The organism is Thermomicrobiales bacterium (assembly GCA_037045155.1).
Classification (GTDB): Bacteria; Chloroflexota; Chloroflexia; order Thermomicrobiales; family CFX8; genus JAMLIA01.
Map to the genome: position 1 here is coordinate 519,043 of JBAOIG010000002.1, position 56,748 is coordinate 575,790.

The 56,748-nt window shown below is 64.9% G+C and carries 55 protein-coding genes and 1 pseudogene (2 of these 56 cut by a window edge); 30 read left to right on the plus strand and 26 right to left on the minus strand.

Going from position 1 to position 56,748, the window contains the following annotated elements:
• Positions 1-94, minus strand: the start of a protein-coding gene (locus V9F06_02595) for a Crp/Fnr family transcriptional regulator (protein MEI2616516.1). It extends 656 nt beyond the left edge of the window; 94 of the gene's 750 nt are visible here — the first part of the coding sequence; it begins with the start codon at positions 92-94; the stop codon falls past the left edge of the window.
• 105 nt (positions 95-199) lie between these two features.
• Here V9F06_02595 and V9F06_02600 point away from each other — a divergent pair, with 105 nt between their 5' ends.
• The 7 genes from V9F06_02600 to V9F06_02630 all read left to right on the plus strand — a co-directional run bounded on the left by V9F06_02600 (position 200) and on the right by V9F06_02630 (position 8,228).
• Entirely contained in the window at positions 200-619 is a 420-nt protein-coding gene (locus V9F06_02600) for a hypothetical protein (GenBank protein ID MEI2616517.1), read from the plus strand.
• Positions 620-629: 10 nt separating this feature from the next.
• Positions 630-2,834 carry an MMPL family transporter gene (locus V9F06_02605; GenBank protein ID MEI2616518.1) on the plus strand — a complete coding sequence of 735 codons (2,205 nt, stop codon included), beginning with the start codon at positions 630-632 and terminating at the stop codon, positions 2,832-2,834.
• A 1-nt stretch (position 2,835) separates the two neighbouring features.
• Positions 2,836-3,498 carry a TetR/AcrR family transcriptional regulator gene (locus tag V9F06_02610; protein MEI2616519.1) on the plus strand — a complete coding sequence of 221 codons (663 nt, stop codon included), beginning with the start codon at positions 2,836-2,838 and terminating at the stop codon, positions 3,496-3,498.
• Between the two features lie 475 nt (positions 3,499-3,973).
• A complete protein-coding gene (locus V9F06_02615; GenBank protein ID MEI2616520.1) occupies positions 3,974-5,233 on the plus strand; it encodes an ABC transporter substrate-binding protein in 1,260 nt (419 codons plus the stop codon).
• 25 nt (positions 5,234-5,258) lie between these two features.
• Positions 5,259-6,401, plus strand: a complete 1,143-nt coding sequence (locus V9F06_02620) for an ABC transporter ATP-binding protein (protein MEI2616521.1) — start codon at positions 5,259-5,261, stop codon at positions 6,399-6,401.
• A gap of 22 nt (positions 6,402-6,423) precedes the next feature.
• On the plus strand, positions 6,424-7,347 hold the full coding sequence (locus V9F06_02625; protein MEI2616522.1) for an ABC transporter permease: 924 nt from the start codon (positions 6,424-6,426) through the stop codon (positions 7,345-7,347).
• A gap of 59 nt (positions 7,348-7,406) precedes the next feature.
• Positions 7,407-8,228: an ABC transporter permease gene (locus V9F06_02630; protein MEI2616523.1), complete on the plus strand. Its 822-nt coding sequence runs from the start codon at positions 7,407-7,409 to the stop codon at positions 8,226-8,228.
• A 72-nt stretch (positions 8,229-8,300) separates the two neighbouring features.
• Here the strand turns inward: V9F06_02630 and V9F06_02635 are convergent, their stop codons facing one another.
• Positions 8,301-9,728 (minus strand): CUAEP/CCAEP-tail radical SAM protein, encoded by a 1,428-nt coding sequence (locus V9F06_02635; GenBank protein MEI2616524.1) that lies wholly within the window; start codon positions 9,726-9,728, stop codon positions 8,301-8,303.
• 149 nt (positions 9,729-9,877) lie between these two features.
• Entirely contained in the window at positions 9,878-10,588 is a 711-nt protein-coding gene (gene nfi, locus V9F06_02640; protein MEI2616525.1) for a deoxyribonuclease V, read from the minus strand.
• Positions 10,589-10,708: 120 nt separating this feature from the next.
• Between nfi and glgP the strand changes: the two genes are divergently transcribed.
• The 3 genes from glgP (at position 10,709) to V9F06_02655 (ending at position 16,605) form a co-directional block, all read left to right on the plus strand.
• Entirely contained in the window at positions 10,709-13,306 is a 2,598-nt protein-coding gene (glgP, locus tag V9F06_02645; protein MEI2616526.1) for an alpha-glucan family phosphorylase, read from the plus strand.
• Positions 13,307-13,363: 57 nt separating this feature from the next.
• Positions 13,364-15,643, plus strand: a complete 2,280-nt coding sequence (gene metE / locus V9F06_02650) for a 5-methyltetrahydropteroyltriglutamate--homocysteine S-methyltransferase (GenBank protein ID MEI2616527.1) — start codon at positions 13,364-13,366, stop codon at positions 15,641-15,643.
• An 83-nt stretch (positions 15,644-15,726) separates the two neighbouring features.
• Positions 15,727-16,605 carry a DinB family protein gene (locus V9F06_02655; protein MEI2616528.1) on the plus strand — a complete coding sequence of 293 codons (879 nt, stop codon included), beginning with the start codon at positions 15,727-15,729 and terminating at the stop codon, positions 16,603-16,605.
• Positions 16,606-16,642: 37 nt separating this feature from the next.
• Here the strand turns inward: V9F06_02655 and V9F06_02660 are convergent, their stop codons facing one another.
• The 3 genes from V9F06_02660 to V9F06_02670 all read right to left on the minus strand — a co-directional run bounded on the left by V9F06_02660 (position 16,643) and on the right by V9F06_02670 (position 18,376).
• On the minus strand, positions 16,643-17,263 hold the full coding sequence (locus V9F06_02660; GenBank protein MEI2616529.1) for a hypothetical protein: 621 nt from the start codon (positions 17,261-17,263) through the stop codon (positions 16,643-16,645).
• Between the two features lie 148 nt (positions 17,264-17,411).
• Positions 17,412-17,810, minus strand: coding sequence for a hypothetical protein (locus V9F06_02665; protein ID MEI2616530.1), 399 nt, complete (start codon positions 17,808-17,810; stop codon positions 17,412-17,414).
• Positions 17,807-18,376, minus strand: a complete 570-nt coding sequence (locus tag V9F06_02670) for a GNAT family protein (protein ID MEI2616531.1) — start codon at positions 18,374-18,376, stop codon at positions 17,807-17,809. Before V9F06_02670 ends, V9F06_02665 begins: the two co-directional genes overlap by 4 nt.
• A gap of 159 nt (positions 18,377-18,535) precedes the next feature.
• Between V9F06_02670 and V9F06_02675 the strand changes: the two genes are divergently transcribed.
• Entirely contained in the window at positions 18,536-18,841 is a 306-nt protein-coding gene (locus V9F06_02675; GenBank protein MEI2616532.1) for a hypothetical protein, read from the plus strand.
• Here the strand turns inward: V9F06_02675 and V9F06_02680 are convergent.
• From V9F06_02680 to V9F06_02710, 7 genes are all read right to left on the minus strand, one after another.
• A complete protein-coding gene (locus tag V9F06_02680) occupies positions 18,820-19,389 on the minus strand; it encodes a GAF domain-containing protein (GenBank protein MEI2616533.1) in 570 nt (189 codons plus the stop codon). The two genes, V9F06_02675 and V9F06_02680, sit on opposite strands and share 22 nt — an antisense overlap.
• Before the next feature lie 101 nt (positions 19,390-19,490).
• Positions 19,491-19,970 carry a hypothetical protein gene (locus V9F06_02685; protein MEI2616534.1) on the minus strand — a complete coding sequence of 160 codons (480 nt, stop codon included), beginning with the start codon at positions 19,968-19,970 and terminating at the stop codon, positions 19,491-19,493.
• A gap of 126 nt (positions 19,971-20,096) precedes the next feature.
• The gene (locus V9F06_02690) at positions 20,097-21,206 is read right to left on the minus strand and encodes a copper oxidase (GenBank protein MEI2616535.1); all 1,110 of its coding nucleotides are present in this window, start codon (positions 21,204-21,206) and stop codon (positions 20,097-20,099) included.
• A gap of 53 nt (positions 21,207-21,259) precedes the next feature.
• A complete protein-coding gene (locus V9F06_02695; GenBank protein MEI2616536.1) occupies positions 21,260-21,766 on the minus strand; it encodes a hypothetical protein in 507 nt (168 codons plus the stop codon).
• A gap of 133 nt (positions 21,767-21,899) precedes the next feature.
• A complete protein-coding gene (locus V9F06_02700; GenBank protein ID MEI2616537.1) occupies positions 21,900-22,559 on the minus strand; it encodes a response regulator transcription factor in 660 nt (219 codons plus the stop codon).
• Positions 22,560-22,626: 67 nt separating this feature from the next.
• Positions 22,627-23,364 carry a hypothetical protein gene (locus V9F06_02705; GenBank protein ID MEI2616538.1) on the minus strand — a complete coding sequence of 246 codons (738 nt, stop codon included), beginning with the start codon at positions 23,362-23,364 and terminating at the stop codon, positions 22,627-22,629.
• Positions 23,365-24,092: 728 nt separating this feature from the next.
• Complete coding sequence (locus V9F06_02710) at positions 24,093-25,433, minus strand: GAF domain-containing sensor histidine kinase (GenBank protein ID MEI2616539.1); 1,341 nt, start codon at positions 25,431-25,433, stop codon at positions 24,093-24,095.
• Between the two features lie 131 nt (positions 25,434-25,564).
• Between V9F06_02710 and V9F06_02715 the strand changes: the two genes are divergently transcribed.
• Both V9F06_02715 and V9F06_02720 read left to right on the plus strand, forming a co-directional pair.
• On the plus strand, positions 25,565-26,566 hold the full coding sequence (locus V9F06_02715) for a DMT family transporter (GenBank protein ID MEI2616540.1): 1,002 nt from the start codon (positions 25,565-25,567) through the stop codon (positions 26,564-26,566).
• Positions 26,567-26,596: 30 nt separating this feature from the next.
• Positions 26,597-27,982, plus strand: a complete 1,386-nt coding sequence (locus V9F06_02720) for a dipeptidase (protein ID MEI2616541.1) — start codon at positions 26,597-26,599, stop codon at positions 27,980-27,982.
• A 39-nt stretch (positions 27,983-28,021) separates the two neighbouring features.
• Here V9F06_02720 and V9F06_02725 read toward each other — a convergent pair whose 3' ends face one another.
• The 6 genes from V9F06_02725 to V9F06_02750 all read right to left on the minus strand — a co-directional run bounded on the left by V9F06_02725 (position 28,022) and on the right by V9F06_02750 (position 35,389).
• Positions 28,022-28,822: a class I SAM-dependent methyltransferase gene (locus V9F06_02725; protein MEI2616542.1), complete on the minus strand. Its 801-nt coding sequence runs from the start codon at positions 28,820-28,822 to the stop codon at positions 28,022-28,024.
• A gap of 121 nt (positions 28,823-28,943) precedes the next feature.
• Entirely contained in the window at positions 28,944-30,881 is a 1,938-nt protein-coding gene (locus tag V9F06_02730) for a peptide ABC transporter substrate-binding protein (protein ID MEI2616543.1), read from the minus strand.
• A 142-nt stretch (positions 30,882-31,023) separates the two neighbouring features.
• On the minus strand, positions 31,024-31,731 hold the full coding sequence (locus V9F06_02735; protein ID MEI2616544.1) for a DsbA family protein: 708 nt from the start codon (positions 31,729-31,731) through the stop codon (positions 31,024-31,026).
• 15 nt (positions 31,732-31,746) lie between these two features.
• Complete coding sequence (locus tag V9F06_02740; GenBank protein MEI2616545.1) at positions 31,747-32,169, minus strand: type II toxin-antitoxin system HicB family antitoxin; 423 nt, start codon at positions 32,167-32,169, stop codon at positions 31,747-31,749.
• Positions 32,170-32,311: 142 nt separating this feature from the next.
• Positions 32,312-32,917: a Uma2 family endonuclease gene (locus V9F06_02745; GenBank protein MEI2616546.1), complete on the minus strand. Its 606-nt coding sequence runs from the start codon at positions 32,915-32,917 to the stop codon at positions 32,312-32,314.
• Between the two features lie 39 nt (positions 32,918-32,956).
• Entirely contained in the window at positions 32,957-35,389 is a 2,433-nt protein-coding gene (locus V9F06_02750; GenBank protein MEI2616547.1) for a 1-deoxy-D-xylulose-5-phosphate synthase N-terminal domain-containing protein, read from the minus strand.
• A 182-nt stretch (positions 35,390-35,571) separates the two neighbouring features.
• Between V9F06_02750 and V9F06_02755 the strand changes: the two genes are divergently transcribed.
• Positions 35,572-36,387, plus strand: coding sequence for a hypothetical protein (locus V9F06_02755; protein MEI2616548.1), 816 nt, complete (start codon positions 35,572-35,574; stop codon positions 36,385-36,387).
• 90 nt (positions 36,388-36,477) lie between these two features.
• Complete coding sequence (locus tag V9F06_02760; protein ID MEI2616549.1) at positions 36,478-36,711, plus strand: type II toxin-antitoxin system HicB family antitoxin; 234 nt, start codon at positions 36,478-36,480, stop codon at positions 36,709-36,711.
• A gap of 5 nt (positions 36,712-36,716) precedes the next feature.
• Here V9F06_02760 and V9F06_02765 read toward each other — a convergent pair whose 3' ends face one another.
• Positions 36,717-37,595, minus strand: a complete 879-nt coding sequence (locus V9F06_02765; GenBank protein MEI2616550.1) for an aminoglycoside phosphotransferase family protein — start codon at positions 37,593-37,595, stop codon at positions 36,717-36,719.
• Between the two features lie 73 nt (positions 37,596-37,668).
• On the opposite strand from V9F06_02765, the gene V9F06_02770 reads away from it, so the two are divergent.
• The 4 genes from V9F06_02770 (at position 37,669) to V9F06_02785 (ending at position 41,158) form a co-directional block, all read left to right on the plus strand.
• Positions 37,669-39,750, plus strand: a complete 2,082-nt coding sequence (locus tag V9F06_02770; protein MEI2616551.1) for a hypothetical protein — start codon at positions 37,669-37,671, stop codon at positions 39,748-39,750.
• On the plus strand, positions 39,716-39,895 hold the full coding sequence (locus V9F06_02775) for a hypothetical protein (GenBank protein MEI2616552.1): 180 nt from the start codon (positions 39,716-39,718) through the stop codon (positions 39,893-39,895). The genes V9F06_02770 and V9F06_02775 overlap by 35 nt, the downstream gene beginning before the upstream one ends.
• A 158-nt stretch (positions 39,896-40,053) precedes the next feature.
• A complete protein-coding gene (locus V9F06_02780; GenBank protein MEI2616553.1) occupies positions 40,054-40,866 on the plus strand; it encodes a carbon-nitrogen hydrolase family protein in 813 nt (270 codons plus the stop codon).
• Entirely contained in the window at positions 40,841-41,158 is a 318-nt protein-coding gene (locus V9F06_02785; GenBank protein ID MEI2616554.1) for a hypothetical protein, read from the plus strand. The genes V9F06_02780 and V9F06_02785 overlap by 26 nt, the downstream gene beginning before the upstream one ends.
• A gap of 60 nt (positions 41,159-41,218) precedes the next feature.
• Here V9F06_02785 and V9F06_02790 read toward each other — a convergent pair.
• From V9F06_02790 to V9F06_02800, 3 genes and pseudogenes are all read right to left on the minus strand, one after another.
• A pseudogene (locus V9F06_02790) lies at positions 41,219-41,353 on the minus strand (IS5/IS1182 family transposase).
• A 519-nt stretch (positions 41,354-41,872) separates the two neighbouring features.
• On the minus strand, positions 41,873-42,373 hold the full coding sequence (locus V9F06_02795; protein ID MEI2616555.1) for an ArsA-related P-loop ATPase: 501 nt from the start codon (positions 42,371-42,373) through the stop codon (positions 41,873-41,875).
• 63 nt (positions 42,374-42,436) lie between these two features.
• Complete coding sequence (locus V9F06_02800; protein MEI2616556.1) at positions 42,437-42,787, minus strand: metalloregulator ArsR/SmtB family transcription factor; 351 nt, start codon at positions 42,785-42,787, stop codon at positions 42,437-42,439.
• Between the two features lie 143 nt (positions 42,788-42,930).
• On the opposite strand from V9F06_02800, the gene arsM reads away from it, so the two are divergent.
• From arsM to V9F06_02815, 3 genes are read left to right on the plus strand one after another with little or no spacing between them, the layout of a single operon-like run.
• On the plus strand, positions 42,931-43,743 hold the full coding sequence (gene arsM / locus V9F06_02805; GenBank protein MEI2616557.1) for an arsenite methyltransferase: 813 nt from the start codon (positions 42,931-42,933) through the stop codon (positions 43,741-43,743).
• Positions 43,744-43,801: 58 nt separating this feature from the next.
• The gene (locus tag V9F06_02810) at positions 43,802-44,161 is read left to right on the plus strand and encodes a hypothetical protein (GenBank protein MEI2616558.1); all 360 of its coding nucleotides are present in this window, start codon (positions 43,802-43,804) and stop codon (positions 44,159-44,161) included.
• Complete coding sequence (locus V9F06_02815) at positions 44,067-45,014, plus strand: MFS transporter (protein ID MEI2616559.1); 948 nt, start codon at positions 44,067-44,069, stop codon at positions 45,012-45,014. The genes V9F06_02810 and V9F06_02815 overlap by 95 nt, the downstream gene beginning before the upstream one ends.
• Before the next feature lie 59 nt (positions 45,015-45,073).
• On the opposite strand, the gene V9F06_02820 is transcribed toward V9F06_02815, so the two are convergent.
• The 3 genes from V9F06_02820 to V9F06_02830 all read right to left on the minus strand — a co-directional run bounded on the left by V9F06_02820 (position 45,074) and on the right by V9F06_02830 (position 47,639).
• Positions 45,074-45,985, minus strand: coding sequence for an aminoglycoside phosphotransferase family protein (locus V9F06_02820; protein ID MEI2616560.1), 912 nt, complete (start codon positions 45,983-45,985; stop codon positions 45,074-45,076).
• A gap of 80 nt (positions 45,986-46,065) precedes the next feature.
• Positions 46,066-47,373: a cystathionine gamma-synthase family protein gene (locus V9F06_02825; GenBank protein MEI2616561.1), complete on the minus strand. Its 1,308-nt coding sequence runs from the start codon at positions 47,371-47,373 to the stop codon at positions 46,066-46,068.
• A 77-nt stretch (positions 47,374-47,450) separates the two neighbouring features.
• Positions 47,451-47,639, minus strand: coding sequence for a YqaE/Pmp3 family membrane protein (locus V9F06_02830; protein ID MEI2616562.1), 189 nt, complete (start codon positions 47,637-47,639; stop codon positions 47,451-47,453).
• A 262-nt stretch (positions 47,640-47,901) separates the two neighbouring features.
• Here V9F06_02830 and V9F06_02835 point away from each other — a divergent pair, with 262 nt between their 5' ends.
• The 8 genes from V9F06_02835 to argC all read left to right on the plus strand — a co-directional run.
• Positions 47,902-50,871, plus strand: a complete 2,970-nt coding sequence (locus V9F06_02835; protein MEI2616563.1) for a helicase-related protein — start codon at positions 47,902-47,904, stop codon at positions 50,869-50,871.
• Positions 50,872-51,350: 479 nt separating this feature from the next.
• On the plus strand, positions 51,351-52,736 hold the full coding sequence (argH, locus tag V9F06_02840; GenBank protein ID MEI2616564.1) for an argininosuccinate lyase: 1,386 nt from the start codon (positions 51,351-51,353) through the stop codon (positions 52,734-52,736).
• 212 nt (positions 52,737-52,948) lie between these two features.
• Positions 52,949-53,113, plus strand: coding sequence for a lysine biosynthesis protein LysW (gene lysW, locus V9F06_02845; GenBank protein MEI2616565.1), 165 nt, complete (start codon positions 52,949-52,951; stop codon positions 53,111-53,113).
• A gap of 159 nt (positions 53,114-53,272) precedes the next feature.
• Complete coding sequence (locus V9F06_02850; protein MEI2616566.1) at positions 53,273-54,082, plus strand: hypothetical protein; 810 nt, start codon at positions 53,273-53,275, stop codon at positions 54,080-54,082.
• On the plus strand, positions 54,079-54,684 hold the full coding sequence (locus tag V9F06_02855; GenBank protein ID MEI2616567.1) for a M20/M25/M40 family metallo-hydrolase: 606 nt from the start codon (positions 54,079-54,081) through the stop codon (positions 54,682-54,684). Before V9F06_02850 ends, V9F06_02855 begins: the two co-directional genes overlap by 4 nt.
• Before the next feature lie 22 nt (positions 54,685-54,706).
• Positions 54,707-55,192: a M20/M25/M40 family metallo-hydrolase gene (locus tag V9F06_02860; protein MEI2616568.1), complete on the plus strand. Its 486-nt coding sequence runs from the start codon at positions 54,707-54,709 to the stop codon at positions 55,190-55,192.
• Positions 55,185-56,114 carry a lysine biosynthesis protein LysX gene (gene lysX, locus V9F06_02865; GenBank protein ID MEI2616569.1) on the plus strand — a complete coding sequence of 310 codons (930 nt, stop codon included), beginning with the start codon at positions 55,185-55,187 and terminating at the stop codon, positions 56,112-56,114. The genes V9F06_02860 and lysX overlap by 8 nt, the downstream gene beginning before the upstream one ends.
• A gap of 33 nt (positions 56,115-56,147) precedes the next feature.
• Positions 56,148-56,748, plus strand: partial view of an N-acetyl-gamma-glutamyl-phosphate reductase gene (argC, locus tag V9F06_02870; GenBank protein ID MEI2616570.1) — the 5' portion only. Its footprint extends 452 nt past the window's final position; only the first 601 of its 1,053 coding nucleotides appear in the window; it begins with the start codon at positions 56,148-56,150; the stop codon falls past the right edge of the window.

Genomic DNA, 56,748 nt, shown 5'->3' on the forward strand with positions numbered 1-56,748 from the left:
GCAGGCCGCGGAGCACCTCCAGCCGGTGATCCACCGTGCAGCTGGCCGGGCTGATGCTCTCGACAATCTGCGGAACGGACCGGCGGTTGGCCATCGCTTGTGCCCCTTCACTCACTCCGCTTGACAGCGCATCACGATGATACTACACTCACTTTACTAAATGGCGTTTACTATTCTCGACAGCCTGAAAGGAGTCGAAATGACCATGACGCAGCAGCGCTCGTCGCCCGCCTTACCATCGCTCGCGTGGGCGGGAGTTCTCCTGGCCTGGATGACCGGCGCGATCTACCTCCTCATCGGCGCTGGTATCGCGCCGGATGACCTCGCGTCCCCACCGCGAGGGGTGATGCTGGTCGCCGCCCTCGCTTACTTCGCCGGCGGATGGCTGATCCGCCGGCTCAACCGGCGGCTCGTGCTGGCTGGCGCGATCGCCAACGCACTGGTCATGGTCATCTACATGATCTCACTGATCGCCGGCCGGTCGGATCTGGAGGCCTACGCGGCAGTGAGCAAGCTCACGCAGGTCGGGCTTGAGGTCGTCCTGATCGCGCTCCTCGTCCATCTTCCGCGAACTGCGGCTGATATCGTCTCGACGCCAGTGACAAAGCAGGCAGGATAGAGGCACGTCGATGAATGATCGATCTCCGAGGTCGTCGAGCTGGCTCGGTCGTTGGGCGGCGTTCGTCGTCCGGCGGCACTGGCTCGTCCTGGCGAGCAGCGCGCTCGTCCTCGTCGCCCTGGTCGGTGTCTACCGCGCCGGCCACGGCGACTTCGTCAACAGCTTCAACATTCCGGGAGCGGAGTCGCAGCGGGCAATCGACCTTCTCCAGGAGCGTTTCCCCGGCAAGTCGGGCGACAGCGCGACGATCGTCGTCCGCGCCGACGCAGGCCTGAACGACCCCGCTATCCGGGCGACAGTCGAGGGGCTGGCGCGTGACGCGGCTGCCGTCCCCGGTGTCGTTGGGGTAGTGTCTCCGTACGACACGAAGCCGCCGGCCATCTCGGCCGATGGGCGGATCGGCGCGATCGTCGTCCAGTTCGCCCAGCAGGCGGACAGGGTGCCATCGTCGAGCGTTGACGCGTTGATGGGGTTGCGCGATGGCGCCATCCAGCCGGGCGTGCAGGTTGAGCTGGGCGGCCAGGTTATTACCGTCTCCGAGAAGCAGCCGCCGGGTTCATCGGAAATGATCGGCGTCGCGGCAGCGATCGTCATCCTCCTGCTGGCGTTTGGCTCGCTTGTTGCGATGGGTCTGCCACTCATCACGGCATTCTCCGGTCTGATGGCAAGCGTGCTGATTATCGGCATTCTGGGGCTATGGCTCGATTTCAACACCGAGACGCGCGCGTTCACCGCGATGATCGGTATCGGTGTCGGGATCGACTACGCGCTGTTTATCGTCACCCGTTATCGGGAGGGATTGCACCGCGGCGAGAGCGTCGAGACGGCGATTGTCACCGCGATCGACACCGCCGGCCGCGCGATCATCTTCGCCGGCTCGATCGTCGTGGTCGCCCTGCTGGGCCTGGCGACGATGGGCATCCCCTTCGTTGCGGCGCTCGGCATCGCCGCGGCGATTGTCGTGTCTCTGGCGGTCATCGTGGCGATCACGATCCTGCCGGCGTTGCTAGCGGCGCTGGGCCACAACATCGACCGCTGGAGCATCCCATGGTTCCATGCGAGCGGATCGACTGATGAGAAGGGGATTTGGTACGAGCTGGCCGAGTTCTCGCAGCGCCGGCCCTGGCTGGTGATCGTCACCGGTCTGACGCTCCTTCTCGTGCTCGCGGTTCCGGCGTTGGATATGCACATCGGCTCGGCCGACGCAGGCAACGGGCCAACCGCGCTGACCAGCCGGCGGGCCTACGATCTGCTGACAGAGGGGTTCGGCCCCGGCTTCAACGGTCCGCTCGCGGTTGTCGTCGACACACGTGGCGCGACCGACCCGTCTGCCGTCGACCAGTTGGTGACCGATTTGCGCGAGCAGCCGGGCGTCGCCCGTGTCGCTCCGCCGGTGTTCAATCCGGCTGGTGACACCGGCATCATCACCATCATCCCGACGACGTCGCCACAGTCCTCCGAGACACAGGATCTCGTCCATCGGTTGCGGAAAGATGTCGTCCCGCCGGCCCTGGCGGGCAGTGGTGTCGAGGCGTCGATCGGCGGCCCGACGGCGGCATTTATCGATATCGGCGACCGGATCTCCAGCCGCCTGCCGATCTTCTTCCTCGTCGTCATCGGCGTCAGCATGCTGCTGCTGGCGATCGTGTTCCGATCGCTACTGGTTCCCCTGCAGGCGGCGGTGATGAATGTGTTGTCGATCGCGGCAGCCTATGGCGTCCTGGTCGCGGTCTTCCAGTGGGGCTGGCTTTCCCATCTGTTCGGGATCGACCGGACCGGGCCGATCGAGTCGTTCCTGCCGATGATGCTCTTCGCCGTGCTGTTCGGCCTCTCGACCGACTACGAGGTCTTCCTGATGAGCAGAATCCATGAAGCCTGGCTGGAGGGGCGAGGCAGCCGGGCGTCGGTCAGCCACGGCAGCGCAACGACATCGCGAGTGATCAGCGCGGCGGCGGGCATCATGGTCGTCGTCTTCCTCTCGTTCACCCTCAGCGACTCGCGAATCGTTAAGGAATTCGGTCTTGGGCTGGCCGTGGCGGTCTTCGTCGATGCGACGATCATCCGGATGCTGCTGGTCCCAGCAATCACCGGGCTGCTTGGCCGGGCCAACTGGTACATGCCGGCCTGGATTGACCGACGTCTGCCACGTCTGTCGCTGGAGATGCCCCAGCCTGTGCCTTCTGAACAGACGGCAACTCCGGTCGAGACAGACTGACGTGTTTCCACCTGCGCGGTATCCTGCCTGGCAGGAGTGGAGGGAGGAGTCTCTGGCGGCGCGAACAACCGGCGCTCGGCAGGCACAGGCCGCGCGCCGACGCGAGCAACTGCTGGATGTCGCCTTCACACTCTTCGCTGAGCGAGGCTATCGCGCCACGTCGGTGCGTGACATCACGCGGGCTGCGGGTGTTACCGAAGCGGTCCTCTACCACTATTTCGGCAACAAGGCTGATCTGCTGGCTGCCGTGCTGGAGGTGTACGCGCCGTTCGCTGGGTATCGGCGCATTCTCGACGCGGCCGACTCGACGCCGGTCGAGGCGGTCCTCCTGCAACTGGGCGGCGAGTTCTTGCGACTGCTGCGCGAGCGACGCGTGTTTGTCCTCACGCTTCTGAGCGAGGCGGCGTCCGACCCGGAGATCAGCGTCATGCTCGGTCGCCTGCTCGATGACGTGGTCGGCGCGGTTGGCTCATTCATCGACACCCGTCACACCCGTGATGAGGCCGGCAAGGACATCGATGGACGAGCCGTCGGAAAAGCGCTGCAGGGCGGATTGCTGATCCACTTTCTCAGCCACCAGCCAGGCCAGGATCCCGAGGTAGACGCGATTGTCGTCGATCGGATCGTCACCGCGCTTCTGCCGGGCATCACCCCGCGTCGATAGAACGGCCCGGCAGCGGGGGATGGCCGGCAGCCCATCGGCGACCCCGAATCGTAGCCTCCGTGACGTGTCCTCCCGGCGCGAGATTCCACAGACCCAATATGTCTTGACACGATGGCTACATGTGGCCTACCGTACCTGCACGCATTCACCGAAGATGCGTGCGCGTAGCGATGTCGCTGCCGACGCACGGACCCCCGATCGCTTCCTGGCACCTGCTGACATTGTGGTCTCGTACTTGCGATCGACCCCGTAATGTCGTCCACGATGAAGTGACCGATCCAGAGCAGACGCCTGCTGATGCGCATACGCTACGGTCAGGCTGCGTTACCCGTGGTTGTCGTGGCGACGCCGAAACGGCGCGCATGGGGACTGCTGAAGGAGGTGATATTGGCGTCGCGCTGCTGTTTCCCCGATTGCGACGCTTGATGACACGCAAGTGGGTCATTGATGCTGTGAAGTGACGGAGGGCAACCATATGGATCCGCTCGAACGACACATTCAGTTCCTGCTATCGCTACGGGGCCGCTCGCCCCAGGCGGACGCGTACTCGCGACGGGAACTGTTCCGGCTTAGCGCTCGCTACGCAATCGGCGGTAGTGCACTGGCGATGATTCTGGCAGCGTGTGGCAACTCGCAGACGACGCCGACCGCGACGAGCGGCAGCGCCGGGTCGGGGACCTCGTCACCGGGTGCAAGCTCGCCAGCAGCCGAGATCGAGTTGCCGATGATGAAACCCGAAGACGTGCCAGAGAAGCTCAAGGGAAGCGGCGAGGTCGTCGCGATCTCGTTCGGCGGTGCATATCAGGCAGCCCAGCGTAAGGCGTACTTCGAGCCGTTCACGGAGCTGTGCGGCATCACCGTCAAGGAAGCCGAAGGCCCGGACCTCGCCAAGATCAAGGCGATGGTTGACACCGGCAACGTTCAGTGGGATCTGCCCGAGGTCGGCCTTGACGGGATCATCGCGCTCGAGCGACAGGGCGATTACTGGGAGCCAATCAACTACGATCTCGTCGATGTCGATAACATCGACGAGGCATTCCGCCACAAGAACGCCATCGCGATGAACCCATACGGGCTGATCTATGCCTATCGCGCCGACGCATTCAGTGGCACGCCGAACGGATGGGCCGACTTCTGGGATGCTGAGAAGTTCCCCGGCCCCCGCGCGATGGAAGGTGGCTCCGGCGGCCTGTTGCCATTCCTCGAGGCGGCTGTCATGGCGGATGGCGTGGCCAAAGACAAGATCTATCCGATGGATATCGATCAGGCCTACGCGTCACTGGAGAAGATCAAGCCGCACGTCGTCAAATGGTGGGATGCCGGCGCGCAGCCAGTTCAGATGCTGGCCGACAAGGAGGCTGTCCTTGCTCAGGCCTGGAGTGGCCGGATCCTGACGCTGCAGAAGCAGAATCCGAACCTGCCGGTCGAGATCGCCTGGAATCAGGGGGAACTCGCCTTCGATGTCTGGGGCATTCCGAAGGGCGCGCCGAACCGGGAAAACGCCCAGAAGTTGGCAGCCTTCTCGACTCTCCCGATCTCACAGGCACGGCTCTCGATGCTCTACCCGAACGGCTTCGTCAATAACAAGTCGATCGATTACATCCCGAAAGAAATCGCCAGCACGTTGGCAACCGCGCCAGAACACAAGGAGCAGCTGTTCTTCCTGGACGACAACTGGTGGGCCGACAACCGCGAAGAGGTGCTCAAGCGCTGGAACACCTTCATCCTCGGCTAGCAGCGGACGGCGACGGGAGACGAGCATGGCAACGGAGGCAGCCACGCAGCCTGCGGGTGCGGCAACGCAGTCCGCCGGTCCAAGCGGGGCAACTGTGCGGATCCATCACCTCGACAAGCGTTTCGACGCTGTTGCGGCCGTGCAGGATGTCTCGTTCGACATCGAAGCCGGCGAGTTCATCACCATGCTCGGGCCGAGTGGGTCCGGCAAGACCACCACGTTGATGATGATCGCAGGGTTCGAGATCCCGACATCCGGCGAGATCTACATCGACTCGTCCCCCGTCGCGACCGTCCCGCCATTTCGACGCAATATCGGGATGGTCTTTCAGAATTACGCGCTGTTCCCGCATATGACCGTGGCGGAGAACATCGCGTTCCCGCTGAAAATGCGCAAGGTCGATAAGGCGACCATCCAGCGGCGAGTGCATGAGGTGCTGGAGATCGTCAAGCTACCCGGCTATGACCGGCGCTACCCACGCCAGCTTTCCGGTGGTCAGCAGCAGCGGATCGCCCTGGCGCGCGCGATCGTCTTCAACCCTCGCGTGCTGCTGATGGACGAGCCGCTTGGCGCGCTGGACAAAAAGCTGCGCGAGGAGCTCCAGCTGGAGATCCGTCGCCTCCACCAGGATCTGGGCATCACGTTCATCTATGTGACCCACGATCAGGAAGAGGCGCTGATCATGTCCGACCGCATCGTGGTGATGAATAACGGGCGTGTCGAACAGATCGGCGATCCGATTGACCTCTACGATCGCCCCCGCAACCGATTCGTAGCGTCGTTCATCGGCGAATCGAACTTCTTCGACGGCGTCGTTGTTGAAAGCGCCAACGGCGTTCAGACGATTCGTGTGGACGGGGCGACGCTCAAAGCGATCTCTCTGGATGGCCTACAGGCCGGCGATCCGGCGGTCGTCGCGATCCGGCCAGAGAAGCTCGCATTTCCCGGACAACCGAGTGCCGATGACGCAGCAGAGAACGTCCTCGATGTCACCGTTGTCGAGGCGACGTTCGTTGGCGACATGCGGCGCTACATTCTCGCGACCGACGCCGGCACGCAGATGGTTTTGCGCCAGCAGCAGCGGTTTGGTGTGCCGGCCCATGACCCCGGCGAGCGCGTCCGGATTGTTTGCCATGTCGAGGACACGCGCGTCGTCGCAGCCCAATAGGCGCGGACGAACGGAGGATCTCGTGGCGCAGCCATCAGCGACGATGACCGCCCCGGGCGACACGCAACCATCACGAATTGCCAACGCGCGAGCGCTGGCCCGTCAGCGCCGTGGCGTGCAACTGCGCTACCTCGCGCTGGTGCTGCCGATTGTGCTGTACCTCGCGTTCTTCTACGGGTACCCGGTGTTGGCAATGCTCTTTCGCAGTGTCAGCCAGCCAACCTGGACGCTCGACAACTTTGCGCAGATCTTCCAGGAGTCGATCTATGTTCGGGTGATCTGGATCACCGTCCAGATCTCGCTCGTCGTGACGATCGTGACACTGTTCCTGGCCTACCCGCTAGCGTATCTGCTGGCGTCGATCAGCAGCTCGCGGGCGAACCTGCTGATGATCCTCGTCCTGGTGCCATTCTGGTCGAGCATCCTCGTTCGGACGTATGCGTGGATGGTATTGCTCGGCCGATTCGGGATTATCAACAACTTCTTGATCTGGATCGGGGCGATCGACGAGCCGCTGCGTCTGTTGAACACTCGCCTTGCGGTCTACATCGCGATGGTCCAGATCCTGATGCCCTTCATGGTGCTGCCGCTCTACAGTGTCATGCGCGGCATCGACCGCAACCTGATGCGGGCGGCCGAGGGGCTCGGAGCGCGACCTGACCAGGTGTTCCGGCGGATCTTCTTCCCGCTCTCGCTGCCCGGGATCGCGGCTGGCTGCTTGCTGGTGTTCATCCTCTCGCTTGGCTTTTTCATCACGCCGGCGTTGGTCGGCGGGCCGCGCGACGTGATGATCTCCGTGCTGATCGAGCAGCAAGTCAACACGCTGCTTAACTGGCCGTTCGCATCGGCGCTCGCCGCGGTGCTGCTGATCGGCGCGTTAGGGATCTTCACGCTGTTCAACCGTATCCTCGGGGTCGAGAATATCTTCGGAGGGACCTCCTCATGACGAGCGCCCCTGCCCGCCCCGCTGATATGGCAACCGGAGCCCGCCGCCGACGACGGTCGGTGTCCGTCCCGCGCCTGATTCTGTATGTTTTCTGCGCGATGGTGCTCGTCTATCTCGTGTTCCCGGTCCTGGTGGTTATTCCGTTGTCGTTCTCCTCGGCGCAGTATCTGACCTTCCCGCCACCGGGATTCAGCCTGCAGTGGTATCGCAATTTCTTCACACGCTCGGACTGGGTGAGCGCTGCCATTCTCAGCTTCTGGGTGGCGTCTGTTGTGATGATTCTGGCCACGATCCTCGGGACCCTTGCGTCAATCGGGCTGGTGCGCGGCCGGTTTCCCGGCCGGGGTGTCGTCAACACATTCATCGTCTCGCCGCTGATTGTCCCGGCGATCATCGTCGCAATCGGGATCTACTTCTTCTATGCGCAGCTCGGGCTGGTTGGACGCCCGATCGCGCTCATTACGGCGCACACGGCGCTGGCCGTGCCGTTCGTCGTCGTGAACGTCACGGCCACGCTGTACGGCTTCGATGAGCGGCTGGAGTACGCGGCGATGAACCTCGGTGCGAACCGACTGCGCACGTTCTGGCATGTGACGTTGCCGATCATCCGCCCGGGGGTGTTGGCCGGCGCGTTGTTCGCCTTCATCACGTCGTGGGATGAGCTGATCGTTGCGATCTTCATCTCGGGAACCGGCGCGGTGACGCTGCCAAGGAAGATGTGGGACAGTATCCGGTTCCAGATCGACCCGACGATTGCCGCCGTCTCAACGCTGTTGATCATCATCACTGGCTCGCTGTTCTTTAGCGCCGAGATGCTGAGGCGACGCTCTGAGCGCATGCGCACCAGCGTAGTGGCCGAGGAGGCGGTGGAAGTCGCCTGACGCAATACAGGCGGGCACTCCTCTGGTGATTCAGGAGGGGAGCGAGCCGAACTGGCTCGCGGTTGGCTCCGCTCAACAGAACCACGATTCGGTCAGCCTTGGAGGCTGTCCCGGCGGACGAGTGCGTTTGCGCTCGACCGTTGGAGGCGCGACGCCGGCCATTGCCCAGGCAGCGGCCTTGATTCGCTCGAACGTCTCCTCCGGCTCGCACGACGCGGATTCCGCGCCCTCAACGATGGCTGCGACCTCGCGTTGGAGCGCGTCTACCCGGGGATCGTGATTCTTCCACGTCCAGGTGAACGCGGCCGCATCGAGCGCGCCGACCCACTCCGCGGCCTCGGGCTGATCGAGCAGCGCCGAGCCGGGTGGCACCAGCAGGCGGATCGAGAAGTGAACGGGGTCGACGTTGCTGGCGAGATCGTGCTCTTCGAAGAAGGTCAGGAGCTCGAGGTAGTCGTCGAGCGTTGTCCACGGAGTGAATGGCAGCAGGGACGGCCGCATCGTGATTCCGGCATCGTCGAGGACTGCCAGCGCCGCGATGATATCCGCTTTGGTGTGGCCCTTGTCGATTCTCTCCAGCACCAGCGGGCTGATCGACTCGACCGCGGTCAGAACGAAGACGCAGCCGAGCTCCTTAAACTCGGTGAATCGATCACGATTCTCGAGAATGTGCTCGATGCGCGTCGTCATGTCGAAAGTCACGTGCGGGAACTCCGCATGCAATGCACGGCAGACGCGCAGCGCGTGGGTCGGGCCGTTGAGGAAGTCGGGATCGCCGAAGGTGATGTGGCCGGCCCCCTGGCGCACCTGGCTGCGGATGTCCTCCAGCACGACGTCGCGGGGAATGGCAAAGAACCGCCCCCCGTAGATCGGCACGACCGGGCAGTGACGACAGGTATGGTGGCAGCCGCGAGTTGACTCAGTGTAGCCGGCCGGCACTGCCCGGCCATCGATCAGCAGGCGGGCGTACTTTTCCGGCGGTGGGAGCACGTCGCGGGCCGGCATTGCAAACGACGTCCGCTCGATCACCGGCGGGACGCGATGATCACGATCGCCGACTCCCGAAGGCAGCGTGTCATCGCCGCGCTCGATCGCGCGGACGAGATCGAGCAGCGGACGCTCCTGCTCGCCGCCGATGATGTAGTCGCCGTAGCCGTCGAGCAAGTAGTCGGCATTCATCCAGGCGTAGAGGCCGTAGAAGCAGATTGGCGCAGCCGGATTGATGGCGCGGACGCGCGCGGCCACCTGAACCCCGAGGCGAAGCGCAGTATGCATCGGCACCGAAATGGCGACGAAACAGGCGCGGGCGATCTCCGCGTCGTCGAGCGGCTCGACCGATGTGTCGCGGGCCAGCGGGTCATAGCCGGCTTCGCGAAGGGTCGCCAGCGGGAACGCCAGGTTGAGTGGCTGATGGCCGAGCTCGTAGCACGAGATCAGCAAGATCGCTCCGCGTGTGCGGAAAGAGGTGTGCTCACGAGTTTCGATGATTGCCTGGGACATCCCGTCCTCGTCGTCGTTCGCCGTTGCCGATTCCAGCGCCTCTGGCAAGAGTACGTCGGATGTGCTGGGAACGCCAGTGGACGAGGTTGCCGCCGGGCCAGATCCGGACAGGCTACGTGTGGCGGTCGATGGCGAGAGGCTGATCGGTTTCATCGTGCTCCGAACCCGATCGTTCCATCCCGCTTCGTCGTTGCGGCGAGCCGATCGGCGAGGCGAGTTGGCTCGGGCATGAACCGCCCGTCGCGGCAACAGGCGAGCGTGATCGCGATGGCAGTCTCGATGCTGACGCGATTGCCCGGAGAGACGAACAGCGGCGTGTGACCGGGACGAGTGCGGACGGCCGCGCCGACGGCTTCACCGTCGATGCATAGCGGACTACGGTCACCGAAGGTGTCGCCAGGCTCGGCATATTCACCGACGAGCCGGCTCTTGGCGCAGCCGATCGAGGGCAGCCCGAGAACGAGGCCGAGATGCGCCGCCGCGCCGAACCTGCGTGGGTGGGCGATCCCCTGCGCGTCGAACAGAATGACATCTGGCCTGTTCTCGACCTGTTCGAAGGCAGCGACGACGGCCGGCCCTTCGCGGAACGAGAGCAGCCCCGGCACATAGGGGAACGTGACGGGCTGAACCTGCGCTCGTGTCTCGATGACTTCCAGCGTCGGGAACGACAGGATGACCACGACAGCGTATGCGATCGCGGCACGACCACGCCCTGAGTATGCGTTGTCCACACCCGCGACGGTGCGGATATTGTCCAGTCGGAGGCCGTCGCGCAGATCGAGTGTCCCGCTCAGGTTGCGCTGGATTTCAGCCGCTTCCTTCGGTGTTACGTCCCAACTATGAAGCGGAGTGATCTTCATTGGTCGTTTCCTGCGCATACCGGTCGTAGTTCATTGCCGGCTGGCGGTATCCTTGACGGTTGAGGCGGGCGCTGGGTGTCGTCTGCTGAAACTCGATGATATTCAGAGGAACATGAGATCATGAAGCCGATTCGAACTTTCTCGATCGTCCCGGTGCTCCCGCCGGAGTTGCATCGACTGCGGGACATCGCAGTGAACCTGCGCTGGTCGTGGGATGGGCCAAGCCGAAACCTCTTCGCGCGGCTCGATCCGGATCTCTGGGAGAGCACACACCAAAATCCTGTTCGCCTGCTCGGCGCGATCGATCAGTCCCGTCTGGAAGAGGCTGCCGCCGACGAAGGCTTCCGCCTGCAGTTGGAGCGTGTCGCCGCCGACTTCGACGCCTACATGGGGGCGACAAGCACGTGGTATGCCCGGACTCACGGTCAGACCCTGCAGCCGTGCATCGCCTACTTCTCTCCGGAGTTCGGCGTCGCCAACTGTCTGAACATCTTCGCGGGTGGGCTTGGCCTGCTGGCCGGCGATCACCTGAAGTCGGCCAGCGATCTGGGCGTGCCGCTGGTGGGAATCAGCCTGTTGTACCAGCAGGGCTACTTCCGGCAGACACTGAATGATGCGGGATGGCAGCAGGAGTTCTCCGAGGAGAACGACTTCCACAACCTCCCGCTGACGCTTGTGCACGATTCGACCGGCGGGCCACTGACTGTCCGCGTCCCACACCCCGGACGCGAGGTCATCGCTCAGGTCTGGCTCGCCCGGGTGGGCCGTGTCCAGCTTTATCTGCTGGATACGAACATCCCCGAGAACCTCCCAGAGGATCGCGGCATCACCGATCAGCTCTATGGCGGCGACCTGGAGATGCGGATCCGCCAGGAGGTTGTCCTTGGGATCGGCGGCTGTCGCGCGCTCGTCGCCCTTGGCCTCGAGCCGACCGTGTATCACATGAACGAGGGCCATTCCGCGTTTCTTGCTCTGGAACGGGCGCGCGCGCTGATGTCCGCGCACGGGTTGACGTTTGAGGAGGCTCGCGAGGCTGCCTCGGCCGGCACGATCTTCACGACGCACACACCGGTGCCGGCCGGCCACGATGCCTTCCCCGCCGAGCTGATCGACCGATACCTGACAGAGTACGCGGCCGAATTCGGGCTGGAACGCGCCAACCTGTTGGCTCTGGGCCGCATCAACCCGACCGACGAGGGCGAGCTATTCGGGATGACGATCCTGGCGCTGAAGATGTCTGCCTACACCAACGGTGTCAGCGAGCTGCATGGCAAGGTGTCGCGCGATATGTGGCAGGCGCTCTGGCCGGGCGTGCCTGTCAACGAGGTTCCGATTGGCCATGTCACAAATGGCATCCATCTGGCGAGCTGGGTCTCGGAGGAGATGGCCAGCTACTACGATCGGTACATCGGGCCCCGCTGGCGAAGCGAGCCGACGGGCAAGGAGATCTGGGCTCAGGCCGGCCAGATCCCGCCCGAGGAGCTTTGGCGAATCCACGAACGTCATCGTGAAGAGATGGTGTTGAATATCCGCGAGACGCTACAAGCCCAGCTCGACCAGCATGGCGCGGCGCAGGTGGAGATCAAGCGGGCCGGCGAGGTCCTCGACCCCGAAATTCTGACGATCGGCTTTGCCCGGCGGTTCGCGACGTATAAGCGGGCGACGTTGCTGTTGCGCGATATTGACCGATTCATTGCGCTGATCAACAACGCTACCCGGCCGATCCAGATCATCTTCGCCGGCAAGGCACATCCCCGCGACGATGCCGGCAAAGAGCTGATCCGCCAGATCGTCGTGGCATCGCGCCGGGCAGAGCTACGCCATCGGGTCGTCTTCCTGGAGGATTACGATATTGCGATTGCCCGGCGGCTCGTGCAGGGCGTGGATGTCTGGCTGAATAATCCTCGCCGGCCGATGGAGGCCAGCGGAACGAGTGGCATGAAGGCCTCCGCCAATGCCAACCTCAATTTCAGCACCCTCGATGGCTGGTGGGATGAGGCCTGGCGCGAGCACTCGGGCACGGCCGACCCGGCAGGCTGGGCGATCGGACGTGGTGAGACCTACTCGAACTGGGACCTCCAGGACCAGGTCGAAGCAGAGGATATCTACGATGTCCTCGAACGGGATATTATCCCCACCTTCTATGACCGTGGGGCGGACAACCTCCCGCGCCGGTGGATTGCGCGAATGGCCGCGGCAATCGAGTGCCTCTGCCCGTTCGTCAGCGGGCTGCGTATGGTGCGTGACTACACCGAGCAGTTCTATCTGCCAGCGCTGGCCATGGCCGAAACAATGGCCGCGGATGACATGAACGGCGCGCGGGACCTGGCCATCTGGCGCGCGCGAGTGACGGACGGCTGGAAGGAGGTCCGAGTTGAGGCGGTCAATGGTGATGCCCGCTCGACGCTTGAGGTTGGCTCGGCGCTTCACACCCAGGCGCTCGTGCATCTCGGGGCGCTCAGGCCGGAGGATGTCACTGTCGAGCTCTACGCGGGCCGGGTCAATGCCGCGGGCGAGCTCGTTGATCCGACGTCGTCGCCGATGGTCGTCCAGTCATCTGCGGCGGCCGGCGGCTACATCTATCAGCTGTCGGCGCCGATGGCGCGATCCAGCGGAATCCACGGTTATACCGTCCGAGTTCTGCCACGTCACGACTGCCTGTGCTCACCATACGTGCCGGGGCTGATCACCTGGGCGGAGGCGCCTGACGGCGCGTGACATACTAATCGTCGTGCGAGCAGAGTAGCGCATTGTGACAGGGAGAATGGGAGACTGATGGCGCAAACGTCAAACCTCGGCTATCCGCGAATTGGCAGGCAGCGCGAACTCAAGCGCGCGATCGAGCGATACTGGGCAGGCAAGGCCGAAGAGGATGAGGTGCGCGAAGTCGCGGCCGGCATTCGCGCGGCCGCCTGGCAGGTCCAGCTCGATGCCGGGATCGACCACATCCCGTGCAACGACTTTACGTATTACGATCACATGCTCGATATGTCGTGTGTGCTCGGCCTTGTGCCGGAGCGCTTTGGCCATACGCCCGGCGAGCCGGTGTCACTGGCAACCTACTCGGCGATGGCTCGAGGTGGCGACGACGCCGCGGCGCTCGAGATGACGAAGTGGTTCGACACGAACTACCACTATCTCGTCCCCGAGTTCAACGGGCCGGCCCCGGTGCGCACCGGCAATGCTCCTGTCGATGCCTATCGTGAGGCCCGCGAGGCTGTCGGCGACCGGGCGACACCGGTCCTGGTCGGGCCGGTCACCTTTGTGCTGCTCGGCAAGTACCACCAACTCCCGATCGCCGAGCATGTCCGGCAGATCGTGCCGATCTATCAGCAACTGCTGGCAGATCTGGCCGCGGCGGGCGCTGAGTGGGTCCAGATCGACGAGCCGTGCCTGGTCCAGGATCGCGCTGCCGGGGAGTTGGCGCTCTTCGCTGAGGTCTACGGCGCGCTTGCCGCCTCGAGCGCGCGGCCGAAGATCATGCTGCAAACCTACTTCGGCTCGCTTGGCTCGAGCTGGGATGCGGTAATGGCGCTGCCGGTGGACGGCATCGGCCTTGATCTCGTCCGCACGCCGGGGAACCAGACCGATCTGCTGGGTAAGGGATTCCCGGCCGACAAAGTGCTGAACGCCGGGGTCGTCAATGGTCGCGGCGTCTGGCGGACGAATCTCGACGCGACGCTCGGCACGCTCGAGCGAATCGTCGACAAGCTGGGCCGGAAGGATGGGCTCGCGATCGGACCTTCCTGCTCGCTGCTCTTCCTGCCGCACGACGTGAGGCTGGAGACAAGTCACGACGCCGAAGTCCTCGCCGATCTGTCCTTTGCCGATCAGCGGCTCGAGGAGATCAGCACTCTGGCGAAGGGGCTCAACGAGGGGCGCGAGGCGATCCGCGCCGAGCTGGATGCCGACCGCGTCCGGATTGATGCCCGACAGCGATCTGATGCACACCACGCAGGAACGCAGGAGCGGCTCCGCGCGCTGACTGCAGCGGACGCTCAGCGGGCGACGCCATTCGCCGATCGTATCCGTGAGCAGCAGGGGCGACTGGGTCTGCCGGCCTACCCGACGACGACGATCGGCTCGTTTCCGCAGTCCGGCGAGGTGCGCTCGATGCGTGCCCGACTGCGGTCAGGGCGGATCACCGCCGAGGAGTACGATACCTGGGTCAAATCCCAGATGGACGATCTGATTCGCCGGCAGGAGGAGATCGGCCTTGATGTCCTGGTCCACGGCGAGTTCGAGCGAACTGACATGGTCGAATACTTCGCCGAACAGCTCGGCGGCTTCATCGCCACCGAGCATGGCTGGGTCCAGTCGTACGGCTCGCGCTGCGTCCGCCCGCCGATTATCGTCGGCGATGTCTACCGCCCACACCCGATGACGGTTGCAACGAGCACCTACGCTCAGTCGCGAACCAGCAGGCCAATGAAGGGCATGCTGACCGGACCGGTGACGATCCTCAACTGGTCGTTCGTGCGCGAAGATCTGTCGCGCGCCGAGGTGGCCAACCAGATCGCTCTGGCGCTGCGCGATGAGGTGTTGGATCTGGAGACGGCAGGCATCGGTATCGTCCAGATCGACGAGCCGGCGCTCCGCGAAGGCTTGCCACTGCGTCGCGCCGAATGGCAAGAGTATCTCGACTGGGCGGTCCACGCGTTCCGGCTGGCGTCCAGCGGCGTTCAGCCCGGCACTCAGATTCACACACACATGTGCTACTCGGAGTTCAACGACATCATCGATGCGATTGCGGCGATGGATGCCGATGTCATCTCGATCGAGAACTCGCGTTCGAACGAAGAGCTGCTGAAGGCATTCACCGACAACAAATACGAGCGTGAGATCGGCCCGGGCGTCTACGATGTCCACTCGCCGCAGATCCCCGAGACCGGCGAGATGGTCGAACGGCTGCGCAACGCAACACGCGTTCTGGGCGCCGAACATCTGTGGGTCAACCCGGACTGCGGACTGAAGACGCGTGGCAATGCGGAAGTCTGGCCGAGCCTGACCAATATGGTCGCAGCGGCGAAGGACCTTCGGAAAGCCGCAAGCTAGCGCCAACACGATGATGCGCTGACTCGTAGCGGCCCCGGCACGATATGCCGGGGCCGCTGTCGTGTAACGAAGGAGGCAGGACGATGACCGACGAAGAACGCCGCGACGCCGGCACACGGACGATCAGGCTGCTAGCGATCGCGCGTGGGCTGGAGGACGAGGGGCAGTACAACATCGCCCGTCTGTTCCGCGCGGCGGCTTTCGGAGAGGGAGCACGGGCGACGATTGTGCGACCTCGGCCGGCCAGCGGCCTCTACGAAGAGATGGACGCCGCGATCGCCGACCTCCGCGCGACCGGACGGAACGCGATTGCGGGCGCGATGGCACACGCACTGGAAACGGCGCGGGCCGGCGGCATCCCGACGCTGGAGGACACCCCGCTGACCTTCGTCTGCCGCTCGTGCGGAGAGATCATGCTCGGCGAGAAGCAGGCCGTCTGTCCTGTTTGCCGGGCGCGCCGGCTGACCTTTGAGCCGTCGCCCTCCGTCTGGTACGCCACGCCCCTCGCGCCATCGGAGATCCTGTCGGCGATGGAGGAGAACCTGGCTGATATTCAGACGATCACTGCGGGTGTCAGCGATGCCCGCGCCGACGATGGTGTCTGGCCGCTGCGTGCGATTCTCGAACATCTTCTGGGCGCGGAGCGCCTGTTGGTCGGCCGCGCCGCGCGGATGCTCGACGAGGATGAGCCGCAACTCGAGTCGATCGATCCAAACGACATCGGCGCAACCGACGAGTCGCTATCGCCGCCGGTGGCGGCGCTACTGGAGGATCTGGCCGAGGCACGGCTGGGAACGGTCGCGCAGTTTGCCGCGATTGTGCCCGAGGCGTGGAGTCGCGCGGGTATCCACCCCGAGTTCGGCCGCCTGACCGTCACGCAGCAACTCTCATACCTGGTGAGGCATGAGCAATGGCATCTCGCCGAGTTGGAGGAGCGTTGCCGAGAGGCGCGCGACGTGTAGCGCGGGCAGGCTCCTGGCCCGCCCGCGCGCATGCGTTCTAGCTGGACGATTCGCTGTGCTTCCTGTGGCCGGGGAAGTCATCGTTGGCATCCGGAGTGTCTGCGCCCGGCGCGTACTGGCCGAGGACTCCGGCGCTGCTCCCGGCAGTCGAGCCGGTGTTGCCCTCGTAGCCCGCGCCCGGCGTCATACCGGTGGCGGTGCCGAGGCTGGTTGCCACACCCGCGCCGGAGCCGGTGCTGCCGTCGAGGAATGGGTGATGGCCAGCCGTCGGGTGCTGGACTCCCGTATATTCGAATCCACTGAGGATGACGGTGTGTGCCAGCTCCGCCTTGTCGCCAGCGTCGATGCTGAGGAGGATGTGCCCCTTGGCGGTCTCCGGCTGAAGCCCGGGCGTCTCGGCGGGTGGTTCATGCCCACGGATACGCTCAATGAAGTCGCCAATGGCCTCGCGGGCTTGCTCGAAGAATCCCTCACGCGAGAGTTCTTCGGTCTGATCCTCGATCGCCTTGAGCGCGGCCTCATCGGCGCTTGCGAGCCGGATCTGGTCAGCAGTGAACCCGGCCGCTCGAAGCCCCTGGATCGTTCGCACAACGTCCTCGGGATTGGTGAAGTCCTGAACGATGATACCTGGCTTACTTGTCGATTCCCCAGCGCTCATGACTGGCCTCCATCGTAATCGCGCTCTGGCGCTCAGACCCGGAGATGCGTTCGGAATTATCTGTTGTAACTGAACGAAAGGCAATGCACCGCTGGACGAATCTGGCAAACAGATTGTGAACTTCTGACAGGTCGATCGAGCGGGCTGGTCATGGCGGCGGCTCCTCGATCGTGGTGACCTCGATCAGGATTCCCCAGAGGGGGCTGATGCGCAGGACTCCGGCGACGTTGACCGGCCGGCCGACCAGCTGATCGAGACGCGACTGGTCGACCCCGCTGATGCCGACTCGATGATGAAGCGCGTCCTCGACGGCGTAGTGCTGGAGTGGGGCGCCGGCCAGAAAGACGCGCAGCGTCCCCTGCACCGACACATGCCGGCCGTCGTATGCCTCCGGCCGCAGCCAGAGCTCGCGGATGGTCACATCCTCCGCTGGACGATCGAGCCCGAGGGCGATCAACGCGAGCGCGACGGCTACGACCACAAGAAAGCCGACGCCGACGATCGCGCGCCCCGGGTCGCCCGCCGACCGTGGTTGGGGAGCAATCATCGCGGGCTGCCGCCCCGCCACTCGGACCGAAGTTGCGCGTACAGCTTCATGTCGCGAAACACTCCCTTGACAAAGATCTGCTGCCGCATGAGGCCCTCGTACGACATGCCGAGCTTCTGCATGACGCGTTCGGAGGCCGCGTTTTCCGCCTCGCAGCGTGCCTCAACGCGGTTGAGCTCCAGATCGTGAAAGGCATAGCGCAGGATGGCCTGGCCCGCCTCGGTCGTCAGCCCCTGCCTCCAGAGCGGCCGGCCAAGCCAGTAGCCGACCTCGCCGCGAAGATGGGGCCAGACGACGGTAAGGCCGAACGCGCCGACGACCATGCCTGTCTCATGGAGCACCATCGCCCACGGGCCGCCGGTCCCCTCCTCGTAGCGGGTCAGCGCCCAGTCGAGAAATCGGCGCGTATCGTCGATCGATCGGTGCGGATCCCATGAGGTCAGCCGGGCAACTTCGGGGTCTCGGCAGTAGCGGTAGATATCGTCTTCGTCGGCCGGGTTGAATCTGCGGAGCAGCAGCCGTTCGGTCTCGAGCTCTGGCGTATCGAGTGTTTGCGATTCGCGCATGATCGCGCCTCCATCGTCTGCGGCCGGATTGTGCCACGGACCGGGCCGACACGAATTGTCACGATACGTATATGCCCCGGGCTTGGCGCGTCATGCGACTGTCACGCGCGGTGCGATATCGTGGAGGGCAGGTAGCGATCGGGCGAAAAGGGCGACGAGATGAACGATGCTGGAAACTGGAGCAACGACTGTAACGATCTGCTGGCGAAGCTTGCCGGGTCGTGGCACGGAACACGGACCGAGAGCATCCTCGTAGCGCGCTACCCCGATCATCACAATGTTCTCTGGTTTTCGGGGCTTCGCTCCCCGATCGACACAAGTGAAGAGGCGATCGATCAACTCGTCGCCGACGGATATCTCAGCTGGGACGAATCTCCCCGGCCGCTGCGCCGGCTCCGGCTGACCCCTGCCGGGATGGTTCACGCGCGCTCTGCCGGGAAAGCCTACTCGGCCGGCCGGGACTGAGCCGCTCGTCTCCTCGCGATCCGTTGCTGGATGGCCACGTTGGCGCGGGCTGCGCCGATATCCGCGAGGCGCCGCGCGCTGGGCAGCCAGCATCGAGGCTGCTCATCCATCAGCGCGAGGACGCCCACGACCTGATATCCCGTCCCAAGAAGCGGCATCCCCAGCCATGCGCTAATACCCCTGTCCACCATCGCCATCGGCGCCACATCGCGCGGCGAGTCTCGGGCGCCGTCGATGATCACCGGCTGGCCGGAGGCGACGACGAGCAGGCTGCGCGACCGCGCGAGGGGTGCTTCATGGAGTGTCCGCCACGGTTCGGGCAGGCCGACGCTGCTCGTGAAGACCATGCGATAAGCATCGACAATGATGATGGCGCAGATCGGCGCAATGCCCTCGCGTGTCATTCCCTGCACGATCTCGTCGAGCGCAGCTTCGCCAACCGTGCCGAGCAGGCCGGTGGACGCGACGACATCCAGCCGGGCTGGGTCGGCGATCGCTCTGTAATCGAGACTGAACGATTGAGGGTGGGAGGGACGATCGAGATCCATGCAATCAAGTCTGCAGCCAGATCTGTTACAGCCTGGTTGCAATACCGCCATCCAGCGTATCAATGTCGTGACAATTGACCCGAGGCGCGTAGCCGGAGCGGCTAGCTGATTCGCACGCGTGGCTGGCGAAGGGGTTTGACCCAGTCGCCGCTGCCGGCGCGGCACTCAACGCGGGCATTGATCGTCTTCGCTCCGTCGCCGGTGAGGGAGTCAATCGGCCATGGGCCGGGGTCGAGCGCGACATCAAAGCTGCCGTCGCTGTTGACCGTCGCGCGTCCCAGCCGCTGATGACCGTCGACGGCCCGACAGGTGACCGTTGCGCCAGCCTGGGCAGCGGCCGGTTGTCCGTTGATGTTGGCGACGGCCGTCTGACCAGCTGGATACGAGAGCTCCAGTGTCAACAGCCGCGCGTCGAGCGAGCTTCCGCCGGATCCAGCGCGAGCGACGAGGACGAGGATGATAACGAGCGCGCCGGCAAACAGCCCGAGCGCCAACAGTAGCGGGCGAGATGCCCAGAATGGTGTGCTACCAGCTTCGGTGGTTGCTGGATCCGGTGTTGTCGGTTCGATCTGCGGGTCCACGACACTCCCTCGTTGCGCCGAGAGTGTGCCACGCCGCGGCCGGCCGGGGGATTGCTCCCCAGCCGGCCATCGCGTCCAGTTTGCCCCACAGAAATGTCTGTGTGTCGCTTACCCGCGCCGGACGCCTTACTCCTCGACGATGAAGACCGTTACCATCCCGAACATCCCGTGTGCCGACTCGGCGTGCGAGAGGATATGGCAGTGGAACGCCCAGGCGCCGACCTCGGTGGCGTCGACGATGACGTCGAAGCGCTGCCCGGGGGCGATGTTGAGCGTGTCGCAGTAGTAGGGCTGCGGCAGAACCCAGCCATCCTGGGCCACGACGAGCTGTGGCATGCCGTGCAGGTGCATCGGGTGAATCATCAGGCCTTCGTTCATATAGCGGATGAAGACCTTCTCACCCTTCTTCGCGGTGACCGGCTGGGTCGCCGGGAAGCTCTTGCCATTCAGCGTGAACCCGCCGATCGGGCCGTCGTTGAGGATGATCGTGTATTCGCGGTCGAACTCGCCGTACTTCTTGGGGTCCTTCGGCTCGATGATGAATGCGCCCAGGAGGCCCTTGGTCACCTGCTCGGCCGCGTTGTGGTGCGAGTGGTACATGTTCGAGCCGGTGTTGCCCGCGCGGAGCTGGAACTCGTAGACGAACTCGGCGCCCGGCTTGATCGGCGGCTGCGTAATGAATGGCACGCCGTCCATGTTGTTCGGGATTATCAGCCCGTGCCAGTGGACCGCCGTGCTCTCTGGTAGGTTATTGGTCACATGGACGCGGACCTTGTCTTCCTCGGTGACGCGGATCTCCGGGCCAGGGATGACGCCGTTGTAGGCGTAGCCATCGGCGTACTGCCCGGGCGCGTATTCCCATTTGACCGGGTCGCAAGTCAGACGGAAGACCTTGACATCCCCGTCCATCTCATGCTCGAGTGGCTGGCCGCCGAGTCCCTCGGTCGGGGCCGGAAACGACTTGATCCCGGCCTCGTGCATCGCATCCATGTCGTCGACGGTCGAGCCGTCGGCGACAGGCGTCGCTGCGCCGCTGGCCATATGATCGTCGTGGCCAGGATTGGTGGCGCCGCCCGGCGCGGACGAGGCGACGACCGGGATACCGTGGATAACTTCGCGGTCGGGATTGGCAGCGGCGCCGAAGACAGCGGCTGACGCCGCGCCGATTCCGGCCGCGCTGACGAGCCCAACGAAGTTGCGCCGCGTAATCCGGCTTGTCTCGTTCTTGATCGACATCGTGTGATTGCCCCCTTCGAGTGAAGCTGCGCCACTGATCTGTGGAACGCCTGTTATTTCGACTCTCGCCTGGGCGCGTTCCCCAGCCCGGGCGTGTCGAGATTCAGAATGTGCCGGCCAGGATGCCCCTGCTGGCGTCTTGACAACGCGACCGATCGCCGATCGGCGACAAGCGGCAGGATCCATCGGTCCAGACCGATACCGCCCGCGTAGCGCCAGGCGAGCACGAGGCCGATCGCCAGCAGCGCGACGATCGGATCCGCGCTCGCCAGCCCGGATGTCGCCGCCAATCCCAGCCCGGCAAGTGCCGATAGCCCGGTCAGAAGCCCGAGGAGGATCGCGATCCCGATGAGCGTCTGCCCAACCGTCAGGGTGGCGGCGAGCTGGTGCGCGCCGCCGACAGTGTCGCGGCCGGCGTCGAGCCAGTACCAGCCAACCCATATTCGGACGGCAAGCCAGAGCCACGGCGAGCGGACTGATGCTCGCAGTGCTGCGCTGGGTCGTGTCGTCAGGTTCGGAGTGATGCGCTGGATACTGGTTCTCAGGATGGTTTGCCGCACAATCGCGCTTCGTGGGCGCGCCTGATCGCGCGCACCTAATCGTGCAACCGCGCAGGTGGCGTATGACACGACCGGGTGGGTAGTTTTCTGTATGCGGGGCGGGGTAGGCCTGCCTATTCGACGGGGTAGGGAATCAGTTGCTATCGAGATCAGGCGGGGAGACGAGTTGATGACGCAGGGCATAAGCAACGACCTGTGCGCGATTCTCCAGGTGGAGCTTCGCCAGAATATTGCGCAGGTGGTATTTCACCGTGTTCTCGCTGATGACCAGTCGCTCCGCCAGCTCGCGATTCGACGTGATCCCCTGCACGAGCAGCTTCAGCACGTCGCGCTCACGATCGGTCAGTTGGGTCGATGGGCGTTCCGGGCGCGGAGTGTCTGGCTGGGCGAACTCGTCGAGTAGCTTACGAGCGAGGCCAGGGGTGAGGGCCGGCTCGCCGCGGATGACGCCGTCGAGCAGCTCAAAGAGTCGCTGCGCCTCGATGTCCTTCGGCAGGAACCCCTGTGCGCCGGACTTGATCGCTTCGAACAGGTCCGCATCGTCTTCGGACGCCGTCAGGACGACGACGCGAACGTCCGGCAGATCGGCGCTGATGATCCGCGTCGCTGCTAGCCCGCCGGCGTCCGGCATGGCGAGGTCCATCAGAACGATTTCGGGCTGCTCGCTCCGCGCTAGTTCGACTGCCTCGCGGCCGTTCTTCGCCTCGGCGACAACATCGATACCGCGCGCCTCCAGCAGGCTGCGCAGCCCATCCCGAAACAGCGCATGATCGTCGGCAATCAGAACTCTCATCGGCTCCTCCCGGCGCGCGTAGCGTCGAGAGGAAGTGTGCCATTGACGGGCCGGGAGGAGCGGCTGATTACGGCACTCGTTCGACGCTCAGCACCTCGACTTGCCATTGCACCTGACCGTCGGCCTCGGAGCGCCCGGTGATGGCCATCGGCGGTGTGATGTCGGTGCGGAAGGTCCAGGTCTCGACTTCGCGATAGGTGTCACCGTGCTCGCAGGCGGCTGGCTGGGGTATCGGTGGGTGGCCAGGCTCCTGTACGGCGCACTTCACCGCCGGGAACACTTGCCGATAGACGGCGATGCCCGTTGTTTCACCCATACTGGCAACGAAGTGCTTCTGCTGAAGTACTGTCGCGAATCCGGGATGCAGCCAGCGCTCCGGCACTTCGATTCCTCCGGTCACTGGCTCTTCGTAAACCGATGCCTGACCCGTGCTTGCATCGATGGTGTCCGCATGGTGCTCACGATAGGTCGAGTCGTCGAACTCCATCACCGTGCCTGTCAGAGCCGGGTCATCGCGGCTCTCCAGTATTTCCTTTCGCCAGTGCCTGGCGTCCTCGTAGTCGAGCCGGATAACTGTGTTGCCCATGCGGTAGGTCACCGAGAGGCGCGGCCAGTCGCCTCTGACGGCTGGCTCTGAGAGGAAGGCACTTCCCTGTGTATCAGTCGATGGCAGCGACGATCCACTGCCAGCGACGTATTGCGACATAACGATGGCCATAACAAGTACGCTTGCTACGAGCAGCACCAGTCCGGCGGCGATGTTCTGACCACGTCCAATGCGTCGACGACGTGACGGCTGCATCACGATACCTCCTCGTAGATGCGCAATGTGCTATCGGCTTCTCCGAGTTCGAAGAGCGGGCGAAGACTAGAAGTACCATATCCATGCGCCCGAGCCGGGAACATGCCAGTAGTATCCGCTTTCGTAGAATTGAGCGGCATTCCGGACTCGCCAAGCATCACCTGCCATCGAATTCGAGACGCAATCGCAGCGCCAATAATCATATGTATCGTTGTAGTACCACGATCCAGAACTTGTCCGGTCGTTGTACCATGTCGAATCACCGGGCCACTGATAGTCATCTGAGAAGTATGCGTAGCGCCATCTCTCTGCCCCACACGTGTAGTTGTTGAACTCATCAATCTGGCATCCTCGGCTGCCCTTGTACAGACGACCGTTGATCGTTCTGCTAGTTCCGCTCGGTGCAGAGTATGAGATGTAGGCGCAGTAATACTTCGTTTCGCAGTACGTCGACGTGTCCGTTGCTTTGGCCACCTGTGCTTGAGGCAGCAGTAGCCCAGCGGCGACGATGAGCAGACCAACGGCGATTCCGAGGAATCGTGAACCCATCTTCGACCTCCTGTTTCATGGGCACCATGAGCAGGGTGACGTCCTTGCAGGCATCCATGGTGTTCCTGCTCAGCCGGAGGACTGGACGAATGAATTGCTCTCGGTGTACCAGAATGCGATGCTAGACGCAAATCCGGTCTGTGACGTCCGTATCATCACCGCTTGAACGCACGCATCGATTCTTAGTGCTCGCCGCGCCGAACCGTCTCACCCCGTCTCGCCCCCATCGGCAGCTTCACCTCGACCGTCGTCCCCTCGCCGGCGTTCGTCTCGATCGTGAGAAGGCCGCCGACGGCTTCGGCGCGTTCGCGCATGGTGGTGAGGCCGAAGCGGGGGGTTGCGCCGCGGGCGCTTGCCACCGGGTCGAATCCCTGGCCATCGTCGGTGATGCGCGCCTCCACCCAGCCTGTGCCAAGGCCGAGCGCAACCGTCGCATGAGTCGCCCCGGCGTGCTTACGGACGTTGGCCAGCGCCTCCTGAATGATCCGCAGGAGCTGCAGCTCGCCGGTCTCGGGCAGCGACGCCTCGAATCGGTCGCTGGGGTCGATGACGAGTGCGACCCGGATGCCACTCTGCTGCTGCCATGTCTCCAGGTAGAGCCGGAGCGTCTCGACGAACGGTCGATCGGCGTCGCCCGTTGCTCGCAGGCCAAGGATGTGTTCGCGGACGTCGGCGTAGGCGTCGCGGGCGGCCTGCCCGAGTTGGCCAACCTGGACGGTGGCGCGCTCGATCTCGCCCGCGTCGAGTAAGGCCCCGGCAGCCTGTGCCTTCGTGTTCACATAACCAAGCACCTGAGCGACGCTGTCGTGAATCTCGCGGGCGATCCGCTCCCGCTCTTCGGCGACAGCCAGCTCGCGGACCTGATGGTGCAGCCGGGCGTTTTCGATCGCCAATGCCGCCTGGGTGGCGAAGCGAGCCAGTGTCTCCCCATCGGTCTGGTTGAACTCGAACGTCCCCACCTTTTCAGTCAGATAGAGGTTGCCGAGAACAACACCATGAGCAGCGATCGGCACAGCCAACCGGCTCTGAGCCGCAGGTTGGCCGTCCGGGTTATCCGTCGTGGCAGCATGGGCAGCCAGGTTGCCCAGAACGCTGCCGGCCGGCGGCCCGAGCGTCGAGTGCTGCTCCGGCTCCGTTCCCGAGGTCAGGAACTGCTCGATCACCCCCTGTTCGTCGAGGTACGAGAGCGCGCCATAGCGCGCGCCAACGAGCCCCCGCGCCTCATCCACCACGCCCTGGAGGACGCGATCGAGCCGCAGGTCGCCAGTGATATCGAGCCCGGCTTCGTGGAGCGCGAGTAATTCGCGGTTGGTCTGCTCCAGCCGCTCCTGCGTGCGGTCGATGACGTTGAAGATCGTCTCCGAAAAGAAGAGGACGCCGATCAGGATGACACCGGCCAGTAGCAGGTAGCCCGGCCAGCCGGAGAGCAGGTCGCGGAAGATCACCCGGCGGGCCAGCTCGATCGCAACGATGAACAGGATCGGTGCAACGATCGACACCCATTTGAGGCGCTGGAGAGTCATTGACGACGCAACCTCCGCTCGGCAACGTGCCCGACATCCGACCCGCAGCTTGAGTGTGCCACGCCAGTTCGGACGTACAATCTCCGGGCGCCCCGGCGCGTGCCGAGGCGAAGGGGGAGGGGTTACGGACGATGTCCGGCAGTTTCGCGCCGACGCTGCGAAGGCACCCGGCGCTGGTTCATCTATCGCTACTGGTGGTCGCGCTCTTCTGGGGCGTCACCTTCGTCGCCGTGAAGTACCTCGTCGAGCGTATCGGCCCGATCCACGTCCTGCTGCTGCGGGTCGGGTTCTCGTCAGCCTGTTTCGTCGTGCTGCTCGCGTTGACGCGATCGTCGGTGCCGTCGTTCCCGGCCAGCATCTGGCGACGGATGGCGCTGATCGCGTTCGCCGGAGTAGTCATCAATAATCTGGCGATCACCTATGGCCAGAGCTACATCTCGGCGGCGCTGGCCAGCCTGATCGTCACCAGCAACCCGATCTTCACGACGGTGATCAGCAGACTGCTGCTCGGCGAGGCGCTGACGCGGCGCAAGCTGGCCGGCATCGGGCTGGCGGCGACCGGCTTCCTCATCGTGCTGCTCTTCGGCGGGAGCGGGGCGAAGTTCTCGGTCGACAACATGATCGGCGTGCTGATCCTCGTCTGCGCGCCGTTCGGCTGGGCCTTCTACACGGTGCTCGCCAAGCCGCTGCTCGAGACGTATGAGCCACACGTGATTGCCGGCCTGACGACGATACTCGGCGCGTTGATGCTCTCGCCGCTCCTCGTGTTCAACCTCGACATCGCCGGCGACATCGCCTCCTTCGGCAGGACCGAATGGTTGGCCGCGCTCACGATGAGCGTGCTGGCGATCTTCGTCGCCTACATCCTCTGGTACCGCGGTCTTCGTGGGCTGCAGCCGACCCAGGTGGCGGTCTATATCTACCTGGTGCCCTTCTTCGGTGTCCTGTCCGCGTGGCTGTTGCTGGGTGAATCGATCACCCCCTGGCTGTTGCTGGGTGGCGGGACGATTCTTGCCGGGGTGATCGTCACCAATTCGCGTCGCCGGGTCCGATCGACATCGTTCGGTGAGTTTCCCGGCGAGACAGCCGCCGCCGCAAGCGATGGGCTTGCGGAGTATGATGCGCGGCGATAGATGAATCGATCGCGAACGGAGGAGTTGAGAATGGCCGAACGTCCTGCCTGGGAGGGCTATCTCTCGGAGCATCATGACGAGCATCTGGCGCAACTGTTCGAGCTGTTGCGCATCCCCAGCGTCAGCGCGCTACCGCAGCACGCGGGGGATGTTCGCGCTGCCGCCGAATGGGTGGCCGAAGCGCTCCGCGAGGTCGGAGTGCCAAAGGTCGAGATCATGCCGTCGAACGGCAATCCTGTCGTCTACGGTGAGTGGGTCGTCGATGCCAGCAAGCCGACTGCCCTGATCTACGGGCATTACGATGTCCAGCCTCCGGATCCGCTGGACTTGTGGGAGTCGCCGCCATTCGAGCCGACCGTGCGGAACGGCTTCGTCTACGCCCGTGGCGCGAGCGACGACAAGGGCAACCTGTTCCTGCCGATCAAGGCGCTGGAGGCGCTGGTCCAGACGCAGGGTGGGCAGCCGCCGATCAACCTGAAGTTCACGATCGAAGGTGAGGAGGAGATCGGCTCGCCGAACCTGCCGGCCTTCATTCGAGATCACGCCGATCTGCTGGCGTGCGATGTCGTCCTCTGCGCCGATGGCGGCCAGTGGGGACCGGACACGCCGTCGATCGCGACCGCTTCGAAGGGCATTTCAGCCTGCCAGGTGAATATCCGAACGGCCAACACCGATATGCACTCTGGCGGGTTCGGCGCGACGGTCGCGAACGCGGTCCAGGTCGCCGCCCAGATCGCCGCGTCGATGCATACGCCCGAGGGCAAGGTGGCGGTGCCGGGGTTCTACGACGACGTTCGGGATCTGACCGAACAGGAGAAGCGTGAGTTCGCAGAAGTGCCGTTCGACGAGGAGAAGTACAAGGCGGACCTCGATATCGACGCGCTCTGGGGCGAGCCCGGCTATACGCCGATCGAGCGCAACTGGGGCCGGCCGACGCTCGATCTGAACGGGTTCTGGGGCGGCTTCCAGGGTGAGGGGATCAAGACCGTCACCCCATGCGAAGCGCACTTCAAGATTACTTGCCGGCTGGTGGCGAACCAGGAGCCACAGAAGATCCTCGCCGCGATCCAGCAGCACGTCCAGAACGTCTGCCCGCCGGGCGCAAAGGCGGAGGTCGTCCCATTTCCCGGCTCGGCCCGCCCGTTCATGATCCGTCGCGATCACCCGGCGCTGGTAGCGGCCGAAGAAGTGCTCGGCGACCTCTACGATCGCGACCCATATGTCGTCCGCGTCGGCGGAACGCTGCCGGTCGCCGAGGTCTATCAGACCGCGCTGGGCGCCGACATGGTCTTCTATTCATTCGGCATGCCGGGCAGCCGCGTCCACGCGCCGAACGAGAGCTTCGGCATCCAGGAGTCGTTTGTCCAGGGCCGGCGCGCCTACTGCGCCTTGCTGAATCGGTTGGCGGAGGGATGAGGCGGGGCTGATCTCGACCTCACGCCTGTATCCCGAGTCTCACCCCATCACCCGCAGACGCGCGACGAAGACAGGCGGGATATCGGGGTAGCTGAGCCAGGAGAGCGGGCGTTCGGGGTTGGGCGGGGTGGTGAAGCTCGGCTCCTCGACTCCGTCCATGACCAGCCCGTGGCGAAACGCCACGCCGAGCAGCTCGCTGAGTGGGCGATGGAAATACCAGTGCGGGGCCGGTTCCCCAGGCATCCCGACCCCGCGCCCTGGTGGCAGCGTCAGGTAGCGCGAGATCTTCAGCGAGCTGGTTCGGCGTCCGTTTGCGTCCTCCTCGACGACCATTCGCACGTCATTCGAGTTGAAGCACGGGTGCTGGACGGCGAGGACGAAGCGTCCGCCCGGCCGCATCAGCCGCGGCACAGCGGCGAGTAGCGGGTCGATGTCCGGCATGTCCATCAACCCCATCAGGCAGGTGATGGCGTCGTAGCGTCCATCGCCGAGCGCGGCAAGTTGGCCGGGGTCTGTCGCGTCAACCTCACGAAGCTCGATCTGGCCTGCGATCTCCGGCAACGTCTCGATACGCTGGCGGGCGAGCGCGAGGAAACGCGCGCTGAAGTCGGTCGCTACGACCCGCGCGCCGAGTGTCGCCAATCGGCGGGCAAGCTGCCCGTTGCCGCAGGCGATATCGAGAACCAGCTCGCCCGGCCGGATATCCAGCAACCGCTCGACCGCCGGACCGACGAGCTCGCGGTGGAACAGGTTGCCCTCGCCCATCTGCGTGTCCCAGTAATCCGCCTTGGCATCCCAGATCTCGCGGGTCTCCTCGACCGGGACGACGATATCGGTCATCGTACGCGCTCCTTTGGTAACCGTAGAAAACCGGGCCGGCAGGATAGCATGTCGAGAAGACGCGACGCCCCCGACAAGCTGCCGGGGGCGTCGCTGGGCCTGGTGGGTATCGGCGCGGAGGCTACTTCTCTGCGTACCAGTTGGCGAGGTCGTAGACCGCCATCTCCCACGACGAGGGAGTGTGGCCCTTGATGCGGTTCGAGAAGCCGGACAGGCCGGCGCGGTGGACCAGGCCGATTCGGACAACCTCGTTGATGACCAGGTCGTTCATCGCGATGAACAGCTTGGCCTGCTTATCCGAATCCAGCTCCGTGGCCGCCTCGGCGTACAGCTTGTTGAAGTCCTCGTTGACCCAGCGATTGTAGTTGTTGCCGGACCAGTTGTTGGACTTCTGGGCGAGGTCGGTCGCCGGCTCGTTCGACTTGAACGCGGACATGTAGTCCAGCGGGAACGGGCTGGTCGGGCCGTTGGTAAACATCGAGATGTCGGCGTAGAAGTGAGCAACGGTGTCCGGGTTGCCGGCGTCGGACGAGAAGTAGACGCCCGCGTCGATCGCCTTCAGCTCGACTGCGACGCCGATCTGCTCCCACGACTGCTTGATGATCTCCTGGGTCTTCTGGCGGATCGGGCTGGTGGTCGTGATGAAGGTGAGCGACAGCTCCTTGCCGTTCATCTTGCGCGTCTTGCCATCCAGCTTGGCGCCGGCCTCGTCGAGAAGGGCGGCGGCCTTGGTCAGATCGTACTCGGTCGACGTGTTCGGCGAGTTGAACGGGGCCGGTGCGACGAGTGTGTTCGCCGTCGGCGAGCCGCCGTCACCGTAGAGCTGGCCGGCGATCGTGTCCTGGTCGGTCGCCATCCGCAGCGCGTCGCGGACCTTATCGTCAGAGAAGAACGGGTGCTTCGTGCTCGGCTCCGAGCGAGCGCCGTCGACCTCGGTGTTCGGGTCGGCGAAGTTCACCAGCAGCTGTTCGACGCTCAGGCCAGGGTTCACCTGCACCCTGCCGGTCGTCGCCGCGGTCTTCATCTGATCCAGGACCGACTTCTCGACTTGCAGGTTCCACGAGTAGTCGGTCTCGCCGGTCTGGAGGACCGCGCGAGCCGCGGCGACGGCATCGCCACCACCCTTGAGCTCGACGGTGCTGAAGAACGGCTTGTCCGCCTCGCGGTAATTCTCGTTGACCTCATAGAGGACCGTGTCGCCGGGTCGGAACTCCTTGACCTTGTAGGGGCCAGTGCCGACCGGGTTGAGGTTGAACGGAGCGTTGCGCGCCGCCGCGCCGAGGACATCCTTCAGCAGGTGCTGCGGCAGGACCGCGCCGTAGTAGGCGGCGGCGAACGGCGTGAACCACCCGGGATTCGGCTCTGCGAACTTCAGCGTCACCGTGTGGTCGTCGACAATCTCGACGTCGGAGATCAGGCTGTAGGTCGCGAACGTCGTCGATGCGACATCCGCGTTCGTCGCGAACTGCCAGGTGAACTTGACGTCCTCGGCAGTGAACGGCTCGCCGTCTGACCAGGTGACGCCCTGCTTCAGCTTATACGTGACGCTCTTGCCGTCGGCCGCGATGCCGCCGTTCTCGAGCGTCGGAACCTCGGCAGCCAGGCATGCCTGCGGCTTGCCCTCCATGTCGAGGTTGATCAGCGGCTCGAGGATGAGGCGGGAGGCGAGGCCGTCCTTGTCACCCTGCGAGAAATGGTTGTTGAGGATTGTCGGCGCCTGCCAGACGAGCAATCGCAGCCGATCGCCAGCGCCACGCCCGTGGCCGGCCGTCTCGCCACCACCGGAGGTCGAGCCCTCGGGGGTCGACTCTGTCCCGGCCGGGGTGCCCGCCGACTCGGCGGTCGTCGCGGTTGCGGACGTCCCACCGGTCGTGCCAGATTCCTTCGTTGCGGGAACCGAGGTCGCCTTATCGTCGCTTCCGCAGGCGGCCAGCAGGCCGGCAATCACCGGGGCGCTCAGCCCGAGCGCCGCGCCACGCTTGAGGATTTGCCGGCGGTCCATACGGCCGGCGAGGACGTCGTGCTGTAGTGACACGAGATCCTCTCGAAGATCCGTCATTCGGTGTGTCTCCTGACTTACCCCTCTTGGCCCGAGCGATCCCGAGCCGCGCAGATCCGACCGGCCTGGCTATGGCCGGGGGTCCGCCACAGAGGGTAGCCGACCGAGAGCAGGAGCGCAACCGCTTATACAGATATCATCATCAGTGCGTAGCCCGACCGGCGCTGGCGATCGACTGGTCCAGCATCCTCCGGTAGACGTCCAGGCAGGCGTCTCCGGCGCAGGGGGCCGGCCGGATCGCGCGCGGGCGGAACCCGTGCTCCTCGTCGAGATCGACCTCCGGCAGGCCGGGGTTGCTGATCTGCGTGCCGTCGGGCAGCACGAAGGTCGGGCTGCCATCGACCTTCACCGTTTCCCACCCGGCGCGGGCCTCGGCGACGACCTGCTGCTTCGCCACGCCGGAGTCGAAATCGACGGTGAAGCGCTCGACGTCCAGCCCCGCCTCGCCGGCCAGCTCGATCAGCACGTGGCGCATCGAGACGCAGCGGCTCTCGCCGAAGAAGGCGACGCGGATGCGCCAGTCGAGCTCGTCGGCCAGCGCCAGGCTCTGCCGCTCCGCGCACTTCACCGCCTCGAAGGCCGGCCACATCGTCACCGGCCAGGCGCTGTCCGGCGCGGCCCACGGCTGCCAGGGGATGTCCGGCTCCTCGAGCATCAGGATCGGCAGCTCCATGTCGAGCACCCGCTTCGGCGTCGTCTCGCGGTTGACGTACTCCAGCGCCAGCGAGCGATGCGCGACCTCGACCCGCCCGGCGTACTCCTCGCGCAGCTTCCTCAGCCGGTACGCCGCGAGGTAGGCATAGGGGCAGTACAGATCGGCGTACATCTCGATCGTCGTGGCGGTAGACATGGCAGGCGCTCCTTCTCAACTCGTGGTTGAGAGTACCACCGCTTCCGCCTGCGCGAGTCGCTTCGTCATCCGCTGCTCGGTGTCGCCCCCCGACAGCAGCATCACGACGTACTGGTTCAGGCTCACCCCCTCGCGCCCAGCCGACTCGGCCAGCCGCCGGTGCAGCGAGCGCGGCAGGCGCACGACGAACTTGCCGCTGTACTCCTCGGGGTAGGAGGGCAGGGGGATATCGATACCGTGCTCGTAGGCCGCTTCGATCCAGAGCGACCGCGCCCCTTCGGCCATCGGCGCAACATCATCGAGCGAATCCGCTTGCGTCAGGCAGCCCTTGAGGTCTGGGAACTCAATGACGTACCCGCCATCGGGGTCGGCAAGAACGTTGAACGGATACTCCAAGTGGAGATACTCATCGAGCGTCAAGCGTGTTGAGGTGTTCATGGTCAATCACCCAGGTCTAGTAGCCCATGCATCCTCGGAACCAGCTTTTCGTCCCACGATGTTTCGCCATCGCTATAGTACTAGAGACGATATCAGTTCACTAGCTGTTGCGAGAGTTCGTGGGTGGGCACGGCGCCCATGGTCAGCTGACAGCCCCGCCCGACCCCTCGAACAACGCCGCGACCGGGACGCGGATTGGCAGCGTGGGCGACACCAGCTCGACGTCAGCCGTGAACTGGCGCACCTCGGTGTAGTCGGACAGGCTGGCGTCCGGGTGAGAGCAGACGAGGACATCGCGCTGGCTTGGGCGGACAATCCAGTATTCGGGGACGCCGGCCCGGGCGTAGGCGGCGCGCTTGACAACGGTGTCCATCTCCGGGTTGCTGGGCGATAGCACCTCGGCGATCAGGTCGGGCACACCACGGATACGGCCGTCCCCGGCGATGATCGACGCGCGTTCTCGGCGAATCAGCAGGAAGTCGGGCTGAACAGGATCGGCGCCCGGCATGATGACGCCGACCGGCGCCATGACACCGTCAGCAATACCACGTGTTTCCAGCGGTAGTGCGACGTGCTGGTGCAACCGACCAACGGTGCGTTGATGCCAGTAGCTCGGCGCAGTGGACATGTACAGCACCCCGTCAATAACTTCGTAGCGATTGCCGTCGTCCGGCAGTCGCTCCCACCGCTCGTAGCACCACGAAGCGTCGCGGGATTGGAGCAACAGGTCGATCTCACTGACGGTCATGTTGGCGCGCTCCTCTCCGGGTATCGTGTCGAACTCCGTCTACCCCTCGCGCCCGTCGAGCATGGCGAAGGCTGCGCTGGCGATGTGCTCGGCGTCGATGCCGTAGTGGCGGTAGAGGTCGGGGCGCGAGCCGGACTGGCCAAACTCGTCGACGCCGAGGGCGATCGATGGCGCGCCGTAGACGCTGCCGAGCCAGGAGAGCGCGTGCGACGCGCCGTCGAGCACGGTGACGATCGGCGCGTGCCGCTCGGCCGGCGGGATCAGCGTGTCGAAGTGGATCGGCTCGCGCTTGCCGCCGTTGGCCATCGACTGGCGCTGGCGCTTCTGCCAACCGTCGAACACCTTCTGCGGCGAGGTGAGGGCGATCACGTTCGCCGCGACACCTTCGTCGTGGAGCTGCCGGGCCGCGGCAATCGCCTCCGGCAGCATGATCCCGGCGCTGACAATCTGGACGGTGTCGGCCGGGTTGGTCTCCGGCGCGTCGAGCGTGGCGTCGATAATCCGGTAGCCGCCGGCCAGCACCTGGCGGCGCAACTCATCCTGGCCGAACCGGTCGAGCGACGGCTGGAACAGCGTCTGGTCGACATCCGCGGTCGAGAGGCGCAGGTAGGTCGAGATGCCATGCTCGCGATCGCAGATCTGGCGCAACCCCTCCAGCAGGATCCACTCCATGTCCTGGGCGAAGGTCGGCTCGTAGTACATGACGTTCGGCAGCTCCATGCCGATCGACGGCGTGATCGTCGACTGGTGGTTGCCGCCCTCTGGCGCCAGCGAGATGCCGGACGGCGTTCCCGCGACGATGAACTTCGACTTGCTGTAGACGCCATAGATGAAGGCGTCCAGCCCGCGACAGACGAACGGGTCGTAGACGGTGCCGATCGGGAAGAGTAGCTGGCCGCTCAACTCGTGCGACAGGCCGAACATCGACAGCCACATGAACAGGTTCATCTCGGAGATGCCCAGCTCGATGTGCTGGCCGCTCGGCTTCGGCTCCCAGCGCAGCAGCTTCGGTCCCTCGTCGTAGACCGGCGCTGCCCGCGACGCGAAGACGCCGAGCTTGTTGATCCAGCCGCCGAGATTGGTCGAGACGGCGACGTCGGGCGAGGCGGTGACGATGCGCTTGCCGACCTCCGGGATATCGGCAAGCTGGGTGAGCAGCCGGCCGAGCGCCTCCTGGGTCGAGGTCGCCTTCGTCCGGTTGTGCCCGATATGCGCCGGGATCCGCTCGGCCCGCACCGGCGGGGCCGGCACGGTGTCGCCCGCGTACAGCTGCTCCCACGACGCGGCGCAGAGCTGCCCCTCGGCCGAAGCGGGGTCGAACCGCGACCACGCCTCATCGGCCGGGATGCCGAGTGCCTCGCGCAGTGGCTCGAGCTGGTTGGGATTGAGCAGCGCCGAGTGGTTCAGCGCCTCGCCGGCGAACGGGAGATTCCAGCCCTTGATCGTGTAGGCGAACAGCACGGTCGGCCGGTCGCCCGGCGCCAGCGCTTCCTCGATCGCGCCGACGAGATCGCCCAGGTCGTGGCCGCCGAGATTGGCCAGCAGGCCGGGCAGCTCGGCGTCCGGCACATCCTTGATGACGCGGGCGATATCGGCGTTGTCGACGCCGCCGCGGCGGATCAGCCGCGGACGCAGCGTCTCCCCCGGCAGCCGGATGAGGATCTGGTACTCCTCGTTGTCCATGTCGTCGATCGCCTGACGCAGCGCCTCGCCGCCGGGTCGGGCGAACGCCTCGCGCAGATGATGGCCGTACTTCGTCTCGATCACCCGCCAGCCAGCGTTGGCGAACAGGTGCTTCAGCCGGGTGGCCCGGATTCCGGGAATGACGCGGTCGAGCGACTGGCGGTTGAGATCGATGATCCACAGCACGTTGCCGACCCAGGCCAGCGACTCCTCGATCAGCGCCTCCCAGATGTTGCCCTCGTCCAGCTCGGCGTCGCCGACCAGGGCGATGAAGCGATTGGAGGTCACCTCGCCGAAGTGCTCGTGGGCGTAGCGGTGCGCCAGCGCGGCGAACAGCGGTGCGACCGCGCCGAGGCCGACCGAGCCGGTCGAGAAGTCGACCGGGTCCGGGTCTTTCGTCCGGCTGGGGTACGACTGCAGCCCCTTGTACTCGCGGAGCGTCGTCAGGTATCCGGGGTCGAGCTGGCCGAGCAGGTACTGGATGGAATGGTAGGCCGGCGATGCGTGCGGCTTGATCGAGACACGGTCGCCCTGCTTCAGCGAGTGGAAATAGAGCGCGGTGAGGATCGAGACGACCGAGGCGGAGGAAGCCTGGTGGCCGCCGACCTTGAGGCCGTCGACGTTGGGCCGGACGTGGTTGGCGTGGTTGATGATCTGGGTCGAGAGCCAGAGGATGCGTTTCTGGATCGTGTCGAGAACAGCCAGCTGCTCCTGTGAGAGCGGGCGCTCATCACCGAGCAGCTGGCTAATATCGATGATCTCCGTGGCGTGTGCCATCCCCTGTGCCATGCCGGTCTCCTTTTATGTGAGGCGGGTCGAGATTTCTAGCGGCCATCCATAACAGATTGTCCGCTATCGGCACGACACGGACAACCGCTCGGTAGTGTGATTGTGACGGGAAGTCATGTCTTCCCTCTCGGTTGCTACGGTGGGTTCCAGAGCCGCTTGAAGAAAGAAGAGGGAGGAATCCCATGAAGCGACTGGTGTCGTTGATTCTCGTCTTGTTGGTTGCCCTGTCGCTTGTCGCCTGCGAGTCGACAACCGAGGGGACGGCGGGTTCGGGTTCGGGCTCGGGCACGCCCGCCGCGGAGGCTGCAGCGACGAAGACGCCAAAGCCGGCCAAGGCGACGAAGACTCCGAAGCCGGCCAAGGCGACCGAGACCCCGAAGGCGACGGCGACGCCAAAGCCGCCGACGGCAACCCCTGAGCCGCCAACCCCGACGCCGATCCCGCCGACACCGACGCCGCTGCCCGAACCGAAGGCGTACTCGGGGTCCGGGTCTGACGTGGTTGCGATCGAGAAGCCGGGCGGTCTCGATGCCGTCGTTATCGTCCATGTCGTCGGCAATGCCGAATCAAGCTACTTCGGTGTTACCGGTTTCGATGAGGCGGGGAAGCAGACCGACCTCCTTGTGAACACGACCGATCCATACGATGGCATCACGCTGCTCGACGCGCGGAAGGGTCAAACGACGACCCGGCTGCAGGTCGAAGCGCAGGGTGACTGGACGATCGAGGTCCGGCCACTGGCAATGGCACGCGCTGCGGCGGTCCCAGGAACGACATCTGGCGCCGGTGACGACGTCCTGCTTCTCGATGGCGAGCCCGATACTGCGCACATCGTTGGGAACGCCGAAGGACGGTATTTCGGTGTGATTGGCCACGGGAAGCGTTACGACCTGCTCGTCAATACGACGGACCCGTATGACGGTCGCGTCATCGTCAACCGCGACACCGTCGTCATCGAGGTGAAGGCAACCGGGGAGTGGGAGGTGACGTTCGAGTAGCGGCGCGCGGTTAGCCGACCGTCACGGTGGCCGGGTTTCTCGGCCACCGCTCTTTCGCGCGGTGCGAGACACCATGAAGAGGGAGGAACGATGACTGATGGGCCGAACTACACGATGCTGATCCAGTGGCCCGACGACGATCAGGCGTTCCTCGTGACTCTCCCTGCATGGGAAGAGCGGGTCTTCGGCCCGGTCACCCACGGCGACACCTATGAGGCGGCGGCCCGGAATGGTCTGGCGGTGATCGAGCTGCTGATCGAGTCGGCGATCCAGCATGGCGAGCCGCTGCCGCGTCCGCGTTACTACGGCCGCATGACTGCCTGATCGGCTTACGTCACCCCCGCCTCGCGCTCGCGTTCCGCCGTCCAGGCGAGGATGCGGGCGCGCTTTTCGGGCGTGAGGCGCTGGGCGAGGTCGTGGAGCATGCCGTGGCCGGCCCAGGCGAGAAAGACCGGCATCTCCACCAGAGGACCGGCCGACTCGACGTACCCGTCGATCAGTCCACGCTCGAACGCGGAAACGACCGGGCCGACATCGACCAGCGCTTCATCGACGCCGAGGCGCAGGATGGCGATCGACCGGGCGAGGTCTGCCCGTGGGTCGCCGGAGCGGGCGTTGGCCCAGTCGAGCACGGCGGTGATGTCGTCGCCGTCGGCCAGCAGGTTGAGCGGATGGTAGTCGAGGTGCAGCAGCCGGGCCGGCCCCGCGGCGGCGACCAGTGCCCGGCCGAGCGCGTCGGGGATGGCGAACCAGTCGAGCCACGAGCGATCGCTGATGGCGTCCGGTGGCTCGACCGCGTGCAGGCGAGCAAGAACCCGACCGGCGGCGACGCCGAGCGGCTCGGCGCGCTCTGGCTCGGCGATAGCCGCCTCAGCGATTGTGCGTCCCGGCCGCCATTCCAGTAGCAGCGCGGGACGGCGCTGCCAGACGCCGGCAGCATGCACCTTCGGGACAGCGATGCCTGCCTCACCCACAGCGCGCATCACCGTGACTTCTCGCGCGCTTGCGGCCTCGTCCCCCGGCCGAAAGACACGCAGGGCAAACGTGTCGACCTCGAGCTCGACGCGGAAGAGCGCGGCATCCTGCCCTCCGAGAACCGGGGTGATGGTCTCGGCTCGGGTGACTCCCAGTGCGGCGAGGATTGCGCCTGGGTCGATGGGGGATGACGTGCCCACTTCCTTTGTAATGGAATCGTCCGGTTTGCTCACGACGCTCGGTGTGCTCCCTCTGCTACAGTGATGCGACATCCGTTGTTTGCTAACTGTCGAGGTGATCGAGCCCATGCTATCAAGACCGGCCTTCCGGCTGCTGCTCGCTGTCGCAACACTGCTGCCGATGCTGATCTCCGCCGTCCCGGCGCGGCCGGCGCTGGCCGCCGAGCCAGCGAACGCGTTCTTCCAGCGCACCTGGGAGCGGACCGACGAGCCCGTCGCGGCGACGGCCGTGTCGCGCACCTGGGTCTGGGGGCCGGAGCCGTTCAGTGGCCCGGCCGGCGAGCCGTACGCCGACGCGCCGGGCGGTGTCCGGTTGGCGCAGTACTTCGACAAGAGCCGGATGGAGATCAACGACCCCAGCCACGACCCGGCCGACATCTGGTTCGTCACCAACGGCTTGCTGGCTCGCGAGCTGATCACTGGCGCGATGCAGACCGGCGACCAGCAGTGGCAGCAGCGTGGGCCGGCCGCGGTCAATATCGCCGGTGATCCGCTGGCGACAACCTCGCCGACCTACGCCAGCTTCGCGGGGTTGCTCGACGCGCCGGCCTCCGCGGCAGGCGAGGCGATCGCGCGGACGATCGCTCGCGACGGCTCGACAAGCTGCTGCGTCGCTGATAGCCACGCCGTCACCGCCGGGCCGCTGGCCGAGCCGACCGGCCACCGCGTCGCCAGCGTCTTCTGGGACTACCTCACCAGCAGTGGCACGATCGTCGAGCGGACGTACAGAACACGCGGAGCGCTCTTCGCCAATCCGTACTATGCGACCGGATACCCGATCGCCGAGGCCGCGTGGGCGTGGGTCCCCGTCGGCGGGGTCGAGCAGTGGGTGCTGGTCCAGCCGTTCGAGCGCCGGGTGCTGACGTACACGCCGGCCAACCCGGCCGGCTGGCAGGTCGAGATGGGCAACGTCGGCCGGCACTACTACCAGTGGCGCTACGGCGGCGCATCCCCACAGTCGCCGCCGCGCTGGCAGCTCCCCGCCATGCCCGAATGGGTCCCGGCCGGGCAGGAGATCGACATCCCCGACCTTGACGCGACCTATCGGCTGCACATCAGCGAGGCCAACGTCGACACCGGAGCGGTGACGGCGTTGGCCGAGATCGATATCGCCCGCTTCAACGAGCCGCAGCCCGGCAAGCTGTACCTGCAGGTCGTGCCGGCCGCCTACGGCTACTTCACGCTGGACGCGCTGCGCGTCGCCGGCCAGCCGGTCGACCCGGAGTGGATCGACGGTGGCTTCATCCTCGGCGTGCCGCTGCCGGCCGGGCTGGCGACGCCGTTCACCGTTGCCGTTGACTTCCGACTCTCGGTCGGCATGGAGGCGAGTGGCTGGGGCGGGACCTCGCTGGATAGCGGCGTGCTGCGCCTCGGCTACTGGTTCCCGATCATCTCCGACCGGCATGTCTTCTCCGACACGCTCGACCCCTCGCAGTCGCGGGCTGCCAACTACCAGGTGACGGTGGACGCAGCCTCCGATGTCATCGTCGCCCATACCGGCGTCGAGACGGGACAGTCGAGCCTGGGTGGCGGTCGCGTGCGTCACGAGATGGCGGCGACGGATGTCCGCGATTTCGCGCTTGTTCTCTCCCGGCGGTTCGCAGTCCAGTCGACCACGCTCTCGGACGGCACGACGGCGCTGTACTACAGCCACCCCGCCAGCCCGGGCGGCGCAGCCTCGGCGGCGTTCGCGGCGGCTGAGGAGACGGTGTCGGCGATGTCGGGTCTGCTGGGGCCATACCCGTACCCGACGCTGAGCATCGTCGACGTTGGGCCACGGATGCCGGGCGGAGCTGGAGTTTCCCGGGCTGATCTACATCAACGGCGCGTATGCCCCATTCGACCGGCTGATCGTTCACGAGGTCGCCCACCAGTGGCTCTATGCAGTGATCGGGAACCGGACGCTGGTCGATGGCTGGATCGACGAGGGGGGCGCCGAGTTCTTCGAACGCGGCGTGCCGACCGGGTTCACCGAGGTGCCGTCGCCGCCGGCCGAGGGGTATCAGTTCTGGCTCGACGCCGACGCGATCGAGCTGCGGGCTGCGCAGGGCCGGCAGTGGTACTACTCGATCTACGAGCAGGGCGCGCGCTTCTATTACCAGATGGCCTGGCAGATGGGCTGGGACGCCTTCTGGGACGCCTGGCGTGATGTCTACCGGCGCTATTCATTCGGGATCGTGACGCCGGTCGAGATGCTGTCGGTCTTCCAGTCGCATAGCCCGGTCGACCTGCGCCCGCTCTACGCCGAGTACTTCCGCTACCCGTGGATCCGGGATCTGCTGCCGAACCCATGACGCGGGCTAGAGCGTGTCGGCAAGGTGGATGGCACCGAGGCGGCGCTCGGGAGCAGGTAAGCGATACCGTTCGACAACGGGAACGGAGCGTCCCGACTCGACATATTCACGTGGTTGCGGTATACTGACGGTCTCTTTTGACACTGGGAGGAACGGCTATGACCGTGTACCCGGAGTTCACCTTGGCGGCCGTGCAGGCGGCGCCCGTCCTCTTCGACCGCGAGGCGTCGACCGAGAAGGCCTGCCGGCTGATCGCTGAGGCGGGACGGGCCGGCGCGTCGCTCGCCGCTTTCGGGGAGTGCTGGCTGCCAGGATACCCCGTGTTCGTATGGGAGAGCAATCCCTCGGTGCTCTGGTGGAAGGCGGCCGCTGAGTACCTCGCAAACGCTGTGGAGATTCCGAGCCCGACCACCGACCGGCTCTGCCAGGCCGCCCGTCGCGCTGGCATCGACGTGGTGATTGGCGTCCTGGAGCTCGACCCGATCACCAGGGGAACCGCCTACTGCACACTGCTCTTCATCGGGCGCGAGGGGGTGATCGTGGGCCGCCACCGCAAGCTCAAGCCGACGGGCATGGAGCGGGCGGTCTGGGGCGAGGGGGACGCGTCGGGCCTGATGGTCCACGAGCGACCGTACGGCCGAATAAGCGGGTTGAACTGTTGGGAACACAACATCCTCCTCCCCGGCTATGCGTTGATGGCACAGGGAACCCAGATTCATGTCGCGGCCTGGCCGGGCATGGAGATCAATCCGGCCCCGCAGTCGCCTGACTCGATGTGGGCACGCCAGCTCCTCCTGTCGCGGGCATTCGCCTCCCAGGCGGGCGCCTACGTTATCCTCTCTGCCGGCCTGCTGAGGAGCGAAGACATCCCCGAGCGGTACCATGAGCTGATTGGGTCGTGGGCCCTTACCGGCGACAGCCTGCATCATCGACCCGCGCGGCGAGGTGATCGCCGGCCCCGCCGAGGGTGAGACCATCCTGACGGCGCGGGTCACGCTGGAGGCCGTTTACGCCGCGAAAGTCGCCTGCGACGTCGGCGGCCACTACTCCCGCCCGGACGTCTTCCAGTTGCTGGTCAACCGTCAGCCGCTGGAGCGAATGGTGGAGACCGGAGGCACGGCGGCGACGGGTGCCGGACTCGACGGGCGCGCGGTCGGCGCGCCGATCGCCGCCCTACCAGACGGTAACCTCCGAAAGGGAGCAACAAGCGGCGCCGTGACGCACAGCGGTCTCGGCCCGACTGACGATACCGGCAATCCGTAGGCAGAACAAGCAGAGCGGGATTGCGGCGAACTTCACCATCGCCCGGTAGTCGGCGACTCACTTCTCGTAGCGCGTAGCTACCCGCTGGAACCATTTGAGCCGATTGATCAGGCGTTCGACAACGTTGCGCTCGCAGTACGCATCGCGGTCGAAGCTCGGTAGCGGTTCCCGGCCCGCCGGACCGCCCCGTGCTCCATCAGAGTGGGAAGCGCCGTCTGCTCATGACACTCGCTGCCAGTCAGCACCTCGATCAATGCGTTGCCGCCGCGCTCGGTTCGCAGGTGGAACTTGGTCGAGAGGCTTCCCCGGCGGCGTGCTGGTGCGCTCGGATGACCGTACTGTCCACGAAGTGCAGGGTCCATTTCACGATTTCGTCGGCGTCCGTCAGGCGCTGCAACGCAGCCAACACGCAGTCCCCAATCCTTGCCTGCTGCCAGCGTCGGAACCGGATGTAGACGGTGCGCTAGGAGCCGAAGCGCTCAGGCAGGTCGCGCTAGGGGCGCCGGTGCGCAGGACCTGGAGCATGTCTTCCAAGACGACCCGGCGGTCATTTGTTGGCCCGTGCGGGGCTTTTTCAGCGGCGATCTGGCACCAGGTTGGTGAACTGCTGGCCGGCCCGTTGGTGCTTCTCCAAACGCCAGAAGATATCTCGTCCCTCAATTTGCCGACACGCCCTGGTCGAATAGCTGGACCCACGTGCGCAGGCAGTCGCGGTCACTCCCCTGGGTCTGGCTGGGGTCGGGGAACGACCAGTGGATGCGGCCTGGCGCGCCGGGGAAGATGGGACAGGTCTCGTTGGCCGCGTCGCAGACGGGTGAACTCATTGAAGGCGGCAATCTCGACCGTGCAGACGCCCGAGAGCTGCTCCTCCGCGGCGCGGATCTCCTCGTCGCTGGCGACGCCGCGCTCGCGGTAGGTCTCGACGGTCTGGTGCGGGTCGACGTTGAGTAGCAGGTTCGGGGCGTCGGCGACCGGGGTCGGCGCGCCGTCGACGGCCACCTGGAAGACGTCGTCGAGATTCGAGGTCGGGTCGGTACTGACCAGCACCACGTGACGGCCCAGGTCGGCCAGCGCGACCGCGACGGTGCTGGTAATGGTCGTCTTCCCGACGCCGTCCTTGCCGGTGAAGAAGAGGAACGGCGTATCCCAGCTGGTCCAGTCCAGCGCAGGGATACCCGGCAGGACGTCGGCCGTGGGTTGCGTGGCGGCCGTCATGGCTGTCTTGTTCTTCGGAGCGAGCGCGTCCCGCGTCGGGCGCGTGCGGTCGTCATCGACCCGTTATTGCCCATTCATTGGCGGGCCGCAGGCCGGATCCCGGTCGGCGAGGCGGTCGGGGGAGAAGAACGCGGAGAGCATCGCCGCCATGTCTGCCAGAGCAGCGCGATCCACCGAGTAGTAGATCCAGCGAGCGTCATTCGTGTCGCGCCGGGCGACGACCAGACCGCTTCCACGCAATACGCCGAGGTGGTGTGAAATCAAGTTCGGCGCAAGGCCGAGCAACCCACCCATCTCGCAGTTGCAGCGCTCACCGCCCAGGAGCAAATCGAAGATGCGCAGACGGGTTGGATCGGCGAGAACCTTCAGCCTGGTGGCGATCTCATCAACCGAAATGACTGTTCCAAGGGTCATTGACAGATGCCACCTCTCGCGTTATTACTTCAATGTCGATTGCATTATAGTCATCGACCGGGCTGGCGGGCAAGGGACAACCAGCCGAGCCCACCGTAATCGAGCCGTAATGAGCGGCGAACAGTACTGGAGGATTTGTTCTGATGCAGTCAGCGGACGTACGTGCGACTGTCAAGAAGCGTTATGGCGAAGTTGCCATGTCGGTGATCGGTGGGAATCGGGCGAGTTGTTGCGGGACGTCCGCGACATCGTGCTGTGCGTCCGACGGTGTCTCGATCGGCTCGCTGCTCGCCAGTGGTGACTATTCAGCCGAAGAGACAATCTCGCTCCCAGGCGACGCCATCCTCGCGTCGCTTGGCTGTGGGAACCCGACCGCGCTCGCCGAGCTCGCGCCGGGACAGGTGGTGCTCGATCTCGGCTCTGGTGGAGGGATCGACGTGCTGCTCTCGGCCCGACGAGTTGGGCCGGAGGGCTTCGTCTACGGGCTGGACATGACCGACGAGATGCTGGAGCTGGCCGAGCGCAACCGCTCCACGGCCGGCGCTGAGAACGTGAAGTTTCTGAAGGGCGAGATCGAAGATATCCCGCTGCCGGATAACAGCATCGACGTTATCATCTCCAACTGTGTGATTAATCTTTCATCCGACAAGCCGCGGGTGCTGCGCGAGGCGTTCCGCGTCCTGCGGCCCGGTGGGCTGTTCGCTGTCTCTGACATCGTTATTCAGGGTGAGCTGCCAGCAGAGATCCGCGCCAACATGGATGCCTGGGTTGGCTGTGTGGCCGGGGCGATGGAGGAGGCCGAGTACGTCGGTAGACTTGTGGCGGCCGGATTTGTCGACGCCAGGATTGAGGTAACCAACGTCCACGACACCGATGATGCGTCTGGCTGCTGTGGCGCGCTGGCCGGTGAGGGTCGGGTCGTTAGCGGCTTCGTCCGGGCCTGGAAGCCAGCCTGAACTGGAAGTGAGTGAGGGGGAATCTGACGACCGGCCTGAGGCACAGATAGGGGGGGCTATGCGATCGCCCCGCCTCTACTACGGCTGGGTGATGGTAGCGGCCCTCTCGCTCACTGAAATCACCTCGTGGGGTGTCCTCTACTACGCGTTCTCCGTCTTCCTGACGCCGATCGGCGCGGAGATGGGCTGGTCGATCGCCGAGATGACCGGCGCGTACTCGCTGGCGCTGCTCGTCTCCGGCGTGACGGCGATTCCGGCCGGCCGCTGGCTCGACCGCCACGGCCCACGCGGGTTGATGACGGCCGGCTTCGATCGCGGCGACGGTGCTCGTCGTTGCCTGGTCGCGGGTCGAGTCGCTGCTCGGCTTCTACCTCGTCTGGGCCGGGATCGGGCTGGTGATGGCGGCGGTACTGTATGAGCCGGCCTTCGTCGTCGTCGCGACCTGGTTCCGACGCTATCGGGCCCGCGCGCTGACACTGCTCACGTTTGTCGCGGGTCTGGCCAGCGTCATCTACATCCCCCTCAGCGACCGGCTGGTCGGCAGTTACGGCTGGCGCGATGCATTGCTCGTCCTCGCCGTCATCCTCGCGGTCGGAACGATCCCACTCCACGCACTGGTCCTGCGGCGGAGTCCGGAGGCAATCGGGCTGACGCCGGACGGCGAGCCCTCGGCGATCGACGGTGTAGGAGGGGTAGTTGCCGAGCCGCGCGTGACCCCGCGTGAGGCATTGCGCAGTCCTGCCTTCTGGTGGCTGATCGCGGCGTTCATTCTGGCGATGCTGGCGACGATGACGATGACCGTCCACCTGATCCCCTATCTGATCGGCCGGGGGTTTAGCTCGGGCTTCGCTGCTTCGGCGGCCGGCGCGATCGGGTTGCTGGCGCTGCCGGGCCGTTTGATCTTCACCCCGTTGGGCGGGCGTATCCAGCGGCGGGTAGTCACCGCAGCGATCTTCGTGGTCCAGACTCTGTCGCTGATCGCGCTCCTGTTCGTGCCGGGGGTGTGGGGCGTCGTCTTGTTTGTTGTCCTGTTCGGGGCCGGCTTCGGCGCGATCACTCCGGCGCGCGCGGCGCTGGTCTCGGATCTGTTCGGCGCGTCGAGCTACGGGTCGATCAACGGCGTCGTCGCGCTCTGCGTTACTGCCGCGCGGGCGATCGCGCCGGTCGGAGCGGGACTGCTGCTGGCTGCAGCCGGCTCGTATACGCCGGTCATCTGGATCGCCACCGCGCTCTCGGCGCTGGCCGCGGTCGCCGCGCTCCGAGCGCGTTGAGGCAACTACTCGATGAGGGGAACGACGTTTCGTTCCAGCCACGTCGCGATCATCTGGACTCACCTCGCTGACGTTGTATCCCTCAGCACCTGGCCGATCGTGTAGCGGGAGATCCCCGCCAGCGTCGGGTTCGAGTCCCAGTAGTAGGGCAGGGCGATCAGCGCGGTCGAGAGCGCCCAGCCTTGGCCGCGCGCCCAGGTGGCGTCGTCGACCGCCAGCGTGGCGCGAAACGTCTCGCGTGGGCCGGCCGGGAGGAGATTCCAGGCGACGATCAGATCGACCGCCGGATCGCCAACCCCGAGGCAGCCGAAGTCGATTACGGCGCTGAGCTGACCATCGGCCACCAGCAAGTTGCCCGATTGCAGGTCGCCGTGGACCCAGACAGGTGGCCCATCCCATGCGGGCGCGTCGAGCGCCACCTGCCATGCCGCCGTCGCTGCGTCGCCGTCGATCCGGTCGCCCAGCTCTGCGATCGCTGCGCGCGTCTCGCGATCGCGTGCGGCCAGCGGCACGCCCCGCGACGAGTTGTCGCCGCCCGACCTGGGGCCGTCGCTGGCGTCAATCGCGTGTAGAGCGGTGACGAATCCGGCGAGGTCGACAGCGAAGCGGTGGGGGGCGACGATCCGGTCCAACGTGGCGTTCTCGCCAGCGAGCCAGGGGGCGATCGACCAGCGCCATGGGTAACCCGCGGCTGGCTCTCCGATCGCGAGTGGTGCGGGTATGGGCAGCGGGAGATGCCGCGCGAGTGCTGGCAGCCAACGGCGCTCCCTCTCCGGCTGCGAAGCGGCCCAGCCGATACGTGGCAGGCGCGCGACCAGGTCGTCGCCGAGGCGGTAGAGCGCGTTGTCCGTCCCGGTCGACGTCACCGGCTCGACCGGCAGGCCGGCCCAGGCGGGAAACTGCGACGCGACGAGCCGCGCCACGAGCGCGGCGTCGGTCGGCGTCTCGTCTGGATGCATCGTGCCGGACATGAATCTCCTCTGAAATGAAGCGAGCGCCCCTCCGAAGCGAGGAGGGAGCGCCCGAATAAACGTATCGTGTATTGTGCGATCTAGTCGGCTGTGACCAGCCCGACCTTCACTGCCGCCGCAAGCGCCTGATCGAAGTCGCGGATGAGGTCCTGCGGATCCTCGATGCCGATCGACAGCCGAACCAGCTTGTCGGTCAGACCCATCCGCTCCTGCTCCTCCTTCGGCACGCTGGCGTGCGTCATCGTCGCCGGATGCTCGGCCAGCGACTCGGTGCCGCCGAGGCTGACCGCGAGGTGGCAGAGCTTCAGCGAGTTGAGGAAGGCGAACGCCTCGGCCTCGCCGCCGCGGACGTCGAACGAGACCATCGACCCCGGCCCGAGGCACTGGCGCTGGTAGACCTCGTACTGCGGGTCGGCCTCGTCGATGTGTCCGAGATAGTAGACCGTCTCGACGGCCGGGTGGTCGCGCAGAAAGTCGGCGACGATCTTCGCATTCTCGTTCTGCTGGACCATGCGGATCTTCAGCGTCTCGAGGCTGCGAAGGATCAGCCAACTATCGAACGGGGCGAGCATCGAGCCGAAGATCGTGCGCAGTCCCTTGATCGGGGCCATGAGCTCCTTGGAGCCGAGGCAGGCGCCGGCGATCAGGTCGCTGTGGCCGCCGATGTACTTCGTCGCCGAGTAGAGCACCAGATCCGCGCCGTGCTCCAGCGGATGCTGCCAGACCGGGCCGAGGAACGTGTTGTCCACGGCAACGAGCACGCGGCGCTCGGCAGTCGAGAGCGAGCGGGCGACGGCTGCGCAGTGGGCGATGTCGACCAGCGCGTTGGTCGGGTTGGCCGGCGTCTCGCAGTAGATCATGCCGACCGAACCGGGCTCCAGCCCGGCCGCCGCCTGTTCGAGCGACTCGTGGCCCCCGCCAGCGTTGAACTCGATCGACCGGATACCGAACTGGGGCAGGATCGCGCGGACCAGGTAGTCGGTGCCGCCGTAGACCGGACCGGAGTACAGTAGCGTGTCTCCGGGGCGCAGGTAGGTGATGATCGCCGTCGTGATTGCGGCCATGCCGCTGGCGAACACGGCGCAGTCTTCCGCGCCATCCCAGATCGTCAGACGATCCTCGACGATCTCCAGGTCGGGATTGTTGGCCCGACTGTAGATCAACCCGATCTCCTCGCCGGCCTGTGCCTCACGCAAGCCTGCGCCGACCTCGAAGAACGCCTTGCCATGCTCGGCCGACTTGAACACGAAGGTCGACGTCTGAAAGATCGGCGGCTTAAGCGAGCCTTCCGACCACTCCGGTCGGTATCCGTAGCTCATCATCAGGCTCTCGGGGCGCAGCTCATGCCCGCCGATGTGGGTCTGCGCCTCCCATTCGCGCTTCTCCATCGCGACCTCTCCTGTCTTCGTCGACTTGCGCAACGCGCCGTTACGGTGTCTGCCGCAATCATACCCTGCGGTATGCGCTAGCGACCTGCTCGCATAATCCGCTCCGCGCGCTGGTCCGCCTTGCGTTCGTTGACGACGAGGATCGCGTGGATCACCCCCGGCACCCAGAAGGCGAGGGTCAGGAAGAAGTTCAGGATTGCCTGGCCAGGCTTTCCCGCGAGCAGCACTGCCAACGGCGGCAGGATGATGGCGATCAGATAGAGCATAGTGGGTCATCCCTTCATTACAAGACAAGGCGGCGAATGAGTTCGACTGCCCACGATAGATGATAGCGGAGTTGGTGAGGACTAGCGTTGAGACTCTGCGCACGGAGCTGGTTAATCTACATCTAGATGACCGACACGTAGGCTTGAGAATAACCCTTGTGGTGGGCTTCCATGCGCGCCGTGGCAGTGCTACAATAGTTGTGTCATACCGAGAAACGAGCTGTTACTAAGCGGGCCACCCGAACGGGGAGGGGAACGCACGATGTGGATTCCGAACGTAGGCGATATGGTGCTGATCGATTCGTCGGAGGACAAGTATCGCGTCTTCCACTGTATCCGTGACAACGGATACATCCGGCTCGGTGTGATTGAGGCCAAGGCCAGCCTAGCACATGATTACGTCTTTGAGCTTGACGAATTTCAGATACGCGTTCAACCAGCGCCCGCTCTCGCAGACCTGTTGCTAGATCCTGCGACGCGTCTCGATGCCGAGAGATTCCGGCTGGCGATTGAAGCGCTCCGGCTACGTTACGCTCACCTAATCGATCCGTTCCATGCGATCAACATAGCCCAGATTGATCTTCTACCCCACCAGGCCGACGCTGTGTACCGGCACATTCTCCCTCAGCCGCGGATCAGGTTCTTGCTCGCCGACGACCCCGGACTGGGAAAGACGATTATGGCTGGACTCGTGCTCAAAGAGCTAAAGGCCCGCGGCGCTGTCGAGCGGATACTAATCGTAGTGCCCGCCCACCTTCGTGACCAATGGAAACGAGAGATGTCGGATTGGTTCGACGAGGATTTCCTGATCTTTGACAGTCAAACACAGGCAAAAGCAAAGAACTTTTTGAACCTAAATAAGCAAATCATCACATCCTTGGATTTCGCAAAGCGAGAGCCAAATAAGAGCACCCTGATGGCATCCGAGGATATGTGGGATATTGTTGTATTCGATGAAGCTCACAAACTTTCGGCAAAATTCCTCGGCAACAAGTACCAATCAACAAAACGATACGAGCTCGCACGCGAAATTCTCGGAATCACGAACCACGCACTGTTTCTGACAGCGACGCCACACAATGGCAATGACACAGAGTACTGGCTTCGACTTAACCTGTTGGAGCCCAGCATGTTTGCTAACGAGAATCAGATGAGTGCTGCGGCGGCATACGGAGACGGTATTCCCTTTGTTCTTCGTCGATCCAAAGATCAGGTCACGGATATACAGGGTCAGCGCCTTTTCAAGGCGCGAACGGTTGAGACGCTTGAACTGACCATGTCCCCTCCGGAGCACATGGTCTATGAGGCGGTGACCGATTACGTCCACTATTGGTACCCGTCATCCGACAATCTCGATAGCGGCGCGGAGAAGATCCGTAAGTTCAACATTGCGCTAGCACTGACGGTCCTTCAACGGCGGGTAACGTCGGGTATGGCTGCGATTCGCCTCTCACTCGAGCGCCGGCGTCGGAAACTCGCTGCACTACTTATCGAATGGGAGAAGCACAAGACTCAGCAGGAAGTTCTTCTCAAGGCGATGACATCCGAAGACCTCTCAGAGTTGGATGATCGACTCTTAGCGGAGTGGGATGAGCTGCAGGAAACCATCGAGGCTACGACTGCGGCTGAAGACACGGAAGAGCTTAAGGAAGAGATAGCCGAGCTCAAAAACCTGATTGGCGTCATTGGCAAGCTTGAGCACGATGGGAACGAGCCAAAGCTCGCTGAGTTGAGGCGGGTGATCAGCGGATACCTACAGGGTCACCCTGAGGAGAAGCTGCTCATCTTCAGCGAGTTCAAGGATACGGTGCTGGCGCTCAAGAGCCATCTGGAAGGGCTCGGTATGAAGGTCGCCGTGATCCACGGTGGCATGAAAATGATGGATCGGAGGAAACAGGAACAGTACTTCCGTGATGCAGCACAGATCATGGTGGCGACTGATGCTGCCGCAGAGGGCATTAATCTTCAATTCTGCAGACTGATGGTCAATTACGATCTGCCTTGGAATCCCAATCGACTCGAACAGCGAATGGGCCGTATCCATCGGTACGGGCAAGATCGGGACTGCTTCATCTGGAATCTCCTCTATCAGGACACCCGAGAGGGGCGGATTCTCAGCCGGCTTCTCTCGAAGATCGAATCGATGAAAGCGCGCCCTGAGCTTGGCGAGACGATCTACGATGTCGTGAGTTCTGTTCTCTCAGGGGTGTCCCTTGAGCAGTTGATCATGGAAGCGATTCTCACCGGGGATATGACAAAGGTCGATGATGTCATCGATGTACAACTTGAGCAGCGAGTCAACGAGTTCATTGCACTACTCGAAGAGAACGCATTGGCCGCGAACTATATCAACCTATCGGAAGTACAGGCGCTCCATGAGTGTTCTGAGCGACAGCAGATCATCAGGGATCTACACCTGTTTGTCGATCGCGTCACGAACTGGATGGGTGGTGGCCTTCCGAAGGACGGACGCGATGGCGTTTACGTCCTCGGGATTCCGACAGGAAAGCAGGCTCAGTTCAATGGTACCGGGTTTGAGCAGGCCATGAAAGTAGCGTTTGATCGCGGTACTGCAAGGCTTCATAAGGATGTGACCTACCTAACTATCGGTCAGCCAATTCTAAATCGTATGATCGATGGGTTTGCGCTCGACGATTGGCAGCCTCGTGTGTCTGTGCTCCAAGACCCCGATGGGCTGAGCGGCATGGTATGCCTTTATCGAATGACTGTGCAGGACGGTCACGGTCGGACCGCGGACGAGCAGTTGGTCGCCGCCTTTGCTGAGGCAACGGAGAAGGTTGACTTGATCGACATTCGGAAAGTCCGCGACCTGCGTGCGGTCGGACCGGATCGCGACAGTGAGCTTGTTATGAAGATTGAGAAGCTGGAGACGCTGGCACAGACATGTGCGATGTCAAAGCTCAAGGACATCCGCGCTGGTATCGAGGCGCGCCGCTCCCAAGAAGCCGATCTCAAGCGCAAGTGGCTTGAGCGCTCGTATGCCGCAACAATCAAGTACCTTGAGAACCGACTGTTCGAACTGCGCTTGCGACAACAGCAAGGCGAACGAAATCTTGGCGGTGCTATCACAAACGCCGAGAACCGCTTGTCGAATGTCCGGCGTCAACAAGAGGCAAGGCTCGAGCTTTTGGCGAAGGACGTCACCTTGACGTCCCTAGCTCCGAAACTCGAAGCGTTGGCGCTGGTGATTGGCAACGATGGAGCTGGTTGATCTTCGGTCGCCTCCGGCTTGACGCCCCGCCGGCCCGCCGTGTACAGTACCAACGTGCAACCGCCCGGTTGCGTTGTGTGAGGGTGTCACGATCACGATGAGCACGCAGCTCAGGAAACCCAGGAGCCCCAGGCGCGGCTGATTGAAAGATCAGCCCATCTGACCTGCCGCGCTTCCTATGGTTTCTGGAGTGACTCGTGACGACATCCGGTTCCCAATCCGTTACACCAAAGATCCATACGCCGTCTCCGGTGACGGTCGCCGTGTTGCGCGCCGTTACGGTGGCGATCCCTCTGCCCTCCCCCAAACCTGGTCGCGTCAGGCGTCGCGCCTGACATCCCGGCGTCCGCCGCTCGCGGCGTGACCTCTGGCGATGTCCGGTCCCGGCGATCCTGACGAGCGAACGCTCGCGCGGGTGGGCGTTTTCCGCATGTCGTCGTTATCCACGATCTGTTGTTATTGAGGATGAGGTGAGTTCGTTGTCAGCGCCCAAGCTCTGGGACAAGGGATATGAAGTCGACCCGCGCATCCAGCGCTTTGAGGTCGGCGACGACCTGACCTGCGACCAGAAGCTGGCCGTCTATGACGCGCTCGGCTCGGTCGCCCACGCCGCCGGCCTGGTCAAGATCGGCCTTCTGCCGGTCGAGACGTTCCACGCCCTGCGCGAGGAGCTGGCGAACATCGTCGCGCTGGCCAGGCAGGGCGAGTTCCAGATGTCGCTGGCCGATGAGGACGTCCACACCAAGGTCGAGAACTGGCTGACTCAGCAGCTCGGCGAGCCGGGCAAGATGATCCACACCGGCCGCTCGCGCAACGACCAGGTCGTCGTCGACCTGCGGCTGTTCACTCGCGAGGCGGTTCTGCCGGTCTACGACGCCATCCTTGACGCCTGCGACGCCCTGCTGGCCATGGCCCAGCAGCACGCGACGACGCCGATGCCGGGCTACACGCACATGCAGCGAGCGATGGTGACCTCGGTCGGGGTCTGGGTCGGCGCCTTCCTTGAGTCGCTGCTCGACGACCTGACGCTGCTCGACGCGGCGGTGGCCTTGTCCGATCAATCGCCGCTGGGCTCGGCTGCGTCGTACGGCGTCGGGCTGCCGCTCGACCGGCAGTACGTCTCCGACCTGCTCGGCTTCGCCAAGGTGCAGAACAACGTCCTCTACTCGCAGCACGGGCGCGGCAAGTTCGAGCTGGCGATCGTTCAGGCGCTCGCCCAGGTGATGCTCGACTTCTCCAAGTTGGCACAGGACATCCTGCTGTTCACGACGAGCGAGTTCGGCTTCTTCGATGTGGATGTCTCGGTGACGACCGGGTCGAGCATCATGCCGCAGAAGAAGAACCTCGACACGATGGAGCTGCTGCGCGGCAAGGTCCACGTCATCGCGGCGATGCAGCAGCAGATGCTGACGATCCTCGGCGGGACGCCGCTGGGCTTCAACGCGGAGTACCAGGACACTAAGCGACCATTCATGGAGGCGCTCGACCTGGTCGAGGCGTCGGCTGTCGTCGCGGCGCTGAACGTCTCGAAGCTGACGCCGAATGAGGAGCGCATGCTGGCGGCCTGCTCGCCGGACCTGTTCGCAACCGATGTCGCCTACGACCTCGTCCAGAAGGGCGTGCCGTTCCGCGACGCCTACCGCCAGGTGGCCGGCATGCTCGACGACCTGGCCGAGTTCGACGCGCATGCTGTGCTGGCGATGCGGACGCACCAGGGGACCAGCGGCGACCTGCGACTGGACGCGTCGGCGGGGAATATCGCCGCCCGGCGGAAACAGGTAGCGGCTCGGCAGGCAGAGCTGGCCGAGATCGAGGCCGGCCTGCTCGACGGCACTGCTGCCGGATTGCCCGGAAAGGCAGGCTGACGATGATCTGGAACGCCGTGGCCTGGCCACTGACCCTGCCGGACCCTGCTGATGGGAAGCTCTTCCCTCTGGCGAGACAGCCTATCAGGCCCTGGCCGGCACGAGCCGGTCATGCAGACAGGGACTCGTAAGGGCGGGAAGACATCCCCGCAGCCAACTCGAATGATATTGCGACAACATCGATCGACACGATCGTAGAAGGACAGATTCAGATGACGACCATGTGCCCGGAGTGCGCCGCTGAGCTTGAGATGACAGACACCATCGTTGGCGAGATCGTCCAGTGCACCGACTGCAGCAGCGAGCTCGAGGTTCTCTCGACCAGCCCGTTCGAGCTCGGCCTCGCGCCGGCCGAAGAGGAAGACTGGGGCGAGTAGGGGACGGCCCTCACAGCTGGCCCTCACCCCGCCCCTCTCCCAACCTTAGGAGAGGGGGAGATTGGTATTGAGATTGACGGAATTGCGATTGGCAACCGACACGCCAGCAATACGACACCCCTCTCCCCGCGGGAGAGGGGCAGGGGGTGAGGTCTCCCCGTGATCCACCTCCTCGCCCCGCGGCTCCGCGTCGAGGAGCGTCTGCTGATGCAGGCGTTCGCCGAGCGTGCGTGTGAATCAGCGCTGCTGGACGCGGCGGCGATGTCGATGTCGTTGACCGGCGAGCCAGGAGCCCTCCCGACTGTCGTGCTCGACCGCAACGTGGCGACCGGCGAGAGGGCGGTGCTGGGGGCGCTGCTGGCGGCGGGTGGTTCGGTCGTTGTGAACCGGACGGCAACGACGCGCATGCTGGCCGATCGGCTGGCGCTGGTTCGCCATCTGGTGATCGCCGGGGTCGCTGTGCCGGAGACGGTCGTCGCCTTCGGCGAAGGGCCGGCGATCGATGCGGCCCGGCAGGTGGGCTACCCGCTGCGGATCATGGCGCCGGTGGTGACGCCGTCACTGCCAGACGCGCTGGCCGGCGACGCCGACTCCGCCGAGGCGATCCTCGAGCACCGCGCGACACTGGCGCACGAGACGAGCGTGCTGCTGCAGTCCGTCCCGGAGGGCCAGTGCTGGCGCGTCGTGGTTGTCGGCGATGCGATCGTCGCGGCGACCGGCGAGACGGCCGATGGACCTGCTCCGACAGGAGATGTTCCGGACGAGATCGCGGCAGTGGTCGAGCGAGTCGTCTCGCGATTGGGGACCGGGGTGTACGCGGTGCATGTTGTCGAGACGAACGGCGGCCCGGTCGTGACCGGCGCGAGCAACCTCGTCGAGTTCCGCGCGCTGCAGCAGGCCGGCTACGATATTGCCGGCCGGATCGCCGACTTCACCATCACGCAGATCGACGGAGGGGCTTCCGCATGACCAGTCTGATGGCCCTGACGGTCGCCGACATCGCGACCGGACTGGTCGGTATCCCCAGTCTCTCGGGTGATGAGGCGGCTGCGGTCGCCTGGTTGTGCAGGCGAATGGCGGCGCTGGGCTACGACGCGTCTGTCGACGGCGCGGGGAACGCAGTCGGGACCATCGGCGCTGGTGAGCGCGAGATCATGCTGCTCGGCCACATCGACACAGTGCCGGGCGATATCCCCGTCCGTGTCGAGGGCGGCATCCTCCACGGGCGCGGGGCGGTTGACGCGAAGGGTCCGCTGGCGACGTTCGTCGCGGCCGGCGCGCGGGCGACGCTGCCAGCGGGGGTGCGGCTGACGGTCGTCGGCGCGGTCGGCGAGGAGACGTTCGGCTCGCCCGGCGCAACCTGGCTGCGCGATCACCACCCGACGCCAGACATGCTGATCATCGGCGAGCCGAGCGGCTGGGATGGGGTCGTCCTCGGCTACAAGGGCTCGCTCGGGCTGACGGCGACGGTGGCCTGCCCCGTCGAGCCATTCGGCCGGGCCGGAGCCGACCGCGCCAGAGCTGGCCTTCGCGTTCTGGCAGCGATTGCAGGACTGGCTGACAAGACATAACGCTGGAGCTGATTCTGGCTTCATGACGCTGGATGCGACGCTGCGCTCGTTCGACTCGGCCAGCGACGGGATGACCGGGACGGCGACGTTGGACGGCACGTTTCGGCTGCCGCCGGGGACGACGATCGCCTGGGTGCGCGAGCAGGTATCGGCATTGGCCGGCGGCGTCGCGATCGAGTGGCAGGAGAACGCCGAAGCGTACCGGACCGACAAGCGCTCGCCGCTGGTCGCGCCGTTTCTGGCGGCGATCCGCGCGGCCGGCGGTCAGCCGAAGCTGAAGGTCAAGACCGGCACATCCGACATGAATGTCGTTGGCCCGGTCTGGGGCTGCCCGGCGGTCGCCTACGGTCCCGGCGACGCCCGCTACGACCACACCCCCGACGAGCAGATCCCGCTTGCCGACCTCGACCTCGGCGTCACGGTGCTGGCGGCAGCGATCACCCGCGTCGCCGCGCGAGGACCCCTCCCCCCCGCCCCCTCCCCTGCGAAGGGAGGGGGAGATGAGTGACCGGCACCGAATCGCGTCCTCCCGTGACACCCCTCTCCTCACAGGGGAGGGGCGAGGGGAGGGGTTCTCGTCCCCTCGGCTCGGCATCCTCGTCTCGCATCTCCGCGAAGAGGAGAAGCTGATCCTGGCTGCGGCGGGCGAGTTGGGCGTCGCGACGCAGCTGATCCAGGATCGGACGCTGGCGCTGGACCTGTCGGATCCGGCGCCGCCGGAGGTGGATGTCGTGCTCGACCGCTGCGTGGCGCATACGCGCGGTGGGTACGCGCTGCGCGTCTTCGAGGCGTGGGGAGTGCCGACCGTCAACCCGAGCGCGACGGTGGCGACCTGCGACGACAAGGTGCTGATGTCGCTGGCGTTCGCGACGGCCGGTGTGCCAGCGCTGCGGACCGCCGTGGCGTTCACCGTCGAGAGCGCCCTGGAGGTCGGCGAGCGGCTCGGCTATCCGCTGATCGTCAAGCCGGTGACCGGCTCGTGGGGTCGGCTGCTGGCGCGGGCGAACTCGCCGGCCGATCTGCGAGCGATCCTGGAGCAGAAGAAGGCGCTGGGCGGGCCGCAGCACGGGGTGTTCTACCTGCAGGAGTATGTCGTGAAGCCGGGGCGCGACCTGCGCGTGTTCTACGTCGGCGGCGAGGTGATCGCGGCGTCGTATCGCAACTCCGCGCACTGGATCACCAACGTCGCCCGTGGCGCTGTCTCGACGACATGCCCGATCACCGACGAGATCGTCGCAGTGACGCGGCTGGCGGCGAGGGCCGTCGGAGCGGAGATCGCCGGGGTCGATCTTGTCGAGACCCCGGATGGATTGAAGGTCATCGAGATCAACGGCGGGGCCGAGTTCAAAGGGCTGCGCGGGACGACCGATGTCCCGATCGCGCGGGTCATCGTCGAGCACGCGATCTCGCGCGCAGCCGTCGGCCGATAGAGAGATCCCGAAAAGGGTTGGGGAAGAGGAATCATGGCAGGGTTGAAGGCCAGCATCGTCGGCGGTTCGGGATATGCAGGGGGCGAGCTGCTCCGGCTGCTGCTCGGTCACCCCGAGGTCGAGGTTGCCCAGGTGACATCGCGCTCGCTGGCCGGCAAGCTGGTGACGACGTCGCACCCGAATCTGCGCAAGCGAACGACGCTGAAATACAGCATGCCGGCGGCGCTGGAGTCGTGCGACGTCCTGTTCATCTGTGTGCCGCACGGCGCGTCGTCGCCGAACGTGAGCGAATATCTGGATAAGGCCGGCGTCATCATCGACCTGAGCGCCGACTTCCGGTTGCGCGACGCTACCGACTACAAGACCTGGTATGGCTGGGAGCATCCACGGCCAGAGCTGATCCCGACAACGGTCTACGGCCTGCCGGAGCTGCACCGCGAGGAGATCCGCCAGGCGAATTACATCGCCAGCCCTGGCTGTAACGCGACGGCCAGCATCCTGGCGCTCTATCCGCTGGCGGCCAGCGGGCTGCTCGACCCGACGATGCCGATTGTCGTCGAGGCCAAGTCAGGGTCGTCCGGCTCGGGCGTCGAGTCGGGGCCGGCCAGCCACCACCCGGAGCGCAGCGGAGTGA

What these genes read in the sequence shown, in the direction of transcription:
- V9F06_02770 (MEI2616551.1), top strand. Translation starts at nt 37,669, where the DNA reads ATGCTATCAAGACCGGCCTTCCGGCTGCTGCTCGCTGTCGCAACACTG.
- lysW (MEI2616565.1), top strand. Translation starts at nt 52,949, where the DNA reads ATGACGACCATGTGCCCGGAGTGCGCCGCTGAGCTTGAGATGACAGAC.
- V9F06_02665 (MEI2616530.1), bottom strand. Translation starts at nt 17,810, where the DNA reads ATGATTGCTCCCCAACCACGGTCGGCGGGCGACCCGGGGCGCGCGATC.
- V9F06_02760 (MEI2616549.1), top strand. Translation starts at nt 36,478, where the DNA reads ATGACTGATGGGCCGAACTACACGATGCTGATCCAGTGGCCCGACGAC.
- V9F06_02655 (MEI2616528.1), top strand. Translation starts at nt 15,727, where the DNA reads ATGACCGACGAAGAACGCCGCGACGCCGGCACACGGACGATCAGGCTG.
- V9F06_02720 (MEI2616541.1), top strand. Translation starts at nt 26,597, where the DNA reads ATGGCCGAACGTCCTGCCTGGGAGGGCTATCTCTCGGAGCATCATGAC.
- V9F06_02820 (MEI2616560.1), bottom strand. Translation starts at nt 45,985, where the DNA reads ATGTCCGGCACGATGCATCCAGACGAGACGCCGACCGACGCCGCGCTC.
- V9F06_02835 (MEI2616563.1), top strand. Translation starts at nt 47,902, where the DNA reads ATGTGGATTCCGAACGTAGGCGATATGGTGCTGATCGATTCGTCGGAG.
- V9F06_02810 (MEI2616558.1), top strand. Translation starts at nt 43,802, where the DNA reads ATGCGATCGCCCCGCCTCTACTACGGCTGGGTGATGGTAGCGGCCCTC.
- V9F06_02670 (MEI2616531.1), bottom strand. Translation starts at nt 18,376, where the DNA reads ATGCGCGAATCGCAAACACTCGATACGCCAGAGCTCGAGACCGAACGG.
- V9F06_02690 (MEI2616535.1), bottom strand. Translation starts at nt 21,206, where the DNA reads ATGTCGATCAAGAACGAGACAAGCCGGATTACGCGGCGCAACTTCGTT.
- V9F06_02620 (MEI2616521.1), top strand. Translation starts at nt 5,259, where the DNA reads ATGGCAACGGAGGCAGCCACGCAGCCTGCGGGTGCGGCAACGCAGTCC.
- V9F06_02745 (MEI2616546.1), bottom strand. Translation starts at nt 32,917, where the DNA reads ATGACCGTCAGTGAGATCGACCTGTTGCTCCAATCCCGCGACGCTTCG.
- V9F06_02660 (MEI2616529.1), bottom strand. Translation starts at nt 17,263, where the DNA reads ATGAGCGCTGGGGAATCGACAAGTAAGCCAGGTATCATCGTTCAGGAC.
- V9F06_02825 (MEI2616561.1), bottom strand. Translation starts at nt 47,373, where the DNA reads ATGGAGAAGCGCGAATGGGAGGCGCAGACCCACATCGGCGGGCATGAG.
- V9F06_02735 (MEI2616544.1), bottom strand. Translation starts at nt 31,731, where the DNA reads ATGTCTACCGCCACGACGATCGAGATGTACGCCGATCTGTACTGCCCC.
- arsM (MEI2616557.1), top strand. Translation starts at nt 42,931, where the DNA reads ATGCAGTCAGCGGACGTACGTGCGACTGTCAAGAAGCGTTATGGCGAA.
- V9F06_02605 (MEI2616518.1), top strand. Translation starts at nt 630, where the DNA reads ATGAATGATCGATCTCCGAGGTCGTCGAGCTGGCTCGGTCGTTGGGCG.
- V9F06_02635 (MEI2616524.1), bottom strand. Translation starts at nt 9,728, where the DNA reads ATGTCCCAGGCAATCATCGAAACTCGTGAGCACACCTCTTTCCGCACA.
- metE (MEI2616527.1), top strand. Translation starts at nt 13,364, where the DNA reads ATGGCGCAAACGTCAAACCTCGGCTATCCGCGAATTGGCAGGCAGCGC.
- V9F06_02615 (MEI2616520.1), top strand. Translation starts at nt 3,974, where the DNA reads ATGGATCCGCTCGAACGACACATTCAGTTCCTGCTATCGCTACGGGGC.
- V9F06_02715 (MEI2616540.1), top strand. Translation starts at nt 25,565, where the DNA reads ATGTCCGGCAGTTTCGCGCCGACGCTGCGAAGGCACCCGGCGCTGGTT.
- V9F06_02740 (MEI2616545.1), bottom strand. Translation starts at nt 32,169, where the DNA reads ATGAACACCTCAACACGCTTGACGCTCGATGAGTATCTCCACTTGGAG.
- V9F06_02730 (MEI2616543.1), bottom strand. Translation starts at nt 30,881, where the DNA reads ATGACGGATCTTCGAGAGGATCTCGTGTCACTACAGCACGACGTCCTC.
- V9F06_02600 (MEI2616517.1), top strand. Translation starts at nt 200, where the DNA reads ATGACCATGACGCAGCAGCGCTCGTCGCCCGCCTTACCATCGCTCGCG.
- V9F06_02710 (MEI2616539.1), bottom strand. Translation starts at nt 25,433, where the DNA reads ATGACTCTCCAGCGCCTCAAATGGGTGTCGATCGTTGCACCGATCCTG.
- V9F06_02680 (MEI2616533.1), bottom strand. Translation starts at nt 19,389, where the DNA reads ATGGATCTCGATCGTCCCTCCCACCCTCAATCGTTCAGTCTCGATTAC.
- V9F06_02725 (MEI2616542.1), bottom strand. Translation starts at nt 28,822, where the DNA reads ATGACCGATATCGTCGTCCCGGTCGAGGAGACCCGCGAGATCTGGGAT.
- V9F06_02860 (MEI2616568.1), top strand. Translation starts at nt 54,707, where the DNA reads ATGACGCTGGATGCGACGCTGCGCTCGTTCGACTCGGCCAGCGACGGG.
- V9F06_02700 (MEI2616537.1), bottom strand. Translation starts at nt 22,559, where the DNA reads ATGAGAGTTCTGATTGCCGACGATCATGCGCTGTTTCGGGATGGGCTG.
- V9F06_02800 (MEI2616556.1), bottom strand. Translation starts at nt 42,787, where the DNA reads ATGACCCTTGGAACAGTCATTTCGGTTGATGAGATCGCCACCAGGCTG.
- V9F06_02780 (MEI2616553.1), top strand. Translation starts at nt 40,054, where the DNA reads ATGACCGTGTACCCGGAGTTCACCTTGGCGGCCGTGCAGGCGGCGCCC.
- V9F06_02775 (MEI2616552.1), top strand. Translation starts at nt 39,716, where the DNA reads ATGGGCTGGGACGCCTTCTGGGACGCCTGGCGTGATGTCTACCGGCGC.
- V9F06_02855 (MEI2616567.1), top strand. Translation starts at nt 54,079, where the DNA reads ATGACCAGTCTGATGGCCCTGACGGTCGCCGACATCGCGACCGGACTG.
- V9F06_02755 (MEI2616548.1), top strand. Translation starts at nt 35,572, where the DNA reads ATGAAGCGACTGGTGTCGTTGATTCTCGTCTTGTTGGTTGCCCTGTCG.
- V9F06_02795 (MEI2616555.1), bottom strand. Translation starts at nt 42,373, where the DNA reads ATGACGGCCGCCACGCAACCCACGGCCGACGTCCTGCCGGGTATCCCT.
- lysX (MEI2616569.1), top strand. Translation starts at nt 55,185, where the DNA reads ATGAGTGACCGGCACCGAATCGCGTCCTCCCGTGACACCCCTCTCCTC.
- V9F06_02830 (MEI2616562.1), bottom strand. Translation starts at nt 47,639, where the DNA reads ATGCTCTATCTGATCGCCATCATCCTGCCGCCGTTGGCAGTGCTGCTC.
- glgP (MEI2616526.1), top strand. Translation starts at nt 10,709, where the DNA reads ATGAAGCCGATTCGAACTTTCTCGATCGTCCCGGTGCTCCCGCCGGAG.
- V9F06_02675 (MEI2616532.1), top strand. Translation starts at nt 18,536, where the DNA reads ATGAACGATGCTGGAAACTGGAGCAACGACTGTAACGATCTGCTGGCG.
- V9F06_02750 (MEI2616547.1), bottom strand. Translation starts at nt 35,389, where the DNA reads ATGGCACAGGGGATGGCACACGCCACGGAGATCATCGATATTAGCCAG.
- nfi (MEI2616525.1), bottom strand. Translation starts at nt 10,588, where the DNA reads ATGAAGATCACTCCGCTTCATAGTTGGGACGTAACACCGAAGGAAGCG.